The sequence below is a fragment of the Nocardioides pacificus genome (assembly GCF_054775955.1).
This window is the reverse complement of sequence record NZ_BAAHCI010000015.1, coordinates 920,629-976,513: the sequence shown is the minus strand read 5'-3', so window position 1 is coordinate 976,513 and position 55,885 is coordinate 920,629. Positions and strand designations below refer to the sequence as shown.

52 protein-coding genes and 1 pseudogene are annotated in these 55,885 nt (G+C 72.2%); 25 read left to right on the top strand and 28 right to left on the bottom strand.

Annotated elements, in window-relative coordinates; translation table 11 throughout:
- Nucleotides 1-78: 78 nt before the first annotated feature.
- Nucleotides 79-1,860 carry a 2-isopropylmalate synthase gene (gene leuA, locus ACYU7L_RS23165; RefSeq protein WP_460801596.1) on the bottom strand — a complete coding sequence of 594 codons (1,782 nt, stop codon included), beginning with the start codon at nt 1,858-1,860 and terminating at the stop codon, nt 79-81.
- 205 nt (nt 1,861-2,065) lie between these two features.
- Between leuA and malQ the strand changes: the two genes are divergently transcribed.
- The 6 genes from malQ (at nt 2,066) to ACYU7L_RS23135 (ending at nt 8,854) form a co-directional block, all read left to right on the top strand.
- Nucleotides 2,066-3,934 carry a 4-alpha-glucanotransferase gene (gene malQ / locus ACYU7L_RS23160; RefSeq protein ID WP_460801595.1) on the top strand — a complete coding sequence of 623 codons (1,869 nt, stop codon included), beginning with the start codon at nt 2,066-2,068 and terminating at the stop codon, nt 3,932-3,934.
- A gap of 4 nt (nt 3,935-3,938) precedes the next feature.
- On the top strand, nt 3,939-4,430 hold the full coding sequence (locus ACYU7L_RS23155) for a flavodoxin family protein (RefSeq protein ID WP_460801593.1): 492 nt from the start codon (nt 3,939-3,941) through the stop codon (nt 4,428-4,430).
- A 99-nt stretch (nt 4,431-4,529) separates the two neighbouring features.
- Nucleotides 4,530-6,566, top strand: a complete 2,037-nt coding sequence (locus tag ACYU7L_RS23150) for a DUF11 domain-containing protein (RefSeq protein WP_460801591.1) — start codon at nt 4,530-4,532, stop codon at nt 6,564-6,566.
- 97 nt (nt 6,567-6,663) lie between these two features.
- Nucleotides 6,664-7,524, top strand: coding sequence for a septum formation family protein (locus ACYU7L_RS23145; protein WP_460801588.1), 861 nt, complete (start codon nt 6,664-6,666; stop codon nt 7,522-7,524).
- Entirely contained in the window at nt 7,521-8,372 is an 852-nt protein-coding gene (locus ACYU7L_RS23140; RefSeq protein WP_460801585.1) for a septum formation family protein, read from the top strand. Before ACYU7L_RS23145 ends, ACYU7L_RS23140 begins: the two co-directional genes overlap by 4 nt.
- Entirely contained in the window at nt 8,372-8,854 is a 483-nt protein-coding gene (locus ACYU7L_RS23135) for an NUDIX hydrolase (protein ID WP_460801583.1), read from the top strand. Before ACYU7L_RS23140 ends, ACYU7L_RS23135 begins: the two co-directional genes overlap by 1 nt.
- 67 nt (nt 8,855-8,921) lie before the next feature.
- Here the strand turns inward: ACYU7L_RS23135 and era are convergent, their stop codons facing one another.
- From era to ACYU7L_RS23100, 7 genes are all read right to left on the bottom strand, one after another.
- The gene (gene era, locus ACYU7L_RS23130; protein ID WP_460801581.1) at nt 8,922-9,851 is read right to left on the bottom strand and encodes a GTPase Era; all 930 of its coding nucleotides are present in this window, start codon (nt 9,849-9,851) and stop codon (nt 8,922-8,924) included.
- Entirely contained in the window at nt 9,848-10,642 is a 795-nt protein-coding gene (locus ACYU7L_RS23125; RefSeq protein WP_460801578.1) for a siderophore-interacting protein, read from the bottom strand. Before ACYU7L_RS23125 ends, era begins: the two co-directional genes overlap by 4 nt.
- A gap of 49 nt (nt 10,643-10,691) precedes the next feature.
- Complete coding sequence (locus ACYU7L_RS23120) at nt 10,692-11,063, bottom strand: cytidine deaminase (protein WP_460801576.1); 372 nt, start codon at nt 11,061-11,063, stop codon at nt 10,692-10,694.
- On the bottom strand, nt 11,056-12,387 hold the full coding sequence (locus ACYU7L_RS23115; RefSeq protein ID WP_460801573.1) for a hemolysin family protein: 1,332 nt from the start codon (nt 12,385-12,387) through the stop codon (nt 11,056-11,058). The genes ACYU7L_RS23120 and ACYU7L_RS23115 overlap by 8 nt, the downstream gene beginning before the upstream one ends.
- A gap of 10 nt (nt 12,388-12,397) precedes the next feature.
- Nucleotides 12,398-12,862, bottom strand: coding sequence for an rRNA maturation RNase YbeY (gene ybeY, locus ACYU7L_RS23110; RefSeq protein ID WP_460801571.1), 465 nt, complete (start codon nt 12,860-12,862; stop codon nt 12,398-12,400).
- A complete protein-coding gene (locus ACYU7L_RS23105; protein ID WP_460801569.1) occupies nt 12,859-13,899 on the bottom strand; it encodes a PhoH family protein in 1,041 nt (346 codons plus the stop codon). Before ACYU7L_RS23105 ends, ybeY begins: the two co-directional genes overlap by 4 nt.
- Before the next feature lie 123 nt (nt 13,900-14,022).
- On the bottom strand, nt 14,023-14,373 hold the full coding sequence (locus ACYU7L_RS23100) for a histidine triad nucleotide-binding protein (RefSeq protein ID WP_460801565.1): 351 nt from the start codon (nt 14,371-14,373) through the stop codon (nt 14,023-14,025).
- A gap of 94 nt (nt 14,374-14,467) precedes the next feature.
- On the opposite strand from ACYU7L_RS23100, the gene ACYU7L_RS23095 reads away from it, so the two are divergent.
- From ACYU7L_RS23095 to ACYU7L_RS23085, 3 genes are all read left to right on the top strand, one after another.
- Entirely contained in the window at nt 14,468-15,031 is a 564-nt protein-coding gene (locus ACYU7L_RS23095; protein WP_460801563.1) for a SigE family RNA polymerase sigma factor, read from the top strand.
- Nucleotides 15,028-16,137 carry a Gmad2 immunoglobulin-like domain-containing protein gene (locus ACYU7L_RS23090; RefSeq protein WP_460801561.1) on the top strand — a complete coding sequence of 370 codons (1,110 nt, stop codon included), beginning with the start codon at nt 15,028-15,030 and terminating at the stop codon, nt 16,135-16,137. Before ACYU7L_RS23095 ends, ACYU7L_RS23090 begins: the two co-directional genes overlap by 4 nt.
- Before the next feature lie 65 nt (nt 16,138-16,202).
- A complete protein-coding gene (locus tag ACYU7L_RS23085) occupies nt 16,203-17,198 on the top strand; it encodes a Gmad2 immunoglobulin-like domain-containing protein (protein WP_460801558.1) in 996 nt (331 codons plus the stop codon).
- Nucleotides 17,199-17,249: 51 nt separating this feature from the next.
- On the opposite strand, the gene ACYU7L_RS23080 is transcribed toward ACYU7L_RS23085, so the two are convergent.
- The 3 genes from ACYU7L_RS23080 to hrcA all read right to left on the bottom strand — a co-directional run bounded on the left by ACYU7L_RS23080 (nt 17,250) and on the right by hrcA (nt 20,286).
- Nucleotides 17,250-17,999: a 16S rRNA (uracil(1498)-N(3))-methyltransferase gene (locus ACYU7L_RS23080; RefSeq protein ID WP_460801555.1), complete on the bottom strand. Its 750-nt coding sequence runs from the start codon at nt 17,997-17,999 to the stop codon at nt 17,250-17,252.
- 7 nt (nt 18,000-18,006) lie between these two features.
- Entirely contained in the window at nt 18,007-19,194 is a 1,188-nt protein-coding gene (gene dnaJ, locus ACYU7L_RS23075; protein ID WP_460801551.1) for a molecular chaperone DnaJ, read from the bottom strand.
- A 69-nt stretch (nt 19,195-19,263) separates the two neighbouring features.
- Nucleotides 19,264-20,286 carry a heat-inducible transcriptional repressor HrcA gene (gene hrcA, locus ACYU7L_RS23070; protein WP_460801548.1) on the bottom strand — a complete coding sequence of 341 codons (1,023 nt, stop codon included), beginning with the start codon at nt 20,284-20,286 and terminating at the stop codon, nt 19,264-19,266.
- Nucleotides 20,287-20,428: 142 nt separating this feature from the next.
- Here hrcA and ACYU7L_RS23065 point away from each other — a divergent pair, with 142 nt between their 5' ends.
- Nucleotides 20,429-21,124 (top strand): DUF2470 domain-containing protein, encoded by a 696-nt coding sequence (locus ACYU7L_RS23065; RefSeq protein WP_460801546.1) that lies wholly within the window; start codon nt 20,429-20,431, stop codon nt 21,122-21,124.
- 117 nt (nt 21,125-21,241) lie between these two features.
- On the top strand, nt 21,242-22,093 hold the full coding sequence (locus ACYU7L_RS23060; protein WP_460801543.1) for an MBL fold metallo-hydrolase: 852 nt from the start codon (nt 21,242-21,244) through the stop codon (nt 22,091-22,093).
- Nucleotides 22,094-22,122: 29 nt separating this feature from the next.
- On the opposite strand, the gene ACYU7L_RS23055 is transcribed toward ACYU7L_RS23060, so the two are convergent.
- Complete coding sequence (locus ACYU7L_RS23055; RefSeq protein ID WP_460801539.1) at nt 22,123-22,734, bottom strand: GrpB family protein; 612 nt, start codon at nt 22,732-22,734, stop codon at nt 22,123-22,125.
- Between the two features lie 98 nt (nt 22,735-22,832).
- On the opposite strand from ACYU7L_RS23055, the gene ACYU7L_RS23050 reads away from it, so the two are divergent.
- Nucleotides 22,833-23,684, top strand: a complete 852-nt coding sequence (locus ACYU7L_RS23050) for a DUF3097 domain-containing protein (RefSeq protein WP_460801536.1) — start codon at nt 22,833-22,835, stop codon at nt 23,682-23,684.
- Between the two features lie 36 nt (nt 23,685-23,720).
- Here the strand turns inward: ACYU7L_RS23050 and ACYU7L_RS23045 are convergent, their stop codons facing one another.
- The 3 genes from ACYU7L_RS23045 to ACYU7L_RS23035 form a co-directional block, all read right to left on the bottom strand.
- Complete coding sequence (locus ACYU7L_RS23045) at nt 23,721-24,176, bottom strand: TM2 domain-containing protein (RefSeq protein ID WP_460801533.1); 456 nt, start codon at nt 24,174-24,176, stop codon at nt 23,721-23,723.
- A gap of 75 nt (nt 24,177-24,251) precedes the next feature.
- On the bottom strand, nt 24,252-25,478 hold the full coding sequence (gene hemW / locus ACYU7L_RS23040; RefSeq protein WP_460801531.1) for a radical SAM family heme chaperone HemW: 1,227 nt from the start codon (nt 25,476-25,478) through the stop codon (nt 24,252-24,254).
- Nucleotides 25,479-25,540: 62 nt separating this feature from the next.
- On the bottom strand, nt 25,541-27,361 hold the full coding sequence (locus ACYU7L_RS23035; RefSeq protein WP_460801528.1) for an AMP-dependent synthetase/ligase: 1,821 nt from the start codon (nt 27,359-27,361) through the stop codon (nt 25,541-25,543).
- Between the two features lie 187 nt (nt 27,362-27,548).
- Between ACYU7L_RS23035 and ACYU7L_RS23030 the strand changes: the two genes are divergently transcribed.
- Nucleotides 27,549-28,091 carry a CG0192-related protein gene (locus ACYU7L_RS23030; RefSeq protein ID WP_460801524.1) on the top strand — a complete coding sequence of 181 codons (543 nt, stop codon included), beginning with the start codon at nt 27,549-27,551 and terminating at the stop codon, nt 28,089-28,091.
- Between the two features lie 2 nt (nt 28,092-28,093).
- On the opposite strand, the gene ACYU7L_RS23025 is transcribed toward ACYU7L_RS23030, so the two are convergent.
- On the bottom strand, nt 28,094-28,744 hold the full coding sequence (locus tag ACYU7L_RS23025; protein WP_460801520.1) for an MOSC domain-containing protein: 651 nt from the start codon (nt 28,742-28,744) through the stop codon (nt 28,094-28,096).
- Between the two features lie 126 nt (nt 28,745-28,870).
- Between ACYU7L_RS23025 and ACYU7L_RS23020 the strand changes: the two genes are divergently transcribed.
- Together ACYU7L_RS23020 and ACYU7L_RS23015 are read left to right on the top strand one after the other, a co-directional pair.
- Nucleotides 28,871-29,329 (top strand): hypothetical protein, encoded by a 459-nt coding sequence (locus ACYU7L_RS23020; protein ID WP_460801516.1) that lies wholly within the window; start codon nt 28,871-28,873, stop codon nt 29,327-29,329.
- Nucleotides 29,326-29,646 (top strand): transcriptional regulator, encoded by a 321-nt coding sequence (locus ACYU7L_RS23015; protein WP_460801513.1) that lies wholly within the window; start codon nt 29,326-29,328, stop codon nt 29,644-29,646. Before ACYU7L_RS23020 ends, ACYU7L_RS23015 begins: the two co-directional genes overlap by 4 nt.
- Here the strand turns inward: ACYU7L_RS23015 and ACYU7L_RS23010 are convergent.
- Together ACYU7L_RS23010 and lepA are read right to left on the bottom strand one after the other, a co-directional pair.
- Nucleotides 29,618-30,442: an aminoglycoside phosphotransferase family protein gene (locus ACYU7L_RS23010; protein WP_460801511.1), complete on the bottom strand. Its 825-nt coding sequence runs from the start codon at nt 30,440-30,442 to the stop codon at nt 29,618-29,620. The genes ACYU7L_RS23015 and ACYU7L_RS23010 overlap by 29 nt on opposite strands.
- Before the next feature lie 19 nt (nt 30,443-30,461).
- Nucleotides 30,462-32,336, bottom strand: a complete 1,875-nt coding sequence (gene lepA, locus ACYU7L_RS23005; protein WP_460801508.1) for a translation elongation factor 4 — start codon at nt 32,334-32,336, stop codon at nt 30,462-30,464.
- Between the two features lie 102 nt (nt 32,337-32,438).
- On the opposite strand from lepA, the gene ACYU7L_RS23000 reads away from it, so the two are divergent.
- From ACYU7L_RS23000 to ACYU7L_RS22990, 3 genes and pseudogenes are all read left to right on the top strand, one after another.
- Nucleotides 32,439-33,380 (top strand): phosphotransferase family protein, encoded by a 942-nt coding sequence (locus ACYU7L_RS23000; protein WP_460801505.1) that lies wholly within the window; start codon nt 32,439-32,441, stop codon nt 33,378-33,380.
- A gap of 158 nt (nt 33,381-33,538) precedes the next feature.
- Complete coding sequence (gene rpsT, locus ACYU7L_RS22995) at nt 33,539-33,799, top strand: 30S ribosomal protein S20 (RefSeq protein ID WP_460801502.1); 261 nt, start codon at nt 33,539-33,541, stop codon at nt 33,797-33,799.
- 267 nt (nt 33,800-34,066) lie between these two features.
- Nucleotides 34,067-34,942, top strand: a pseudogene (locus tag ACYU7L_RS22990) (ATP-grasp domain-containing protein); the annotation flags it as partial.
- Between the two features lie 132 nt (nt 34,943-35,074).
- Here ACYU7L_RS22990 and holA read toward each other — a convergent pair.
- From holA to leuS, 5 genes are all read right to left on the bottom strand, one after another.
- On the bottom strand, nt 35,075-36,058 hold the full coding sequence (holA, locus tag ACYU7L_RS22985; RefSeq protein WP_460801499.1) for a DNA polymerase III subunit delta: 984 nt from the start codon (nt 36,056-36,058) through the stop codon (nt 35,075-35,077).
- A 45-nt stretch (nt 36,059-36,103) separates the two neighbouring features.
- Nucleotides 36,104-38,461 (bottom strand): ComEC/Rec2 family competence protein, encoded by a 2,358-nt coding sequence (locus ACYU7L_RS22980; protein ID WP_460801496.1) that lies wholly within the window; start codon nt 38,459-38,461, stop codon nt 36,104-36,106.
- A 7-nt stretch (nt 38,462-38,468) separates the two neighbouring features.
- Nucleotides 38,469-39,554, bottom strand: coding sequence for a ComEA family DNA-binding protein (locus ACYU7L_RS22975; RefSeq protein ID WP_460801492.1), 1,086 nt, complete (start codon nt 39,552-39,554; stop codon nt 38,469-38,471).
- A gap of 99 nt (nt 39,555-39,653) precedes the next feature.
- A complete protein-coding gene (locus tag ACYU7L_RS22970) occupies nt 39,654-40,550 on the bottom strand; it encodes a DegV family protein (protein WP_460801490.1) in 897 nt (298 codons plus the stop codon).
- Nucleotides 40,551-40,572: 22 nt separating this feature from the next.
- Entirely contained in the window at nt 40,573-43,083 is a 2,511-nt protein-coding gene (gene leuS, locus ACYU7L_RS22965) for a leucine--tRNA ligase (RefSeq protein WP_460801487.1), read from the bottom strand.
- Nucleotides 43,084-43,255: 172 nt separating this feature from the next.
- Between leuS and ACYU7L_RS22960 the strand changes: the two genes are divergently transcribed.
- Together ACYU7L_RS22960 and ACYU7L_RS22955 are read left to right on the top strand one after the other, a co-directional pair.
- Nucleotides 43,256-43,951: a hypothetical protein gene (locus ACYU7L_RS22960; protein WP_460801485.1), complete on the top strand. Its 696-nt coding sequence runs from the start codon at nt 43,256-43,258 to the stop codon at nt 43,949-43,951.
- A 53-nt stretch (nt 43,952-44,004) separates the two neighbouring features.
- On the top strand, nt 44,005-44,766 hold the full coding sequence (locus ACYU7L_RS22955; RefSeq protein ID WP_460801483.1) for an SDR family NAD(P)-dependent oxidoreductase: 762 nt from the start codon (nt 44,005-44,007) through the stop codon (nt 44,764-44,766).
- Between the two features lie 9 nt (nt 44,767-44,775).
- Here the strand turns inward: ACYU7L_RS22955 and ACYU7L_RS22950 are convergent, their stop codons facing one another.
- From ACYU7L_RS22950 to ACYU7L_RS22940, 3 genes are read right to left on the bottom strand one after another with little or no spacing between them, the layout of a single operon-like run.
- A complete protein-coding gene (locus ACYU7L_RS22950; RefSeq protein ID WP_460801480.1) occupies nt 44,776-45,063 on the bottom strand; it encodes a hypothetical protein in 288 nt (95 codons plus the stop codon).
- Nucleotides 45,064-45,083: 20 nt separating this feature from the next.
- Nucleotides 45,084-46,769 carry a sodium:solute symporter family protein gene (locus tag ACYU7L_RS22945; protein ID WP_460801477.1) on the bottom strand — a complete coding sequence of 562 codons (1,686 nt, stop codon included), beginning with the start codon at nt 46,767-46,769 and terminating at the stop codon, nt 45,084-45,086.
- 49 nt (nt 46,770-46,818) lie between these two features.
- Nucleotides 46,819-48,003 carry an AraC family transcriptional regulator gene (locus ACYU7L_RS22940; protein ID WP_460801474.1) on the bottom strand — a complete coding sequence of 395 codons (1,185 nt, stop codon included), beginning with the start codon at nt 48,001-48,003 and terminating at the stop codon, nt 46,819-46,821.
- A gap of 71 nt (nt 48,004-48,074) precedes the next feature.
- On the opposite strand from ACYU7L_RS22940, the gene ACYU7L_RS22935 reads away from it, so the two are divergent.
- Genes ACYU7L_RS22935 through ACYU7L_RS22925 form a run of 3 tightly spaced genes read left to right on the top strand, consistent with a single transcriptional unit; the run spans nt 48,075 to nt 51,978 of the window.
- Nucleotides 48,075-49,616 carry a flavin-containing monooxygenase gene (locus ACYU7L_RS22935; RefSeq protein WP_460801472.1) on the top strand — a complete coding sequence of 514 codons (1,542 nt, stop codon included), beginning with the start codon at nt 48,075-48,077 and terminating at the stop codon, nt 49,614-49,616.
- Nucleotides 49,613-51,337 carry a GMC oxidoreductase gene (locus ACYU7L_RS22930; protein ID WP_460801469.1) on the top strand — a complete coding sequence of 575 codons (1,725 nt, stop codon included), beginning with the start codon at nt 49,613-49,615 and terminating at the stop codon, nt 51,335-51,337. Before ACYU7L_RS22935 ends, ACYU7L_RS22930 begins: the two co-directional genes overlap by 4 nt.
- Nucleotides 51,334-51,978 (top strand): acetoacetate decarboxylase family protein, encoded by a 645-nt coding sequence (locus ACYU7L_RS22925; protein WP_460801465.1) that lies wholly within the window; start codon nt 51,334-51,336, stop codon nt 51,976-51,978. The genes ACYU7L_RS22930 and ACYU7L_RS22925 overlap by 4 nt, the downstream gene beginning before the upstream one ends.
- 13 nt (nt 51,979-51,991) lie before the next feature.
- Here the strand turns inward: ACYU7L_RS22925 and ACYU7L_RS22920 are convergent, their stop codons facing one another.
- Entirely contained in the window at nt 51,992-52,648 is a 657-nt protein-coding gene (locus ACYU7L_RS22920; protein ID WP_460801463.1) for a response regulator, read from the bottom strand.
- Nucleotides 52,645-53,679, bottom strand: coding sequence for a sensor histidine kinase (locus ACYU7L_RS22915; protein WP_460801460.1), 1,035 nt, complete (start codon nt 53,677-53,679; stop codon nt 52,645-52,647). Before ACYU7L_RS22915 ends, ACYU7L_RS22920 begins: the two co-directional genes overlap by 4 nt.
- A 132-nt stretch (nt 53,680-53,811) precedes the next feature.
- Between ACYU7L_RS22915 and ACYU7L_RS22910 the strand changes: the two genes are divergently transcribed.
- Together ACYU7L_RS22910 and ACYU7L_RS22905 are read left to right on the top strand one after the other, a co-directional pair.
- Entirely contained in the window at nt 53,812-55,317 is a 1,506-nt protein-coding gene (locus ACYU7L_RS22910; RefSeq protein ID WP_460801457.1) for a potassium/proton antiporter, read from the top strand.
- 246 nt (nt 55,318-55,563) lie between these two features.
- A partial coding sequence (locus tag ACYU7L_RS22905; protein WP_460801455.1) for a hypothetical protein occupies nt 55,564-55,885 on the top strand: 322 nt, incomplete at its 3' end.

The window sequence follows — 55,885 nt, the reverse complement described above, 5'->3', positions numbered from 1 at the left end:
CCGCAGTCGGACCGGTCACTCGGTCGGCCCGGTCACTCAGTCGGCCCGGTCACTCAGTCGGCCCGGTCACTCAGTCGTTCAGGCGCGGTTGACCGCCGAGATGACCGCCTTGAGCGACGCCGTGACGATGTTGGGGTCGATGCCGATGCCCCACAGGATCTGGTCGCCGACCGCGCACTCGACGTACGCCGCGGCGAGGGCGTCGCCGCCGGCCGACAGGGCGTGCTCGTGATAGTCGAGGACGCGGACGTCGCCACGGCGGTCATAGGTCGGGTTGCCGGCCGCCTGCTCATCGGCCACGAGCCCGTTGAGCGCCTCGCAGAAGGCTGCGATGGGACCGTTCCCGGTGCCCTCGAGCTCGCGGCGCTCACCGTCGACGTAGACGTTGACGCGCAGCGCGTCCTTCTCCCCCGCAGCGGAGGAGGTGTGCACGGAGTTGAGCCGCAGCGGCGAGGTGCGCTCGAGGTACTCGGCGCGGAAGACTCCCCAGATCGCCTCGGGTGACATCTCGCCGCCCTCGGTGTCGGTGTGCTCCTGGATGACCCGGCTGAACTCGATCTGGGCCCGCCGCGGCAGGTCCAGCTTGTGCTCGGCCTTGAGGATGTAGGCGACACCGCCCTTGCCCGACTGGCTGTTGACCCGGATCACGGCCTCGTAGGACCGGCCGACGTCCTTGGGGTCGATCGGCAGGTAGGGGGCCTCCCAGGGGATCTCCGAGACCGGCTTGCCGGCCGCCGCGGCCTGGCGCTCCAGGTCCTCCAGCCCCTTCTTGATCGCGTCCTGGTGGGAGCCGGAGAACGCCGTGTAGACGAGGTCGCCGGCGTAGGGGTGCCGCGGGTGCACGGGCAGCTGCGTGCAGTACTCGACCGTGCGACGCACCTCGTCGATGTCGCTGAAGTCGATCTGCGGGTCGATGCCCTGGCTGAACAGGTTCATGCCCAGGGTCACCAGGCAGACGTTGCCGGTGCGCTCCCCGTGTCCGAACAGGCAGCCCTCGACGCGGTCGGCGCCGGCCATCAGACCCAGCTCGGTGGCCGCGACCGCCGTACCCCGGTCGTTGTGGGGGTGCAGGCTGATCGCGCTGTGCTCGCGCCGGGTCAGACCGCGGGAGAAGTACTCGATCTGGTCGGCGTAGGTGTTGGGCGTCGACATCTCGACAGTGGCCGGCAGGTTGAGGATGATCTCGCGCCCGGCCTCAGGCTGCCAGACGTCGGAGACCGCCTCGCAGACGTCGAGGGCGAAGTCGGTCTCGGACTGGGTGAAGATCTCGGGCGAGTACTGGTAGCCGAACTCCGAGATCGCGGCACCGAGATTCTGCTCGGCGTACTTCATCACCAGCTCGGTGCCCCGGGTCGCAATGCTGCGGCACTCGTCCTCGGTGACGCCGAAGACCACGCGCCGGAACAGCGGCGCGGTGGCGTTGTAGAGGTGCACGGTCGCCCGGTCCGCGCCGATCAGCGACTGCACGGTGCGCTCGATGAGGTCCTCACGCGCCTGGGTCAGCACCGAGATCCGCACGTCGTCGGGGATCCGGTCCTCCTCGACCAGCTGACGGACGAAGTCGAAGTCCGTCTGGCTGGCGCTGGGGAAGCCGACCTCGATCTCCTTGTAGCCCATCTTCACGAGCAGGTCGAACATCTTCAGCTTGCGCACCGGCGTCATCGGGTCGATCAGCGCCTGGTTGCCGTCGCGCAGGTCCGTGGAGAGCCAGCGAGGGGCCTGGGTGATCTTGGTGGCCGGCCAGGTGCGGTCCGGTACGTCGACCGGGACGAACGCGCGGTAGCGTTCTACGGGCATACCGCTGGGCTTCTGCTGATTGCTGGCGTTGCCCAGGTAGAACTTGTGGCTCAGGTGGTCCATTGGGGTGTCCTCGCTGATGGCTGACCGGGATGACACGGTCAGAGTGATCGGGGCGCCGGCAGGCAGCACACACTCCGCAGCGAGGAGGTCCGGCTGGTCAGACCTCGCTGCGGCAGCGAAGGAGAAGGCGTCGCATCGTCATGACGAAGACCACCTTAACGCATAGGACACAGAGGTCCCGGGCAATGTCGCAACCATGGATCCGATGAGCAGCCGACCCGACCCCGCGCGCGATCCCTGGCCCGATCCTTGGGCCATCCAGCAGGACTGGCACGACGCCAACGGGCGTCCCCAGCGTCTTCCGGACGCCACCGTCGAGCTGCTCAAGCAGGCGATCGGCGTCCCGCCGCAGGGCTGGGAGCAGCGGATCCCCGTGGTCACCGGACCGGGCCGCTCCACCGGCCTCGGCGCCGTCGAGGTCACCTGCGAGGACGGCACCGTCCGCAGCATCGACGACACCGTCCCGGACGACTTCCCGCTCGGCTACCACCGGATCACCGCCGGTGCCGCGTCCGGGCGCCGTCTCATCGTCTCGCCGGGTCGGTGCTGGCTGCCCGAGCACCAGGAGTGGGGCTGGGCGGTCCAGCTGTACGGCGCGCGCTCGCGCGCCAGCTGGGGCATCGGCGACCTTGCCGACCTCGGCCTGCTGCGCGAGTGGACCGACCGGATGGGCGGCGGGTTCCTGCTCATCAACCCGCTCCACGCCGTCGCCTTGACCCCGCCGTCCGAGGCGAGCCCCTACCTGCCCGCCACCCGACGCTTCCGCAACCCGGTCTACCTGCGCGTCGACGACGTGCCGGGCTACGACCCGAGCGACGGCTCGGTGCAGGAGCGCCGACGGCTGCTCAACGACACCGAACTCATCGACCGTGACGCGGTGTGGGAGCTGAAGCGGGAGGCGCTGGCAGCCGCGTTCGCCTCCGCCGACACCGCCGACGCCCGGTTCGTCCAGTGGCGCGCCGAGCAGGGCGAGGGGCTCGAGAGCTTCGCCACCTGGGCGGTGCTCGTCGACGAGCACGGCCCGAACTGGCGCACCTGGCCCGAGGGGCTGCGCCACCCGGGCACCCCCGAGGTGGCGGCGTTCCGCGGCGAGCACACCGACGAGGTCACGTTCCAGGCGTGGCTGCAGTGGCAGCTCGACGTCCAGCTGCGCAGCGCCACCGGCAGGACCACCGTGATCCAGGACCTCCCCATCGGCGTCTCCGGCAGCGGCTCCGACGCGTGGGCCTGGCAGGACGTGCTGGCCGACGCCATGACGGTGGGCGCGCCCCCGGACATGCTGAACTCGACCGGGCAGGACTGGGGCTCACCGCCGCTGGTGCCGTGGCGCCTGCAGCTCGCGGAGTACGAGCCCTTCATCGACGCCGTCCGCGGCACCATCGCCGGGGCCGGCGGCCTGCGCATCGACCACGTGATGGGGCTCTTCCGGCTCTGGTGGATCCCGCAGGGGCACGGCGCGACCGAGGGCGGCTATGTCGGCTATCCCGCCGAGGACCTGCTCGACATCGTGGCGCTGGAGTCCCACCGGGCCCGGGCGATCGTGGTCGGCGAGGACCTCGGCGTGGTGGGCCCCGGTGTGCGCGAGGCGCTCACGGAGCGCAACATCCTGTCCTACAAGGTGCTGTGGTTCGAGGACCAGGAGCCCCGCGACTGGCCCCCCTGCGCCCTCGGCGCCGTCACAACCCACGATCTCCCTACCGTGGCGGGGCTGTGGACCGGCTCCGACGCCGAGGACGCGCTGGCGACCACCACGATGACCCACGACGACGTGCACTCCGGCCGGCGCGAGCTGCTCGGCCGCCTGCGGCGACACGGACTCGCCGAGGATGCCTCGGTCCCCGAGGCTGTGGACGCGGCGTACGGCCAGCTGGGCCAGGCGCCCAGCCTGCTGCTGTCGGTGGCCCTCGAGGACGCCGTGCTCCAGGAGCACCGGCCCAACGTGCCTGGCACGGTGGAGCGCTCCAACTGGCGCGTCCCGCTGCCGCTGCACCTCGAGGAACTCGTCGAGTCCGACGAGGCGCTGCGACTGGCGCGACGCATGGACGAGGCGGTCCGCTCCCGCCGGAGCAGGTGACGCCGTGTCTCGACTGCTGATCGTCCACCACTCCCCCACGCCGACGGTGCAGGCGCTGACCGACGCCGTCGTCGCGGGGGCGCACGACGACGCGCTCGAGGGCGTGGACGTCGTCGTCCGCGAGGCCCTGAGCGCCGGTGCGGACGACGTCCTCTCCGCGGACGCGGTCCTGCTCGGGACCCCGGCCAACTTCGGCTACATGTCGGGGGCGCTCAAGCACTTCTTCGACACGATCTTCCTCCAGGCCGGAGGCGCGCTGAGTGACGACGGCTCCGGTGACTCCTCTGGCGGGACGGGCACGAAGACGCCCTTCGGACTCTGGGTGCACGGCCGCTACGACACCACGGGCGCGGTGCGCTCCGTGCTCTCGATCGTCGGCGCACTGGCCTGGCGCCAGGGCGCGGAGGTGCTCGAGGTGCTCGGCGACGTCGGCCCCGAGGAGCGGGACGCGGCCTACGAGCTGGGCGGCACGCTCGCGGCCCTCACGCTGGAGTGAGGGCCCTGGACCCTCACCTGGGCAAAGAACGTGCGTCATGCAGGCAAATTCGGCACTGAAGCACGTCTGAACCGCCCGCCTCGGGCGGAGAATCGTGGTATGACCCCCACGCTGTTCGGTGCCCGACAGCGGTCGCTTCCGGGCACCAGGATCTCGGTCTCCAGATGGTGCGTGCTGCTCCTGCTCCTCCCCCTCCTGGGTCCCGGGCTCACGGCAGCGCTCCTCCCCACGTCCGCCCGTGGCGCCACGGTCGCTGCGGTCTCCCACTGCCCCGCCGGCCACGACGGCTACACCGGCGTGGTCGTCGAGGGCAACCCCGTGGCGCGCACCGTGCCCGTCCGCGACACCCTGACCGGAACCGACCTCCCGGTCAGGGTCGTGGTCCGCGACATCGACGTCACCTTCACCGACGCGGCCACCGGCCTCCCCCTCGCGGTCACCTTCTGCATCAAGGCCAGCAACATCAACACCGGGCCGCTCGGCCCCAGCTCCTGGGGATCGACAGACGGGCTGATCGAGAACAAGCAAGGTGTCCCGCAGGACATCTCGCACCTGGTGCTCTACTCCGCCACCAGCACGACCCCACCCTCGGACGACGTCGCCGTGTCGGTCGACAAGTCCGTCGACAAGACGACAGCCGCACCCGGCGACGTCGTCACCTTCACCCTGACCGTCCGCAACGCCGGCCCCGGCCGTGCACGCGACGTCGTCGCCACCGACACGCTGCCCCCCGGCACGACGTACCGCTCGGCCGTCTCAGCCGCCGGCCCGTGCGAGAGCAGCGGGCAGAGCATCACCTGCCGGCTCGGCGACCTCGCCGCGGGCGCCGCCGCCACCGTGACGATCAAGGTAACGGTCGACCCGGTCGCCGCGGACGTGGACCCGGCGGCGGGCCATCAGCTCTCCGTGACCAAGATCGAGTCGCACCTCGCCGTCGCCGCCGGCACCACCGGCAGCTCCTCGGTGACCTGCCCGGCGGGCTACCTCGCCAGTGACGGCAGCGTCCGTCTCGACGCCGTCGACCAGGGCAGCGGCACGTTCGCCGACGCCGTCGTGCTGCGCAGCGCCCCCACCGCCGACGGCGACGGGTGGGCCGGCACGCTCCGCAACGACGCGACCGGGCAGGTCCAGGCCAAGGTCAACGCCGTCTGCGTCAGCCGGCGCACCACCAGCGGCGACGGCCACAGCCACGCCCTCGTGGTCTCTCCCCCTGAGACGAGCACCCGCACCTTCCCGCCCGGCACGACGGACATCGCGATCGGCTGCGGGACCGGCCGGGTCGCCGTGGCACCGGGGTTCACCCTCTCCGGCGAGGCCACCGTGGGGACCCGACGCGACGCCACCGGGTGGCGGTTCATCGTCACCACCCCCGCCGGCACGAGCTCCTCCGGGGTGACCGGGACCATCAGCGTCCGCTGTCTCTCGACCGCGCTCGACGTCACCCGGGGCCACAGCCACGAGCTCGCCCTCGGCGCGTCGTCCGGGACGGTCTCCGTGCCCGCCGGACAGGTCGCGGAGACCTCCCTGACCTGTGCCGACGGCTCCAAGGGCATCCTCGCCTGGGCCGACTTCCGCGGCACGGGCCTGGGCACCGACCCGCGCCCGGTCACCCGCGTCTACCGGTTCTACAACAGCACGGACACGACCCTCAGCGGCGACTACGGCCTGCTCTGTCTGGCCGTGCGGACGTCCGGCGAGCGCACCCGTGAGCGCGACCTCACCAACGTCGCCTCCGTCTCCACCACCAGCCACGACACCACCACCTCCGACGACAGTGACTCCGCCACCGTCCGGGTGGCCGCTCCTCCGGGTGCCGCCGGGATCACCGTGGCACGGCAGGCAGGCGTGGTGACCGTCGCCGGCCGGACGTCGGTCGCCCTCCGGGTCGCGGTCCGTCGCGGCGGCCCCGCCCGTCTCGAGCTGGTGTCGACGAAGCCGGTGGCGGGCACACGCCTGGATCGCGGCGACCGGCTCGCGGTCGGGGTCCTCACGCTGCGCGCCGGGCACCACACGCTGCGCCTCCGCCCGGTGCGTGCGGCGACCCGGGCGTTGCGCACCGGGGAGGTGGGCCGGGCCCGCCTCGTCATCGTCGCGGGCGCCGAGCGCAGGGTGCAGCCGGTGCGACTGGTGCGCTGACAGCGGCTGCACCGGGGCACGACCACCGAGGGGAGGTACGATCGCGGCGCTCCCCGATGACGGAGCCGTCCACGCGGCCGACAGCCGCGACGACCGAGTGCCTGTAGACCTGGGGAGGGCCGCGATCCCATCGCTCGCTCGGCGCTCCGGAGCGCGCCCACGCCTCACGCTGGCCACGCTCGGGGTCCTCGCCGCACTTGTCCTCACCGGCTGCTCCGCGGACAGCCCGGGCGAGAACGTCGACCCCGCCCAGGTCGACGCCGTCGAGGTGCCTCAGCTCGGTGCCTGCCGCATGCTCACCCCTGAGGACGTGGCCAAGCCGAGCAACGCGACCCGCACCGTCGACTGCAGCGAGCCCCACACCGCGGAGACCTATGCGGTCGGGACGCTGCCCGGGGAGTACGACGACGTCGGCTACGACGACGCGGAGCTCGGCCGGTTCGCCTACCGGACCTGCAGCGACGCCTTCGAGAAGTTCCTCGGCACCGAGGAGAGCACGGTGATGCGCTCGATCGTCAGCTGGGCCTGGTTCCGCCCCTCCGAGCAGGCCTGGGAGGACGGCGCCCGCTGGTATCGCTGCGACATCGTCGGCGGCGGAGAGCAGAGCAAGGAGTACGTCGAGCTGCCCGAGACCGCCGAGGCGCTGCTGCGGGGCCAGGCCCCCGACGACCGGTGGATGGTGTGCGCCGAGGGGCCGACCGTGTCCGGCTCGGTCAAGGTCCCCTGCTCCGATCCCCACGACTGGCGCGCCGTCAGCACCGTCAAGCCCGGGGGCGATGACGAGCCCTACCCGGGGGACCGCGTCGTCCAGGTCCGCACCCGTGACTTCTGCTCGGCGTCGGTGCGCGCCTACGTCGGCTACGCCGTGGACTACGACTTCGGCTTCACCTGGTTCGGCAAGGGCGAGTGGGAGGCCGGCAACCGCCGCTCGATCTGCTGGGCGAGGACGAGCACGTGAGCCGCCCGTCCCGGCTCCCGCGCTGGTCCCGGGGACAGGTCGGACGGCTGCTGGCGGGGCTGGTCCTCGCCGGCGGTCTCCTCAGTGGGTGCAGCGACGACGACGGCCCCGAGGCCTCGCCGCCCCCGCCGCCACGCACGTCGCCCACCGCGGCCCCGCCGGCCCCGACGCCTGCCACGGGCGCCTGCACCCAGCTGGACTACGACGAGGCGCTCTCCCCGACCGTGCTCGTCGAGCCGTCGCCGTGCCGACAGCCCCACACGGCGCAGACCGTCCACGTCGGGCGCCTGGACGCGCTGCTCGACGGGCACCTGCTCGCCGTCGACGCCGAGCGTGTGCAGGCCCAGGTGGCCGCCGACTGCCCGCGCCGGGTGCAGCGGTTCCTCGGCGCCTCGACCGAGCAGCTGCGCCTGAGCGTGCTGCGCGCGGTCTGGTTCTCCCCCACCGTCGAGCAGTCCGACGCCGGTGAGGACTGGTATCGCTGCGACGTGATCGCCGTGTCCCGCGAGCGGACCCTCGCCCCGCTCACCGGCCGTCTGCGGGGGATCCTCTCGCAACCTCAGGGGCGCAGCCGCTGGGGCACGTGCGGGACCGCCGAGCCCGGCACGCCCCGCTTCCGACGGGTGGTGTGCACCGCCGAGCACTCGTGGCGCGCCGTCGCCACGCTCGACCTCCCCGGGCGCCGCTATCCCGGGGCCGCGGCTCGCTCCGACGGGCAGGCGGCCTGTGAGGACGCCGCCCGCGAGGTCGCCGACGACCAGCTCAACTACCGCTGGGGCTATGAGTGGCCGACCTCGGCCCAGTGGCAGTCCGGCCAGCGGTACGCCGTGTGCTGGGCGCCCGACTGATGGGGCCCCACACCGCCGTCGGGCGGCCGGCCGGGCTCATCACCACTGCCGCCATCTGCTTCGTCGACGCGGGCCGGGTGCTCGGCGTCCGCAAGGCCACCAGCCCCCGCTTCCAGCTGCCGGGAGGCAAGCTCGACCCGGGCGAGACGGCGCTGGACGCCGCCCTGCGCGAGACGCGCGAGGAGATCGGCGTGACCTGCGACCCGGACTCGCTCACGCTGCTGGGCCACTTCACCGAGGTCGCCTCCAACGAGCCCGGGTGTCTGGTGGAGGCGACGGTGTGGGTGGGCCGGCTCGCCGGCCAGCACCCGGTGCCCGCCGCGGAGATCGCCGAGGTGCGCTGGCTCCCCCTGGCCGAGCAGACCGCAGCGGAGGACGCGACAACCGAGGACACCGCAGCCGAGGGCACCGCGGCCGGCGTCCAGATCGCCCCGCTGCTGGTGCGCCAGGTCCTGCCCGCCCTGCGCGCGTCGTACCCCTGACGCGCCGACCCGTCACTGCCTCGACGTCTTCTCCGCGTGTCGCCCGCACGAGTGACGGGTCGCGGGCCTAGAAGCCGAGCTTGCGCAGCTGACGGGGGTCGCGCTGCCAGTCCTTGGCGATCTTCACGCGCAGGTCGAGGTAGACCGGCGTGCCGAGGAGCGCCTCGATCTGCTTGCGGGACGCGGTGCCGACCTCGCGCAGCCGGGCGCCCTTGTGGCCGATCATGATCCCCTTCTGGGAGTCGCGCTCGACGTAGAGGTTGGCGTGGATGTCGAGCAGCGGCTTGTCGTCCGGGCGTCCCTCACGCAGCCCCATCTCCTCGACGACCACGGCGATCGAGTGCGGCAGCTCGTCGCGCACGCCCTCGAGGGAGGCCTCGCGGATCAGCTCGGCGACGATCGCCTCCTCGGGCGCGTCGCTGAGGTCGCCGTCCGGATAGAGCTGCGGGCCCTCGGGCAGCAGACCGACCAGCAGGTCCTCGAGCAGCTTGACCTGGTCGCCGGCCACCGCGGAGACCGGCACGATCTCGGCCCACTCGGTGCCCGTCTCGGCGCCGAGCCGCTGGATGTCGAGCAGGTGGTTCGCGATCTGCTCGGGCGTCGCCAGGTCCGTCTTGGTCGCGATGGCGACCTTGATCGTGCGCTTGATCTTGCCCATCTCGTTGACGATGAAGCGGTCGCCGGGACCGATCTTCTCGTTGGCGGGGAAGCACACCGCGACCACGTCGACCTCGGCCAGCGTGGTCTTGACGAGGTCGTTGAGCCGCTCCCCGAGCAGGGTGCGGGGACGGTGCAGACCGGGGGTGTCGACGAGGATCAGCTGGGCGTCGGGGCGGTGCACGATGCCACGCACGACCGTCCGGGTGGTCTGCGGCTTGGAGCTCGTGATCACCACCTTGCTGCCGACGAGCGCGTTGGTGAGGGTGGACTTCCCGGCGTTGGGCCTGCCTACGAACGAGGCGAACCCGCTCTTGTGCGCGAACTTGCTCTCGGTCATGGTCGTGCCTCTCCGTCGGTGGCGGCGTCGTAGTCCGCCCAGATCTCTGCGTTGCTCTTGCCGGCGGCCCGACCGGCGCGGTGGATGGGGCCGGGATCCACCGCCCGGGGCTGGCGCTGGTGTCCCCCGCCCCGCCAGTAGCCCATCACGTCGTACGACGTGGTCGGGAGCCGGCGGACCCGCATCAGGTGCTTGCGGATCGCCCGCATCTGGGCCGACTCGCCGGCCATCCAGAAGTACCCCGCGCCTTCGGGCCAGTCGATGCCCTCGACCACCGCGGCCAGCGCGCTCTCGGCCTCGGCCGGGGGGCTCAGCCAGGTCACGTCGAGGCCGGCCGGCAGATAGTCCGCCAGCTCGTCCGGCACCTCCGCCCAGGTGCGCAGCTCGAGTCCCGGACGGGCGACGGACTCGGTGATGCGCGCCATCGCGGGCAGCGCGGTGAGGTCGCCGACCAGCAGCACCCAGGCGGCGTCGTCGGGCATCGCGAACGAGCCCTTGGCCTCGGTGACGGTGACGGTCTCCCCCACGCACCCGCCGCGGGCCCACTCGGTGACCAGTCCGGTCTGGTGCACGACCACGTCGAGGACCATCTCAGCGCCGTCCCAGCTGCGCACGGTGTAGTAGCGGCTCTGGAACTGGCCGGGCACGATCAGCCCGATCCACTCGTCGAGGATCCCGGTGCTACGGAAGTCCGCCAGACCGGGGCCGCCCAGCACGAGGCGGACCAGGTGCTCGGAGAGCTGCTCGCGGCGCAGCACCTGCGCGTCGTACGTCAGGGCTCGGGTGCTCACCGGCCAAGGTTAGGGCGTCGCACGCCCGCCCCCTAAACCACCGGCCCCGTCAGGAGCGGTACGTCGCGGCGAGCGCGCCCTTCGCGTCGCCCAGGTGCACCGGGACCCCGGCGCCGGCGAAGTCGGTGATCGCGGCCAGATCCAGAGCGGTCGGCTGGACCGCCTCACCGAGCAGCACGGCCGCCTCGAGCCCCCGCGACCCGGAGGCGAGGGCCATCGCGACGCAGACCTGCAGCGCGGAGAGGCTCAAGGAGGGCAGGTCCACCGTGGCGGCGGCGTAGGTGCGCCCGTCGCTGTCGCGCACGGCGGCGCCCTCGGCGGCCCGGACCCGGGCACGGGTCGAGCGGGCCAGCGTGACGAGCTTCTGGTCCTCGGCGGCGAGCGGCTGCGGCGCCGGCTCGGGAGCGGGGGTGTCAGGCATGGGCGCCAGGGTAGTGCTCGACCCGCTCGGCGCTGTCCTCGGTCGCCTCCGGCTCGGCCTGGACCGGGCTGATCAGCACCGTCGAGATCCGGTTGCGGCGACCGGTCGGCGCCTCGGCCTCGAAGCGCAGACCGTGCGCGACGACGCTCGATCCGGGGATCGGGACGCGGCCGAGGTGCTTGGCCATCAGGCCTCCCACGCTGTCGACGTCCTCGTCCTCCACGTCGATGCCGAAGAGCTCGTCGAGGTCGTCGATCGGGTAGCGCGACGAGACCCGGGTGAGCCCGGAGGGGAGCGCCTCGACCTCGATGCCGGCCTCGTCGTACTCGTCGGTGATCTCGCCGACGATCTCCTCGAGGATGTCCTCGATCGTGATCAGCCCGGCGGTGCCGCCGTACTCGTCCACGACGACGGCGATGTGCTGGCGGCGGGCCTGCATCTCCGAGAGCAGCTCGTCGACCGGCTTGGAGTCGGGGACGAAGTGAGCCGGTCGCATCCGGGTCTCGATGCGCTCGGTGATGTCGATGCCGGGCTCCTCGAACTCCCGCTGCGCGACGTCCTTGAGGTAGGCGAAGCCGACGATCTCGTCGAGGTTCTCCCCGACCACCGGCAGCCGGGAGAAGCCGCTGCGCAGGAAGAGGCTCATCGTCTGGCGCAGGTTCTTGTAGCGCTCGATGTAGACCACGTCGGTGCGCGGGACCATCACCTCGCGGGCGGAGGTGTCGCCCAGCTCGAAGACCGAGTGGATCATCCGGCGCTCGCCGGACTCGATCACCGCCGACGCCTCGGCGAGGTCGACGAGCTCGCGCAGCTCGGTCTCGGTGGAGAACGGCCCCTCGCGGAAGCCCTTGCCGGGGGTGATCGCGTTGCCGACCAGGATCAGCAGCCGCGGCAACGGCCCGAGCACGGTCGTGACGACGCTCAGCGGCAGCGCGGAGAGCAGAGCGATCCGCTCGGAGTGCTGACGGCCGAGCGTCCGCGGCGCGACCCCGATGACCACGAAGGAGACCACGAGCATCGAGCCGGTCGCAACCAGCACGGTGGGCAGCCAGTCGCCGTCGAAGCCGTCGTGCACCTGCAGCGCCACGAGCACGATCGCGGAGGTCTCGCACAGCAGCCGGAGCAGCAGCGCGGTGTTGAGGTAGCGCGGCGGGTCGTCGAGGAGCGTGAGCAGCCGCTTGGCGCCCGGACGGCCCTCGTTGACCAGCTGCTCGGCGCGCGCGTGCGAGAACGCGCCGACCGCCGCGTCCGCGGCGGAGAAGAGGCCCGCGAGGAGCACGAGTGCGGCAGCGGAGAGCACCAGCCACACGTCATGGGGGCTCATCGTCGCCCGCTCAGGCCCCGGGCCCGGACCCGGCTCGCCACGCGGCGAGCAGCTCGTCCTGGAGGCCGAACATCTCCTTGTGCTCCTCGGGCTCGGCGTGGTCGTAGCCCAGGAGGTGCAGGATGCCGTGCGTCGTGAGCAGCTCGATCTCGGCGAGCTTGCCGTGTCCGGCGCTCTCGCCCTGCCGCGCGGCGATGTCGGGGCACAGGACCAGGTCGCCGAGCACGCCCTCCTCGGGCTCCTCGTTGACCAGGCCGGGGCGCAGCTCGTCCATCGGGAAGGCGAGGACGTCGGTGGGTCCCTCCTTCTCCATCCACTGCTCGTTGAGCTGCGCGATCGTGGCCTCGTCGACGGCCTTGATGCACAGCTCCGCCAGCGGGTGGACGCGCATCCGGTCCATCACGAAACGGGCCAGCGAGGACAGGTGGGCGACGTCGAGCTCGTGACCCGACTCGTCGAGGATCTCGATGCTCATCGACGCACGTCCCGGACCTCGCCGCGCGCGTCGGCCTCGTCGTAGGCCGCCACGATCTTGCCGACCAGGCGGTGCCGGACGACGTCGGAGCTGGTGAGGCGGTTGAAGACGATGTCGTCGACCTCGCCGAGGATCCCCTCGATCACCCGCAGTCCCGACTTCACTCCCCCGGGCAGGTCGACCTGCGTGACGTCGCCGGTGACCACGATCTTGGAGCCGAAGCCGAGCCGGGTCAGGAACATCTTCATCTGCTCGGGGGAGGTGTTCTGCGCCTCGTCGAGGATGATGAACGCGTCGTTGAGGGTGCGTCCGCGCATGTAGGCCAGCGGAGCCACCTCGATGGTGCCGGCCGCGAGCAACTTGGGGATCGTCTCGGGGTCGATCATGTCGTGCAGCGCGTCGTAGAGCGGACGCAGGTAGGGGTCGATCTTCTCGCTCAGCGTGCCCGGCAGGAACCCGAGCCGCTCCCCGGCCTCGACGGCGGGCCGGGTCAGGATGATCCGGGTGACCTTCTTGGCCTGCAGCGCCTGGACCGCCTTGGCCATCGCCAGGTAGGTCTTGCCGGTGCCGGCCGGGCCGATGCCGAAGGTGATCGTGTGCTTGTCGATGGAGTCGACGTAGCGCTTCTGGTTGAGCGTCTTGGGCCGGATCGTGCGCCCGCGGTTGGACAGGATGTTGAGGCTCAGCACGTCGGCGGGCCGCTCGGTGGTCTCGGCGCGCAGCATGCTGATCGCCCGCTCGACGGTCTCGGGGGTGATTCCCTGACCGGTGCGGATGATCGTGACCAGCTCGTCGAGCAGTCGCTCGGCCAGGGCGACCTCGCCGGGCTCGCCCTCGAGGGTGATGCGGTTGCCGCGCACGTGGATGTCGGCGGCGAAGGAGCCCTCGACAAGGCCGAGGTGCTCGTCGCCTGGCCCGAGGAGGCTGACCATGTTGATGCTGGCGGGGACCGTCACCGTGTGGACCACGTGGGTCGAGTCGCCCCGGGTCGAGTCGCCCTGGTGGTTGCCCTGCTGTTGGCGCTGCGTGTCAGTCATGGATGCCCGGGCGGGCGGCCTTCCTGTTGGCGGTCGGGAGGCGCCGCGCGGTCGCGGGGCCACCTCCATGCTACGGGGTTCAAGGCACGCGGAGCCCGCGAGATTCCCGACCGCGGAGCGACGTCAGCCGGGCGGCCAGGAGAGCGGCCGACCGCCGAGCACGTGCAGGTGGGTGTGGAACACCGTCTGGCCGGCTGCGGCGCCGGTGTTGAACACCGTGCGGTAGCCGCCCTCCAGGCCCTCCGCGTCGGCGATCTCGGCCGCCGCCGTCATCAGGTCGACGAACACGGTCGGCTCGGCGGCGGCCAGGGACGCCGCGTCCGCGTGGTGGCTGCGCGGCACGACCAGCACATGGGTGGGTGCCTGGGCGTTGACGTCCCGGAAGGCGACGGTGGTCTCGGTCTCGTGCACGACCGTCGCTGGCACCGCGCCCGCGACGATCCCGCAGAAGAGGCAGTCCTCGGAGGCGTTCATGTCGCCCACTCTAGGGGCGTGTCAACCGCATCCGGAGGCTGCGCGTCCCACTAGCGTGATGACCCATGCGCCCCTCACGTCTCGGAGCCCCGCGGTGACCCCGCCAGGTGACTCCGCGACCCCCGGGCCTCCGGCGAGCGGAGGGCCGGCGTCGTGGGACGCCGACACCGCCCTAGAGCAGCTGTACGCCGCCCACTGGCGGCAGCTGGTCCGGCTCTCGGTGCTGCTCGTGCGCGAGCCTGCCACCGCCGAGGAGGTCGTGCAGGACGCGTTCGTCGCGGTCCACGCCCACTGGTCACGGCTGCGCGACCCCGACAAGGCACTGGCCTACCTGCGACAGAGCGTCGTGAACCGCTCACGCTCGGTGCTGCGTCACGGGGTGGTCGTCGACCGGCATGTGCGGCGCGAGGCCGCGGCACCTCCCCTGGCGACCCCCGGCGCCGACGCCGCGGCGCTGGCCACCGCTCGCCGTACGGCCGTGCTGGAGGCGATGCGCGCGCTGCCGCAGCGCCAGCGCGAGGTGCTGGCGCTGCGCTACTACCTCGACCTCTCCGAGGCCGAGATCGCGGCCACTCTCGAGATCAGCCGCGGCGCGGTCAAGAGCCACGCCTCCCGCGGAGCGGCCGCGCTGCGCCCGCTCCTGGAGGACCAGCGATGACCGACCCCACTCCCCACGAGGACGCGTCCCTGCGCGAGCTGCTCTCCGACGCTGTGTCGGACATCGAGCCCGGGCACCGCCTCGACTTCATCCGCAACCGAACGAAGGTGACTCCCATGAGCAAGCGACGTCCCTGGCTGTACGCCGTCGGCGGCGCCGCCGTCGCTACCGCAGCCGTGATCGCCGCGGTCGCGGTGATCGGCTCCGACCTCACCGGCAAGGACGACGCCCCGGTCTCCTCCTCCCCCGACGCCACGCCCCCGGCGACCACCGCCGACGAGCCCACCGAGGCTCCCTCGACCTCCTCGACCGAGGTGCCGGATACGACGTTCACCGTGCCGGTGTACTTCCGGGGCGAGGCGGCCCAGGGGCCGCGGCTGTTCCGCGAGTTCCAGAAGACCAGCGGGGCCGACGCCGCCCTCGCCGCGACGACCCTGGCCGTGACGGGTGCGGCCGACGACCCCGACTACGGCAGCGACTGGCCCGCCGGGGTCTCGGTGCGCGAGGTCACCGTCGACCCCGACTCCGACCCCGACTCCGACACCGACTCTGGGACCACGGACGTGGAGCTGGTCACCGTCGACCTCGACCCCGGCGACGCCGGCGATCTCCGCGAGCGACCGCAGGGCATGTCGAAGCAGGAGGCGTCGCTCGCGATCGAGCAGGTGCTCTACACCGTGCAGGCCTCGCTGCAGGAGCGCGCTCCCGTGCAGCTGCTCGTCGACGGGCAGCGCAGCGACACGATCCTCGGGGTGCCGACGGCGGAGCCACTCGCCCAGGGCGAGCAGCTCGACGTCCTCGCACTGGTGAACATCACCGACCCCACCGAGGGCGCCACCGTCTCCGGCTCGTTCACCGCGACCGGCGTCGCCAGCTCGTTCGAGGCCACCGTCCCGTGGCAGATCCGGCAGGGCGAGAAGGTTGTCGACAGCGGGTTCACCACCGCCGAGGGCTGGATGGACAAGCTCTATCCGTGGACGGCCTCGATCGACGTCTCGGCCCTCGAGCCCGGGGAGTACACCTTCGTGGCGATGACCGACGACCCCACCGGTGGCAGCGAGGGCTTCGGCCCCACCGAGGACACCCGAACGATCGTGGTCGAGTGATGAGTCGCTCCCCAGCCATCCGCCCCAAATCCGGCCGCCCCGCATCCGTCCGGACCGTCTCGCTCGTGGCCGCCGCCACCCTGGGCCTGTCTCTCCTGGCCGGGTGCGGTGACGACTCCGACAGCCGGGCCGAGTCCCCGCCGCCCAGCTCGCCGGCGGAGGCGACCACGAGCCCCGCCCCCGAAGCCAGCGCCGAGGCCAGTCCGGGAGCCGGCCCGAAGCAGCCGGCTCGCACCGGGTCCGCGCGCCCCGGCGCGGGCAAGAAGCAGGCTCCCGGGATCGCGCGTCGACGCGGCCCGGTCACCCCGCCCGACACCGTCTCGGTGCCGGTGTTCTTCGTCGGGGACGCCCCGGGAGGGCCGCGGCTGTTCCGTGAGATGCGGGCCGTGGACGCGGCCGATCCGCTCACGGCCGCGGCCGCTCTGACCACCTCCGGCGAGGCCCTCGACCCCGACTACCGCTCCCTCTTCTCGGCGGGCTCGGTGAGCAGCGTCGGCTTCGACGGCTTCGGCCGCCGGGGCGTCTACACCGTCCGGCTGGCCGATCGGAGGTGGACCGAGCGGCCAGCGGGGATGAGTCGTCGTAGCGCCAACCTCGCCGTGCAGCAGCTCGTCCGCACCCTCCACGGAGCCGGCCGCTCCCGCTCCCGCGTGGTGTTCTCCGTGGGGTCCGAGCAGGTCCCGCTCTTCGGCGTCCGGCGCGCCCGGGGCTTCCGGGCCGCGCCACCGCTCGACGTGCTCGCCCTCGCCAACATCACCTCTCCGTCTCAGGGCATGACGGTGCGGGGCTCGTTCACGGCCCGCGGTCTCGCCAGCTCGTTCGAGGCCACCGTGCCGTGGGAGCTGCGGCGCCGCGACAAGGTCGTCAGGTCCGGCTTCGCCACCGCGTCGGGGTGGATGGACAAGCTCTACCCGTGGCAGGCCGAGGTCGACGTCTCCGGGCTCGCCCCCGGGAGGTACACCTTCGTCGCCTTCACCGACGACCCGACGGGAGAGGGGCCCTCACGCGAGGGCGTGGGTCCCACCCGCGACACCAAGACGGTGGTCGTCCGCCCTCGTTGATCGAGCAGGGCGCGCAGCGCTCGACGTCGAGATCAGGCCCGAACGTCGAGATCAGGCCCAGCGCGGGGACCCGGCCAGCAGCGCGGCGCACGCGGCCACCCCGGCGGTGGAGGTGCGCAGCACCTCGCGCCCCAGGCGCACCGAGCGCGCGCCGGCGGCCGCGAACGCCTCGATCTCGTCGTCGGCCACGCCCCCCTCCGGCCCGACCACGAGTACGACGCGCCCGCCGGCCGGCAGGGCGAGACCGGCCATCGGCTCCGCGGCCTCCTCGTGCAGCACCAGGGCGAGGTCGGCGGAGCCCAGCAGCGCGACGACGTCGGCGGTGGAGGCGAGCTCGTGGACCTCCGGGAACCAGCTGCGCCGCGCCTGCTTGGCCGCCTCGCGGGACGTGGCCCGCCACTTGGCCAGCGACTTGGCGGCGCGCTCTCCGCGCCAGACCGCGACGCTGCGCGAGGCCGCCCAGGGCACCACGACGTCGACGCCGATCTCGGTCAGCATCTCGACCGCCAGCTCCCCGCGGTCGCCCTTCGGGAGCGCCTGCACCACGACCAGCTCAGGGGCGGGCCGGGCGACGAGGTCCGTCCCCAGCACGGTCACGGCGAAGACCCGCTTGCCGGTGCTGACGACCTCGCCGGTGACCGCCGTACCGGCACCGTCGGTGAGCACGACCTGCTCGCCGACCCGCAGCCGGCGCACGGCGACCGCGTGATGGGCCTCGTCGCCGGTCACCTCGACGAGCCGGCCGGCCTCGGGGGTCCCCGAGGCCGCCAGCTCCGGCACGTGGTGGACCGGCAGCGTCATCGTGCGCTCAGCGGCCCTGGAAGGCGCTGCGCAGCCGGTCCTTGAACGTGCGGGGGCCCGGTCCGACGTTGCCGGTCGGCGCCTCCTCGCCGCGCAGGGCGGCCATCTCGAAGAGCAGCTCCTTCTGGCGGTCGTCCAGACGCGTGGGCGTCTCGACGACGACCGTCACGATCAGGTCGCCGCGTCCGACGCCACGCAGACCGGGGACGCCGCGCCCACGCAGCACCTGCTCGGTGCCCGACTGGGTGCCCGGCCGGATCTCGAGCTCGAACTCGGTCTCGAGGTCGGTCTTCTTCTCCTCGTCCGCGGCGACCACGTCGGCCTCCAGGGTCGGCAGGGTCAGCGTCGTGCCGAGCGCGGCCGCCGTCATCGGGAGCGACACCGTGCAGTGCAGGTCGCTGCCCTCACGGACGAACACCTCGTGCGGCGCGACATGGATCTCGACGTACAGATCGCCGGGCGGGCCACCACCGGGGCCCACCTCACCCTGGTCGGGCAGCTGGACGCGCGTGCCGGTGTCGACGCCCGCCGGGATCTTCACCGTCAGGTTGCGGCGCGAGCGGACCCGGCCGTCGCCCGAGCAGTCACGACACGGCTCGGGGATGATCGACCCGAAGCCGCGGCAGGCCGGGCACGGGCGCAGGGTGCGGATCTCGCCGAGGAACGACCGCTGGACCTGGGCGACCTCGCCGGCCCCGTGGCAGGTCTCGCACGACACCGGCTCGCTGCCGGGAGCGGCGCCGTCACCGTGACAGGTCGTGCAGACGACCGCGGTGTCGACCTTGAGCTCGTGGGTGACGCCGAACGCCGCCTCCGCGAGGTCGATCTCGAGCCTGATCAGGGCGTCCTGGCCTCGTCGCACGCGCGGGCGCGGCCCACGACCGCCACCCTGGCCGCCGGGAGCGTTGCCCCCGAAGAACGCGTCCATGATGTCGGTGAACGAGAAGCCCTGGCCCTGGCCGAAGCCTGCGGCGCCCCCGCCGAAGGGGTCGCCCCCGCGGTCGTAGGCGGCCTTCTTCTGCGGGTCGGAGAGCACCTCGTAGGCGCGCGAGACCTCTTTGAAGCGCTCCTGCGTCTCGGGGTCGGGGTTGACGTCCGGGTGGAGCTGCCGGGCAAGGCGCCGGTAGGCCTTCTTGATGGCGTCGGGCCCCGCGTCGCGGTCGACGCCGAGGAGCTCGTAGAGGTCCTGGCTCAAGGTGGTGTTCCTGTTCTTTCCTGCTGCTGGAGGCTGATGGTCTGAGACTCGGGGGACGGCTGGCTGCGGTCAGGCCTCGTCGAGGATCCGGGAGACGTAGCGGGCCACGGCGCGCACCGAGGCCATCGTGCCGGGGTAGTCCATGCGGGTGGGGCCGACGATGCCCAGGGTGGCCAGCGCCTGCTCACCGGGCCCATAGCCGGTGGCCACGACGCTGGTGCTGGCGAGCTCCTGGTAGGGCCCCTCGTGGCCGATCCGGACCGTGACTGTCCCGCCGCTGCTGGCCTCGCCGAGCAGCTTGAGCAGCACGACGTGCTCCTCGAGGACCTCGAGCATGGGCCGGATGGCGGAGTCGAAGCCCTCGCCGAAGCGGGCCAGGTTGGCCGCGCCGCCCACGGCGACGCGCTCGTCCGAGCGGTGGTCGGACATCGCCTCGACCAAGGTGGCGACGACCTGGGCCGTCACCGCCGCGTCGTCAGGGGGGACATCGTCCGCGAGCGCCTGGAGCGCAGCGGTGGCCTGTGAGATCTGCTCGCCGGTGGCGGCCCGGTTGACCCGGGTGCGCAGGTCGGCGATCTGCTCGTCGCCCAAGGATGCGCCCAGCTCGACCAGGCGCTGCTCCACGCGTCCGGTGCTGAGGATCAGGACCACGAGGAGGCGCGAGGGTGTCATGGCGACCAGCTCGACGTGCCGGACGGTGCTGCGCGAGAGCGTGGGGTACTGCACGACGGCGACCTGGCGCGTCAACTGGGCGAGCAGCCGGACGCTGCGCTGGACGACGTCGTCGAGGTCGACGGCGCCGTCGAGGAACGTCGAGATCGCGCGGCGCTCGGCGGCACTCATCGGCTTGACGGTCGTCAGGCGGTCGACGAAGAGGCGGTAGCCCTTGTCGGTCGGCACCCGGCCGGCGCTGGTGTGGGGCTGGGTGATGAACCCCTCCTCCTCCAGTGCAGCCATGTCGTTGCGCACCGTCGCAGGCGAGACACCGAGGCTGTGCCGCTCCACCAGGGCCTTGGACCCCACCGGCTCCTCGGTCGACACGTAGTCCTCGACGATGGCACGCAGGACGGCGAGTCGGCGGTCCTCGACCATTCACGCCTCCCTTCACCCTCGACGCCAGACGCTGCTCACTGGCACTCATCAGCACTGAGTGCCAAGACTACTAGCCGGTGAGACATCCCTGGCCTTCCGGGACGAGTGAGGTTAGGCTCCCCTAAGTCGATGAGGAGATGCGATGACCGCCACCCAGCAGCCCTACGATCCCCACGTGCTCGCCGGACAGGCCCGCGCGGTGCTGTCGTGCCCGAGCACCGCGACCCTCGAGGTCGAGGGCCTGCGCCACCTCGACGACATCGTCGACCTCACGGTGCGCGACACCGCGGGCGTGCCGGCGTTCTCCTGTCCCGTTGACAGCGCCCTGGCATTGGCCGCTGCATGCGGACGGGAGGCGCGCCTCACCCTCGGGGCCGACACCGCCAGCTCCCTGTCGTCGGTCACCCTGACGGGCACCCTGCGACTGCGGGCGACCGGTCGTCCCCGCCACCAGGACACGCCCCCGACGGCGCACGTCGTGGAGCTGGTGCCCGCGTCGGTGGCAGCCGCCGCCGGGCACGCGAGCCGCGCCGTACCGCTCGCGCACTTCCGCAGCTCCGACCACGACCTCAACGACGGCTACCTGCGCCGGGTGGTGGAGCACACCAATGACAGCCACCCGGCCGAGCTGCGCCACAGCGTGGCCACCGCACGCGGCCTGCGCCCGGGCAGCGTCGCGGGCGCGGCGATCGCGGACCTCACCCGCGACGGCGTGGAGGTGCACTGGATCGACCTCGACGGCGCCCACACCCACCGGCTGTGGTTCCCCCGCCCCGCTCGCTCCCGCGCCGAGCTCGGCGCGCTCCTCAGCCGAGAGCTCCACTCCGGCCTCACCTGACCCCGCACCCCCCATGTAACGCGGGGTTATCCGATCTACCGCAGCGTCGTGACGCTTGGGCAGTCCGGATAACCCCGCGTTACAGGTGGTGGTGGGGGGCGGGCCTAGGGTGGCCCGATGAGGTTCACCGAGGTGGCCGACCGGGTCTGGGTCGCGCGCTACGCATGGTTCGACGTCAATGTCACCGCGATCGGCGGAGAGCACGGGCTGCTGGTGGTCGACACGCATGCCTCGACGGCCGCGGCAGGCGAGGTCGTTGCGGATCTGCGGGCCCTCGGGGCCGGGGACGTGGTGGCCATCGTCAACACCCACGAGCACTTCGACCACACCTTCGGCAACGCGGCCCTGCGCGCGGCGTACGGCGCGGTGCCGATCCACGCCCACGAGGACGCGGCGGCCGCCACGGTCTCGGCCGGGGAGCGGATCAAGCAGGCTTACCGCGACGATCCGGCCGATCCACGCCGCGAGGAGGTCCTGGCGACCGAGATCGTCGCCGCCGACCACACCTTCTCCTCCGTCTGGCCCGTCGACCTCGGCGGCGGCCGGGTGGTCGAGCTGGTCCACCCCGGCAAGGGGCACACCTCCGGCGACGTGGTGGTGCGAGTGCCCGACGCCGACGTGATGCTCACCGGCGACCTGGTCGAGGAGTCCGGGGTCCCCGGCTTCGGTCAGGACTGCCACCCGATGGAGTGGCCGCTGGCCCTCGACCTGGTGCTCAACCTGACCGGCCCGTCGACCGTCGTGGTCCCCGGCCACGGCGCTCCCGTCGGCAAGGACTTCATGGAGGAGCAGCGCTCCGCGCTCGGCGTCGTGGCGGAGACGATCCGCGACCTCTCCACCCGTGGTGTGCCGGTCGACGACGCGCTGGCGGCCGCCGAGTGGCCCTACCCGCGCGAGGACCTGGTCCACGCCGTCCGACGCGGCTACGAGCACCTGCCCCGGGCGCAGCGCAACCTGCCGCTCGTCTGAGCCGGCCCGCAGCGCACGAGGCCCACGCGTCAGGGCGCGAGCAGCCCCGACGCGACGAACGCGCGCCGGTAGATCTCGCGGACCACCCGCTCCTTGCGGGCGTTGTACTGCATCATGTGCTCCGCCGCAGCGCTGGCGGCGGCCGACGCCTCCCGCTTGGCCCGGGCATAGACCTCCCGCTCGTCGGCGTTGCCGCGCAGCCAGTCCCGGAAGAGCCGGTGCCGGACCAGCTCGGGGCTGTCCGGCCCGAACACGTGCAGCAGGCAGGCGGGAGACTCGGCGCGCAGGGCGCGATGTCCGAACCACCATGGCTCGCGCACCCGCAGCTCGAAGCCGGCTGCCTCGAGGGCCGGCACGTAGGCCGGCTCGTCGTCGGTGTCGGCCACGGTGAGGTCGATGTCGATGATCGGCTTGGCCGCCAGCCCCGGGACCGACGTCGAGCCGACGTGCGCCAGGTCGAGGACCCGCCAGCCGAGCGCGCCCCGGATGCGCGCCGCCAGCTCGTCGTACCGCTCCGGCCAGGCGGGGTCCGGATCGACGACCGCGACGCCGGTCTCCGGTCGCGCACCGTCCACCCAGGGCGACTCGCCGGGCGGCGGAGGCTGGTCGTCGAACGTGACGATCTCGGTGCGGCTCGGCATGCCCGGAACGCTACGGCTCCCGACCGGACAGCAGTGGGGTGGGTCTCATCGGCGTGGCCTCACCGGCTCCGACGGGTGAGCGACCTAGCGTTGCCCCGGTGAGCTCCCACGACCGCTACGGCACCGACGTCCTCAACACCGACTGGCGCGCCCCCAAGCGCGGGCGCGCCGTCGAGACCGAGGCCCAGCTGGGTCTGGTCGTCGAGGAGGTGACCACCGACTGGTGCGGTGAGGTCGTCGCGGTCGACCGCGACATCCGGACGCTGACGCTCGAGGACCGGCGCGGCAAGCGGCGCACGTTCCCCCTCGGCCCCGGCTTCCTGCTGGAGGGCAAGCCGGTCATCCTGACGCCGCCGACCCGCCTCAAGGCCCCGGCCAAGGCCACCCGGACGGCGTCGGGGTCCGTCGCCGTCCACGACGCGCCGGCCCGCGTCGCCCGCCAGAGCCGGATCTTCGTCGAGGGGCGCCACGACGCCGAGCTGGTCGAGAAGGTCTGGGGCGACGACCTGCGCATCGAGGGCGTGGTGGTCGAGTTCCTCGGCGGCGTCGACGACCTCGCCGACCACCTGCGCGACTTCCGCCCCGGCCCGGACCGCAAGGTCGGCGTGCTGGTGGATCACCTGGTGAAGGGATCCAAGGAGAGCCGGATCGCCCAGGGCATCGCCCGCTCCCCCGTCGGTCAGCACGTGCTGATCGTCGGCCACCCGTTCATCGACGTGTGGCAGGCGGTCAAGCCCGACCGCCTCGGCCTGCAGCAGTGGCCGACGATCCCGCGCAGCATCGAGTGGAAGAAGGGCATCTGCCAGCACCTGGGCTGGCCGCACCGCGACCAGGCCGACATCGCGCGCGCCTGGAAGCACGTGCTGTCGAAGGTCAACTCGTTCGCCGACCTCGAGCCCGCCCTGCTCGGGCGGGTCGAGGAGCTGATCGACTTCGTGACGGCGCCCTGATCGGTCCGCAGCCGGCGCGACTCGAGGCGCGATGCCTCAGCTGCGCAGCGGGCGCCCGCTCTGGTCCACCGGATCGCCGACGAGCATCATGATGCCGTCGATGAAGGGCCAGATCGCGCCGACACCGCAGGTGAAGATCGTGACCAGCAGCTGGAAGACGCCCGTGCGGCTGTCGCCGATGTAGAAGCGGCCGATCCCGAGCGGGATCAGGATCTGCAGCAGGCCCGCGACCAGCTTGGACTTGTCGGAGTAGGGCATGCCCGTGACGGGGTGCACGCCGTACGGCGCGGGGCCGCCGGCCATCGGGGCGCCGTAGGGCTGCTGACCGTACTGCGGGGTGCCGTAGGGCTGCTGACCGTACTGAGGCGCGCCGGGCGCGGCTCCGTAGGGCTGCTGATCGGCACCGTGCGAGGACGGTCCCTGTCCCTGGTCGGACGGCTGCCCGTTGGGATCCTCGGGGTTGGGCTTGCTGAAGTCGGGGCCTGTGCTCATGTCATCGACCCTAGTCCTGATCCGGCTCCGCGGCTGGGCAATGCGGGCGATCTCGGGGTGTTGCCAGGGACCTCCTCAGGGGAGCAGGTCGCGGACCACGGCGTCGGCCAGCAGCCGGCCCTGCAGCGTGAGGACCAGGCGGTCGGCGACGACCTCCACGAGGCCGCGCTCGACGAGGTCGGGGACCGCGGCGCGTCCCCCGTCGTCGAGCACCTCGAGCGGCAGTCCGCTGCGCAGCCTGATCTCGAGCAGCACCCGCTCGACACGGCGGTCCTCGGGCCCGAGGACCTCGCGGGCCTGGGCCGGACTCAGGTCGTCGCCGAGCCGCGCCGCATAGGCCGCGGGGTGGCGGACGTTCCACCAGCGCACACCCCCGACGTGGGAGTGAGCCCCCGGCCCGGCACCCCACCAGTCGGCGCCCTTCCAGTACAGGACGTTGTGGCGGCACTGGCTGCGCTCGCGACGCGCCCAGTTCGACACCTCGTACCACTCCAGACCGTCGGCTCCGAGCACCTCGTCGGCGAGGAGGTACTTGTCGGCGAGGTCGTCGTCGTCAGGCATCGGCACGTCCCCGCGGCGCACCTGACGCGCCAGCGCCGTGCCGTCCTCCACGATCAGCGCGTAGGCCGACACGTGATCGGGCGCGCAGGCCAGCGCCGCGTCCAGCGAGGTACGCCAATCCGCCAGGGACTCCCCCGGCGTGCCGTAGATCAGGTCGAGGCTGACCTCGTCGAAGCCGGCGGCGCGCGCCGCCTCGACCACCCCGGGGACGCGCAGCGGGTCGTGCGTGCGATCGAGCGTCGCCAGGACGTGCGGCACGGCCGACTGCATCCCGAAGGAGAGCCGGGTGAAGCCCGCCTCCCGGAGCGCGGCCAGGCTCTCGGGGGTGACGCTGTCGGGGTTGGCCTCGGTGGTGATCTCGGCGCCGGCGACGATGCCGAACTCGTCGCGGATCGCCTGCAGCACGCGTCCGAGGTCGGCCGGCTCGATCAGCGTGGGGGTGCCGCCGCCGAGGAAGACCGTCTCCACGGGCACGTCGCGCTCGCCCAGCACGCGGCGTGCGCGTCGTACCTCCGCGACCACGCCGTCGGCGTACGACGCGCGCGAGGCGCCGGGGGCCGAGGAGACCGGCCCGAGCTCGGAGACCGTGTAGGTGTTGAAGTCGCAGTAGCCGCACCGCACGCGGCAGAACGGGACGTGCACGTAGAAGCCGAAGGGCCGGGCGCCCACCCCCTCCAGCGCGGACTCCGGCAGGGAGCCGTCCGTGGGGGCGGGCTCGCCGGGAGGAGGAGTGGAGGGCATCCCCCCATCCTCCCACCGGCGACCCGGCCCAGCCTTATCAGCCCAGCCTGATCAGCCAGCGATCAGGAGGCGTACAGGCTGTCGATGACGGCCTTGTTGTTCTGCTCCACGACCTTGCGCTTGACCTTCATCGAGGGGGTCAGCTCGCCGGACTCGATGCTGAGGTCGTTGTCGAGGACCACGTGCTTCTTGATGGTCTCCCACCGGTTGAGCCGGGCGTTGAGCTGCTCGACGTAGCCGTCGACCATCTTCTGCACGGCGTCGGACCGGACGATCTCGGTGTAGGAGGCGCCCTCCATGCCGTTGCGCGCACCCCAGTCGGCCATCGCGTCGGGGTCGAGCGTGACGAGCGCGACGCAGTAGTTGCGGTCGTTGCCGTGCACCAGGAACTGGCTGGCGAAGGGGCAGATCGCCTTGAACTGCGACTCGATCGAGGACGGGGCGATGTACTTGCCGCCCGAGGTCTTGAACAGGTCCTTCTTGCGATCGGTGATCTTGAGGAAGCCGTCGGCGTCGAGCTCGCCGATGTCGCCGGTGTGCAGCCAGCCGTCGACGAGCGTCCCCTCCGTCTGCTCGGGCAGGTTGTGGTAGCCCTCCATGACGTGCGGGCCGCGGATCAGCACCTCGCCGTCGGCCGCGATCTTCACCTCGGAGCCGGGGAACGGCTTGCCGACCGAGCCGAACTTGTAGTCCTCCGGGTGGTTCACGAAGGCGCCGGCTGAGGTCTCGGTGAGGCCGTAGCCCTCGAGCACCAGGATGCCCGCGGCGTGGAACCACTCGGCGACCTCCTGGTTGAGGGCCGCGGCGCCGGAGATGAAGAAGCGGACGCGTCCGCCGAAGCGGTCGCGGACCTTGGAGAAGACCAGCTTGTCGAAGAGGCCGTGCTGCAGCTTGAGGCCCAGCGGGATCGACTTGCCGTCGCGCTTGCGGCGGTCGACCTCGAGGCCGACCTTGAAGGCCTGGTTGAACAGCTTCTCCTTCGCGCCGCCCTCGTTGGCCTGCATCGTGATGATCTTGCCGTGCGCCTTCTCGAAGATGCGGGGCGCGGCACCCATGAACGTCGGCTTCACGACGGCCAGGTTGTCGATGATCCGGTCGATGCGGCCGTCGATGGCGGTGGCGAAGCCGCAGGCCATCTGCGTGGAGAGCAGCACCTTGCCGAAGCTGTGCGCCATCGGCAGCCACAGGAACTGCAGGTCGTCCTCGTGCAGGGTGTCCTGCGCCTTGATGGCCTCGCCCTCGTAGACCCACGAGGAGTGACGCAGCCGCACGCCCTTGGGGCGCCCGGTCGTGCCCGAGGTGTAGATCAGCGTCGCGAGCTGGTCGGGCCGGATCGACTCGGCCATCGTCCGGATCACGCCCGGGTGCTCGGCGAGGTAGGTCTGCCCCAGCTTGGCGAGCTCGTCGAGGGAGATCACCCAGTCGCCGTCGGTGGTGCCGTCGAAGGTGACGATCTTCGAGACGTGCGGCAGCTCGGCGCGGTGCGAGCGCAGCTTGGCGATCTGCTCGTCGTCCTCGGCGAACACGACGCGGCTCTCGGAGTCGCTGAGGATGTACGCCGTGTCGTCGGCGTTGGTGGTCGGGTAGACCGTGGTCGTGGCGGCACCGGCACACATGATCGCCAGGTCGGCGAGGATCCAGTGGAACCGGGTGTTCGAGGCGATGCCCGCGCGCTGCTCGGGCTCGATGCCCAGCGCCATCAGGCCGGCGGCCAGCTCGCTGACCTGCTCGCCCACCTCGCGCCACGTGACCGAGGCCCACTCCTCGCCCCGGGGGAAGCGATAGGCCTCGCGCGCCGAGCTGCTCTCGACCCGGTCGAGGAACTGCACGGCGACGTTGCGCGGCATCGTGTCCATGAAGGACGCGTCATTCGTGATCGGCATGGGGCTCCCTGTCTCCTCCCGTGGGCGCTCACCAGGGTGTGAGCCGGCCCACAGACTGCTATGTGCGTAACCTAGATCACTCGAGCCGCGAACGGGAGGCGATCGGCCGCTTGTCTCAAGCTTTCTACTCGTGAGTAGTGCTGCTTCGCGCCGAGATCCCGCCTGGGGCGTGTCCTAGGGTCGCTCCATGGCGATCCTCCACCGCGCGACCCTGACCCCCTCGAAGCCCGAGCTGCTCACCAGCTGGCTGGACCGGCAACCCTGGGGCGGCACCGGCGAGATCACGGTGGTCGGGACCTACCGGCTCGACGACCCGGCGGGCGAGGTGGGCGTCGAGGCGTTCATCGTGCGTCGCGGCGCGAGTCTGGTCCACGTCGCCCTGACCTATCGCGGCGCTCCGCTCGTGGGTGCGGAGGCCCACCTGGTCGGCACCATGGAGCACTCGGTCCTGGGCAGGCGCTGGGTCTATGACGCCGCCGCCGACCCGGTGGCGCTGGCGTGCTTCGAGGGCGCCCTCACCGCTCAGCAGGAGCAGGCGCGGCTCGAGGTGTACGACGGTGACGAGCTGGTCGAGAGGCGCGAGCTCGACGTGCGCCTGGAGCGCCGCGGCGACACCGCGTCGCCGACCGAGGGCCTGCGCATCGCCACCGTCCTGGGCGAGCTGTCCGACGGTCGCGACCAGCTGGTGGCGATCTGGGCCGACGGCGAGGCGGTCGTGGCCACGCGCTGAGCTCAGCCGGCCGCCTTCTCCACCTTGGCCAGCACCGACGGCGCCAGGTCGTCGACGGCCAGCAGGTCGGGCAGCAGCGCCCGCTCGGTGGTCAGCGCCCGGAACATCATCGCGACGGTGATCGCGTGGTCGGGCCGGTGCTCGACGGTGATCTCATCACCGGCCTCGACGACACCCTCCTCGAGCACCCGCAGGTAGGGGCCTGGCCGCCCCTCCTGGGTGAACCGCTTCACCCACCCGGTCGCGTCGAGCCCGGACACGTCGATCCAGCCCGCGAAGACCTTGCAGGGCGTGCGCACCTTGGCCACCTCGAGCAGCGCGGTGCCGACCCTCCAGCGCTCGCCGACGAGCGCCTCGTTGACGTCGATGCCGGACGTGGTGAGGTTCTCCCCGAACATCCCGTCGGGCAGCTCGCGTCCCAGCTCACGGCCCCACCGGTCGAGGTCCTCGCGAGCGAAGACATAGACGGCGTTCTCCGCGAAGCCGTGGTACTTCGTGTCGCTGACCGTGTCACCGACGAGGCCGCGCCAGCCGATGCGGACCGGGCCGGGAGCCGGTCGCTTGCGGATCGAGGTACGCCCGACGCGCCCGGTCCACGAGCCCCCTTCGGGCTGACCGATGTTGACCGAGATGACCTGTCCGGAGCTCTGCACCCGCACATGGTCCCCCGCAGCGACGCTCGCCGCCACCTGGTTCAGACACCGCGACTGGTGCAGACCGGCCGGCCCGACTCCCGGCATCGCTTGCCACTCTGGAAAGCGATGCGATAGTTTTCCACCATGGAAAGTGAGCAGGACATCGCCGCCCAGCTGCGCGACGTCGAGCGCGCGGCTGCCGCGCCGTACGTCGTCTATCCGCCGACCCCGCGCTGGTATCCGCCCGCGGCCGGCACGTGGGCGGCCGCGCTCGTCGGCGTGATCGCGTGGGGGCGCGACTCCGCGTGGTTCGCCGTCGGCATGGTCACGCTGCTCGTCGCCGAGCTGGCCTTCCTGCGGTGGTACTCCCGCCGGCACGGCGCCCTGCCCTCGCTGCGCCAGCCGCCCCCCGAGTTCCGCTCCGCGTTCCGGCGCTACGCCGTCGGCGTGGCGGTGGTCCTGGCGCTCGTGGCGCTCGCCTGGACTCTCCTCGGCCCCTGGGCGGCCGTCGCCACGACGTGGGTCGCCGTCACCGTCGGCCTCGCCGCCTACGAGCGCCTCTACGCGCAGGCGGCCCGCCGGGTCCGCGAGCGCCTCGGATGATCGGCGACCTCGACCCGGTCATCCACGCGCCCAAGCGGCTCGCGGCGATGGCGATGCTGGCCAGCGCCACCTCGGTGAGCTTCCCGTTCCTGCGCGAGCAGCTCGGGATCAGCGACTCCGACCTGTCCAAGCAGATGGCGGCGCTGGAGAAGGCCGGCTACCTCAAGATCAGCAAGACGGGCCGCGGACGCGGGGCCACCACGACGTACCGGATCACCCGCTCGGGCCACAGCGCCTATCAGCGTCATGCCGCCGCCCTGCGCGAGATCCTCGCCGAGAGTGCGGCCCTCAGCCCTGAACCGCCTTCGCCAGCGTGATCCATCGGGTGAGGTCGGGGTCCGACCCGGCGCCCAGGTCGCGTACGGCGTTGACCACGGCCCGCACGACCACCCAGTCGCGAGCGCGGTCCTCGTCGAGCTCGGCGGCGTCGACGACCGCGTGGAAGCGGCGGCGCACGGCGTCGCGGACGTCACTGCTCGCCCGCACCTCGTCCCACCGGTGCCAGAGCAGCGGGCCGGGCTCGACGTGGGGATCCCCGCTCAGCGGTCGGGGCGCGATCACGACCCAGGGCTCCCGATCGGCCGCGAGCACCTTCGCGTAGTGCAGGTCCCCGTGCACGGTCACCCCGTCGGTGTCCGGGTCGCGGGAGAAGGACGCCGCGAGCGAGGCGGCCTGCTCGACGAGCCGGCGTGGCAGCGGCGTGGAGCGTGGCAGCGCCGCGAGCTCCGTCGACCAACGACCGGCGAGCTCGGCCAGGGACCTCAGCTGCGGGACCGCCGGGACGTGCAGGGTGCGGTAGAGACCGGCCACGATCTCGCAGGCCTCGACGTCCCAGTGCTCGGCGAGGTCCTCGGCGTGCACCCGCTCGAGCAGCAGCGCCCGGCGGCGCGGGTCGGCGCGCAGCAGCCGGACCGCACCGCGACCGTGCCAGTGCTGCAGCGCGAGCGACTCGTGCTCGGTCTCGTCGACCTGCACCGCGATCTTGAGCACGGCCGGCGCCCCACCGCTCGTGCGCACCGGCACCACCTGGGCCCGGTGCCCGAGGACGGGGGCGCCGTCGGGGCGCAGCCCCCACTCCTCGATCAGCTCGAGCGGCGAGGCGGACGAGGGCACGACATGGATCCCGTGCGGGCTACTTCTTGTTCTTGTCCGCGGTGGGCGCGTTGGACAGCGCGGCGATGAAGGCCTCCTGGGGCACCTCGACCCGGCCGACCATCTTCATCCGCTTCTTGCCCTCCTTCTGCTTCTCGAGCAGCTTGCGCTTGCGGCTGATGTCGCCGCCGTAGCACTTGGCGAGCACGTCCTTGCGGATCGCACGGATGTTCTCGCGGGCGATCACACGTGCCCCGATCGCAGCCTGGATCGGCACCTCGAACTGCTGGCGCGGGATCAGGTCCTTGAGCTTGCCGGCCAGCATCACGCCATAGCCGTACGCCGCGTCGCGGTGCACGATCGCGGAGAAGGCGTCGACGGGCTCGCCCTGGAGCAGGATGTCGACCTTCACCAGGTCGGCCGCCTGCTCGCCGGTGCGCTCGTAGTCGAGGGAGGCGTAGCCCTTGGTGCGTGACTTGAGCTGGTCGAAGAAGTCGAAGACGATCTCGCCCATCGGCAGCGTGTAGCGCATCTCCACGCGGTCCTCGGAGAGGTAGTCCATCCCCTGGAGGTTGCCCCGCTTGGTCTGGCACAGCTCCATGATCGTGCCGATGTAGTCGCTCGGGCTCAGGATCGTGGCCCGGACGACGGGCTCGCGGACCTCGGCGATCTTGCCCTCGGGGTATTCGCTCGGGTTGGTGACGGTGTGCTCGGAGCCGTCCTCCATGATCACCTGGTAGACCACGTTGGGGGCGGTCGAGATCAGGTCGAGGTCGAACTCGCGCTCGAGCCGGTCGCGGGTGATCTCCATGTGCAGGAGGCCGAGGAAGCCGCAGCGGAAGCCGAAGCCCAGCGCCCCGGAGGTCTCGGGCTCGAAGGCGAGCGCCGCGTCGTTGAGCTGCAGGCGCTCCAGCGCGTCGCGCAGCGTCGGGTAGTCGTCGCCGTCGATCGGGTAGAGCCCGGAGTAGACCATCGGGTTGGGGTGCTTGTAGCCGCCCAGCGCCTCGGTGGCCCCGTGGTGCTGACTGGTGACCGTGTCGCCGACCCGCGACTGGCGCACGTCCTTCACGCCGGTGATCAGGTAGCCGACCTCGCCGACGCCGATCTCGCCCGCCTTGACCGGCTCGGGGCTGATCACGCCGACCTCGAGCATCTCGTGCACGACGCCGGTCGACATCATCTTGATCCGGTCGCGGTGGCTCAGCTTGCCGTCGACCACCCGGACGTAGGTGACCACGCCGCGGTAGGTGTCGTACACCGAGTCGAAGATCAGCGCCCGCGCCGGAGCGTCGGCGTCCCCGACGGGGGCCGGCGTCTGCTTCACGATCTCGTTGAGCAGCTCGCGGACGCCCAGCCCGGTCTTGGCCGAGGTCTGCAGGACGTCGGAGGGGTCGCAGCCGATGATCCCGGCGAGCTCCGCGGCGTACTTCTCCGGCTGCGCCGACGGGAGGTCGATCTTGTTGAGGACCGGAATGATGTGCAGGTCCGCGTTGAGCGCGAGGTAGAGGTTGGCCAGCGTCTGCGCCTCGATGCCCTGGGCCGCGTCGACCAGCAGCACGGCGGTCTCGCACGCCTCCAGGGAGCGCGACACCTCGTAGGTGAAGTCGACGTGGCCCGGCGTGTCGATCATGTTCAGGACGTAGTCCCCGGGCTCGGCGCCCTGCTCGTTGTCGACCGGCACCGTCCACGGCATCCGCACGGCCTGGCTCTTGATGGTGATCCCGCGCTCGCGCTCGATGTCCATCCGGTCGAGGTACTGCGCCCGCGAGGCCCGCTCGTCCACGACGCCGGTGTACTGCAGCATCCGGTCGGCGAGCGTCGACTTGCCGTGGTCGATGTGCGCGATGATGCAGAAGTTGCGGATGATCGCGGGATCGGTCTTGCCCGGCTTGGGCGCGGTCGAAGAAGTAGCCACGAACTGCTCTCGTCGGATCGGGTGGGGCGGGAGGCACCATCTTCCCATGCAGCGGCGGCTCGCCCGAATGCCCGACCCGGCGACTCTGGGAGGATGCGCCCCATGTCCATCACCGCCATCCCTCACGGCCGCACGGCCCGTCGGCTCGAGTGGCCCTCCCTGCCGCCCTACGTGCGGACGCTGGTCGAGGGGCGGCTCGGCTCCCCGGTGGAGGACGCGGCCAGCCAGGGTGGCGGCTTCACTCCGGGCTTCGCCTCGGTGCTCACCGCCCGCGACGGGTCACGCGTCTTCGTGAAGGCGGCCTCCCGCAAGGCCCAGCGCGCGGTCGCGGAGTCCTACCGCGAGGAGAGTCGCAAGCTCGCGGCGCTGCCGCCCGGAGTCCCCGCTCCGCGGCTGCTGTGGCACCACGAGGACGACGCCTGGGTGGTGCTCGGCATCGAGTACGTCGAGGGGCGCTCGCCCCAGCGGCCGTGGCGCCCGGCGGATCTCGAGCGCTGTCTCGACACGCTCGAAGGACTGGCAGCGACGCTGACCCCCTCCCCCGCAGGGCTCACCCGCGACACCTTCGCGGCGGAGTTCGCCGACTTCCTGGCCGCCTGGGCCCACGTTCGGCGCGCCCTCCCCGATCTCCCCCACCTCGAGGAGGCGGCCGGCCTCGCCGCCCGCTATGCCGAGGTGTGTGCGGGCGAGACCCTGGTCCACACCGACATCCGCGACGACAACCTGCTGCTCGGAGCAGAGGGCGAGGTCTGGGTCTGCGACTGGAACTGGCCCGTGCTCGGCGCCCCGTGGCTGGACACGGTCTTCCTCCTGCTCGGCGCCCGAGGCGACGGGATCGACGTGGAGGCGGTGCTCCGCGAGCGCACGCTGACCCGGGACGTGCCCGCCGAGCACGTGGACGTCGTGCTCGCCCTGCTCGTCGGCTACTTCCTGCGCCAGCGCGACGCCCCCGCTCCCCCGACGTCTCCCTGGCTGCGCACCCACCAGAGCTGGTGCGCCGAGGTCGCCTGGGGCTGGCTGGGCGAGCGCCGCGGCTGGCTGTGAGAGGGGTGGGGCCGGCCGTGAGGGGCTGTGATTTGGGCGCCCCGGATGCCGCTGCTAGAGTTCCATGTCGCGTGTCTGGAGCCTGCCCGCAGGCAGTCGCGCCGAACGCAATCAAGCTTGCACGACCGAATCCCTTCGACCAATAGAGGCGCAGCGTAGTGGCGAACATCAAGTCCCAGATCAAGCGCAACAAGCAGAACGAGGCGGCGCACGAGCGCAACAAGTCGGTGAAGACCGGCCTGAAGTCCGCGATCCGCAAGTTCCGCGAGCTCTCCGAGGCCGGCGACAAGGACGCCGCCCTCGAGGCAGCCCGCGCCGCGACGCGCAAGCTCGACAAGGCCGCCTCCAAGGGCGTCATCCACAAGAACCAGGCCGCCAACCGCAAGTCGGCGATCTCCCGGAAGGCCGCGTCTCTCTGACGTAGGTCCACCACACTGAGGCGCCACCCCCTCCGGGGTCGGCGCCTTTCGTGCTTTGCCCCTCGTTGGTCGAGCAGGTTGCGCATCTCGCCGGTCGAGCAGGTTGCGCAGCCGGTGGGTCGAGCAGGTTGCGCAGCAACCGACGTCGAGACCAACCGACGTCGAGACCACCAACGCCCCCTCACTCCCCCGAAAGCCGCGTCACCCTTGCTCCCGCTCCGCATCTGGATCAACCGCACCTACGCCACCTACGCCCACCTGATCCCGATGCTCGAGGTGAACCCCGACGCTCGCCCCGTGCACGTGGTCGCGACGCACCGCGACCCCGACTCACCCGTGCTCGGTGCCGCAGCGCAGGCGTTCCCAGAGCTCGACGGGCTCGGCGACGACTACGTCGATGCGGCTCTGGCCTTCTGCATCCGTCACACGATCGACGTGTTCTGGCCCACCTGGCAGGCCGAGGCGATCGCCCGCCGCCGGGGCGAGTTCGAGGCCTTGGGCGTGCGCGTGCTGACCTCGCCGCCACCGGCGATCCGCCTCTTCGAGGACAAGGCCGCCGCCTACACCGCGGCCGCCCGGCTCGGCGTGCCCGTGCCCGAGCACCACGTCGTCACCAGCGCCGCCGAGTTCGAGACCGGCTACGGCGCCCTCGTCGCCAGCGGCCACGCGGAGATCTGCCTCAAGCCCGTCACCGGGGTCGGCGCGGCCGGGTTCTGGATCATCTCCACCGAGCCGCCGTCGCTGAGCGACGTGTACGCCGCACCGCGGCGCCGGATGCCGCTGGCGCAGCTGCGCGAGCTCCTCCAGCAGTCGGACACCTTCGCCCCGCTGATGCTGATGCCGGTGCTGCCCGGCGGGGAGTACTCCGTCGACACGCTCTCGCACGACGGCAAGCTGGGCCGCACGGTGCCGCGGTTCAAGAGCCCCACCAGGCGCCGGGTGCTCCTGGACGCGCACCCCGAGCTGGAGTGGTGGACCCGCCTGCTCGTCGAGGAGCATGGGCTGTCCTACCTCTCCAACGTGCAGTTCCGCCTCGACGAGCACGATCGGCCGTTCCTGCTCGAGGTCAACACGCGTGCCTCGGGCGGGCTGTTCCAGTCCTGCCTGGCGGGCGGCAACCTGGTGTGGCCCGCGATCCGCTCCGCCGTCGAGGGCTACCTGGACCCGAGCTGGCTGCCCGAGCCGACCTATCCGGTGGCGCTCACGACCTTCGCCACAGCGTCGGCGCTGGACCCGACCTCGCGGACGGTCCCAGCGACGGCTCCGGTGACCCGCTCAGCGGGCCTCACGCAGGTCGGCGATCGTGAGCACGAGCCGCTCGAGGGTGTAGGCCGGGTCGCCCGCGGCACCCTTGACCTCGGCATCGGCCTTGGCGACCGCCCGGATGGCCTGGGCGACGCCGTCCGCGGACCAGCCGCGTGACTGGTCCCGGAGGGTGCGCAGCTTCCACGGCGGGACACCCACCTCGCGGGCCAGGTCGGCCTCGCGCATGCCCCGCGGCGCCGAGATGAAGCGGGCCAGCCCGCGGGCGCCGGTGGCGAAGGCCGAGGTCACCAGGACCGAGGCCGTGCCGCCGTCCATCGCCCAGCGCAGCTCCTCGAGCGCGGCACCCTTGCGTCCGGCGAACGCCGCGTCGGCGACGGCGAACGACTTGGCCTCGGCCCGCCCGCCGAAGTAGCGCTTGACCTTCTCGACGTTGATCGGCTCGCCCGGGAAGTCGTTGGCGAGCTGGTGGGCGGCGGCGGACAGCGAGCGCAGGTCCTGCCCGACGGCCTGGACCAGGAAGCCCGCGCCCTCCTCGTCGATGCTCGATCCGTGGCCGCGCATCTCGCTGGTCACGAAGCGGGGGAACTCCGAGGCCTTGAGCTCGACGGACTTGGACTCGGTCACGGTCTTGAGCTTGCGCAGCTTGGTGAGCACGCCGGAGCCCTTCTGCCCCCCGCCGTGCACGAGCACCAGGGCGACGTCGTCGACCGGCGCGGCCGCATAGGACAGCAGCCCCTCGACGGACTCCTCGGGCAGGTTCTCGAGGTTGCGCACCACCACGCAGCGCGTGCTGGAGAACAGCGACGCGGCCGACATCTCCCCGAGCGTAGCGAGCGTCAGGTCGGCGGCCGGTGACTCGGCGAGCTCCGCCTCCGGGTCGTGGCCGCGCACGGCGACCCGGACCTGGGCGACGGTGCGCTCGTTGAGGAACTCCTCCTTGCCGGTGACGAGGGTGACCCGACCGAGGACGTCTGCTGCGCGTGGACCTGCCATGGTGGCGCCAGCCTGCCACAGGCCGCCGACACGACGGCCCGCGCCTCACTGGTCCGCCTGCCCCCGCGTGACCGTGCGCACCTCGTCGCCGTCGGCGACCACCAGGATGTCCCCGTCGACGTCCGTGCGCAGCACCCGCGTCCCCGTGCCGGCCAGCGGCGTCAGGGTCTCGGTCGACGGGTGCCCGTAGTCGTTGTCGGCCCCCACCGTCACCAGCGCCAGCCGAGGTCGCAGACCGAGCAGGAGGTCGAGGTCCTGGTAGCGGCTGCCGTGGTGCGGCACCTTGAGCACGTCGACCTCGACCCCGTCGAGCACCGTGGCGAGCCGTGCCTGTCCTGGCGGCTCGATGTCGCCCGTCAGCAGGACCCGGACGCCTTGGACCTCCGCCAGGAGCACGACGCTGGCGTCGTTGGCGCTCGACCCGTCACCGGCACCGACCGGGTCGAGGCCCGGGGGCGGCCAGAGCACCTGCAGGGTCACGTCGCCCACCGTCGTCGTGGTGCCGTACGTCGCGGGGCGCCTCGTCGCTCCCGCGTCCGCGACCTCCTGCGCGACCTGGCGCGCACCCTCGGGTGGGTCCGCACGCGGCGTCACCTCGACGACGCCCACCTCGCGTCCGTCGAGTGCCCCGGCGAGACCGTCGACGTGGTCGGCGTGGAAGTGGGTGAGCACCACCAGCGGCAACCGGTCCACCTCGAGCCTGCGCAGACAGGCGTCGACGGCCGCCGGCTCCGGCCCGGCGTCGACCAGCACGGCCGAGCCGGGGCCGGCGCGCAGCACCAGCGCGTCGCCCTGGTCGACGTCGCAGGCCGCCAGCACCCATCCCCGGGGCGGCCAGCCCGGCGTCGGCACCGGCACCAGGACCGCGGCGCAGAGCACGGCGCAGCAGCCGACGCCGGTGACCGGGTGCCGCAGCACGTGCGGCCCGGCCAGGGCGATCCCCAGGCACAGCACCGTCAGCAGGGTGAGCGAGACCGCTCCGCTCCCCCACTCCACCGCCGCCCCGGGCAGCGCGGCACCCCACCGGGCCACCGTCACGATCCAGGCGACGCACCACGAGGCCAGCAGGCCCGCGACCCGCCCGAGCGAGCCCGACAGCACACCGAGCAGACCGCCGGTCAGCCCGAGGACCGTGGCGGGGCCGACGGCAGGAGCAGCAAGGAGGTTGGCCACCACGGCCACGAGGCTCACCTCGCCCGAGATCGCGGCCACGACGGGGGTGCAGGCGAGCTGGGCGGCCGCAGGCACGGCGATCGCCTCCGCCGCCCAGCGCGGCAGCCAGCGGGCGAGGGCGTCGCGCCAGGGCGGGGCGAGCAGGAGGATCCCGGCCGTCGCGAGCACCGAGAGCGCGAAGCCGGCGGTGGTGGCGAGCCAGGGGTTCACGAGCAGCAGCGCGAGCACCGCCACTCCCAGCGCGCGGCTGCCGCGCTGGAGCCCGTTGCTGCCCAGGCCCACCAGCGCGACCGTGCCCATCGCCGCCGCGCGCACGACGCTCGGCTCCGTGCGCGCGAGCAGCACGAACCCGACGATGCCCAGCGCAGCCACCACCGTGAGCCACCGTCCGCGCACGCCCACCCACCGGCCCAGGACGAGCAGGAACCCCACCAGCAGCGTGAGGTTGGTCCCGGACACCGCGAGGAGGTGGGTGAGACCCGTCGTGCGGAAATCCTCGGCCAGGTCCTCGGGCATCCCGGCGTCGTCCCCGACGACGAGCGCGGGGACCAGCGCCCGCTGGCTGGGCGGCCGGTCGGCGACCGAGGCGCGCAACGCCGTCCGCACCCGGTCGGCCGCGCGCCACCACAGGTCCGGCCCCTGCTCCACCGCGGGCTCCCCGCGGGCACGCAGGACCCCGGCGAGGTCCTGCCCCTGTGCCGGCGCGAGCCGTCCCTCCGCCCGGATCCGCGCGCCGAGCTCCACGTGCTGCCAGGTGGGGTCGGCGAGCACCAGCACCGGAACGCCGACCCGGTGGGTCTGTCCTCGTCCGGTGATCGTGGTAACCCGCCCCCGCAGGATCACGTAGTCCTCGAAGCGGCCCTCGCGGGGACGAGGATCGGCGGTCACCGTCATCCATGCGGTCACCGCGGCCCCGCTCCCGGCCAGCTCCGCCACCGGTCCGCGCGCCACCTGCTCCTCTCGCAGCTGGGCCGTCGTCGCGACCGCGGCCAGCACCAGCAGCAGCCCCATCGCCGTTCGCAGCCGGCCGGGAGCCGTGCCGCGGACCCGCGCAGCCAGCAGGGCGAGCGACCCGAGCACGAAGACGGCCGCGACGGCGGCCGTGGGCAGCAGCAGTCCGCAGAGCCCACCCGTCCAGGCGGCAGTGGCCACCAGCGGCATCCGGAGGTCCGGGAGCGTGCGGAGGTCAGGGGGTGCCGAGCCGTCCTCCTCGTCGTCGAGCGCCGGCACCCGCGGGTCAGACCGTGACGTGGGGCGTCAGCTCGGCGAGGGTGGCGTCGCCGATGCCGCTGACCTCGAGCAGCTCCTCGACCGCGGAGAAGCCGCCGTGCTCGGTCCGCCAGTCGATGATCGCCTGCGCTGTCACCGGTCCGACGCCGGGCAGCGTCTCGAGGGTGGCCTGGTCAGCGGTGTTGATGTTCACCAGCGCCCCACCGGCACTCGGCACCCCCGAGGCCGGCGGCGCCGGAGCCGCACCGGCCGCCCCAGGTGCTCCAGGCGTCCCGACGAGGATCTGCTCGCCGTCGACCAGGAGCCGCGCCAGGTTGAGCCCTGACAGGTCGACGCCCGGCTTGGCCCCGCCGGCGGCCGCCACGGCGTCGACCACGCGTGAGCCGGGTGGGAGGACCGCGATGCCCGGGCGTCTCACCTTGCCCGCCACATCGACCACGATCTCCGCTGCTCCGGTGCCGGAGCCGCTGGCCGCACCGGCCCCAGGTGCGCCGACGCTCTCGCCACCCGCCGAGGGCGTCGTCGAGGGCGTGATCAGTCCGCCCTCGGCTGCCGGCACCGGAGTCGGAGCGGGCACCTGCTCCGGCGCGTTGCTCAGGATCCACCAGCAGGTGACGGCCAGGGCGAGGGCGACGGCCACCGCGAGCACCGCGAGCGGGCCGGGGGTCAGGACGGCCCGGCCGCGCAGCGTCGAGGGGACCAGCTCCGCCAGCACCGCCCCCGGACGGCGCGCGGCGTGCCGCCCCGGCATGGGCACCGGTGGCGCCGACACGGCCGGCTCGGTGACCGGGTCCACCGGGTGCAAGGACGGTTGCGAGGGCGGTTGCGGGGACGGGGCCGAGGCTGGCGTGGGATGAGCAGGGTCGGCGACGACGCGCAGTCGGCTGTCGCGGATCCGGGTGTGGGTGTCCGGGATCCCCGGCGGCACCCCAGCGGCGCGGGCGCCGGCCCGACCGGCGACCCACTCCTGGGCGTCGTCCTCGTCGTGCGCAGGCTGCGACTCGGCGCGCACCACCGCCAGCTCGGCGCTCAGCTGCGCGAGCCGCCGGGAGACGGCCTCGGACTGCTGCGGGGTGGGGCGGTGCGAACGCATGCAGCGACCCTAGGAAGCCCGCTCACCCCACGGAAGGCGCATTCGCGCGCCTGTGGATATCTCGCGCGGGGCGGCAGTGGCGCCGCGACGAGCGTCCGGTCAGAAGCGGGGCGCCACGCAGACGGCTACCATCCCGGGCCCGACGTGGGCTCCCAGCACCGCCCCCAGCTCACCGCAGCCGACGTCGCGGCCGGCGAGGTTGTAGTCCAGCCGCTCGGTGAGCCTGCTGCACAGGTGCCCGGCCCGCTCGGGGCTCGCCAGGTGATAGACGCCGACGTCGACCTGGTCGTCGCCGGCCGCCTCGACGGCGAGATCCTCGAGGCGGCTGAGCGCGCGCCCCGAGGTGCGGACCTTCTCATAGGAGGCGATCCGGCCCTCGTCGATGCGCAGCAGCGGCTTGACCGCCAGTGCTCCGCCGAACAGCGCCGCAGCCGCACCGATCCGCCCACCGCGGCGCAGGTATTCGAGGGTGTCGACATAGAACAGCGAGGTCGTCGCCTCGGCCCGACGCAGCGCGGCCTCGGCCGCCTCGTCGACGCTGCCGCCGGCGCCGAGCACGTCGGCCGCCGCGAGCACCGCGAACCCGGTCCCGGGACCGACCTGCCGGGTGTCCACGGGTACGACGCGGACCGGCGGCCCGTCGCCGGACCTCTCCCGGGTGGTCATCTCCCGGGCCGCCAGCTGGGCGGACTCGAACGTGCCGCTCATCTCGGCGGACAGGTGCACCGACAGGATCTCGGTCGCGCCCTCCGCGGCCAGGCGCTCATAGATCTCGACGAACACCGCCGGCGCGGGTCGCGACGTGCTGACCGGCGTCCACTCCTTGAGCGAGGCGGCCACCAGCTCGGGGGTCGCACCGCCCTCGACCCCCTCGTCGTACACCGTGGCCCCGATGACCACCTGCAGCGGCACCACGACGACACCGCGCTCGGCCGCCAGCTCTGCGGGCAGGCTGGCGGTCGAGTCGGTCACGATCACACGACGGCCCGAGGACATGGTGGGAGGCTACTGGCTGCGGTCAGGAGGCGACGATGTTGACCAGCTTCGGCGCCCGGACGATCACCTTGCGCACGGTCTTGCCCTCGAGTGACTTCTGCACGGCCGGGTCGGCGAGCGCCGCGGCCTCCAGGTCGGCCTCGCTGATGTCGGGCGACACCTCGAGACGACCCTTGACCTTGCCCTGGACCTGGACGATCGCGGTCACCGAGTCCTCGACCAGCAGCGCCTCGTCGACCGTCGGCCATCCGGCCTTGGCGACGGTGGGCTGGTGTCCGAGCCGCTCCCACATCTCCTCCGCGGTGTACGGCGCGACCAGGGACAGCAGGATCGCCACGGTCTCGACGGCCTCGCGCACGGCCGGGTCGGCCGGGCCGCAACCCGAGTCGATCGCCTTCCGGGTCGCGTTGACCAGCTCCATGGTGCGGGCGACCATCACGTTGAACCGCTGGGACTCCAGCAGCTCGGTCGCCTCGTGGACGGTGCGGTGGGTGACCTTGCGCAGCGCGAGATCCCCCGAGGTGGGGTCGACGCCGGGCTCGCTCGTCACGTCGCCCGACAGCCGCCAGGCGCGCTGCAGGAAGCGCAACGAGCCGGCGGGCGACACGTCGGCCCAGTCGATGTTGTCCTCGGGCGGGCCGGCGAAGACCAGCGTCAGCCGGACCGCGTCGACACCGAAGGCATCGATCTGGTCACCCAGGTCGACGCCGTTGCCCAGCGACTTGGACATCTTCTTGCCGCCGTTGATGACCACGCCCTGGTTGAGCAGCGAGGTGAACGGCTCGACGAAGTCGATCATGCCCATGTCGTGCAGGACCTTGGTGAAGAAGCGCGAGTAGAGCAGGTGCAGCACCGCGTGCTCGACGCCCCCGACGTACTGGTCGACCGGGCCCCAGCGGCGCACGGCCTCCTCGTCGAACGGGCCCTCGGTGAAGTTCGGGGAGCAGTAGCGCAGGAAGTACCACGACGAGTCCACGAACGTGTCCATCGTGTCGGAGTCGCGCTTGGCGGGGCCGCCGCACGACGGGCACTCGACGTTGACCCAGTCCGAGGCGGCCGCCAGCGGCGACTCGCCCTTGGGCTTGAGGTCGGCGCCCTTGAGCTCGGGCAGCACCACCGGCAGCTGGTCCTCGGGGACCGGCACCTCGCCGCAGGCCTCGCAGTGGATGATCGGGATCGGGCAGCCCCAGAAGCGCTGGCGGCTCAGCAGCCAGTCGCGCAGCCGGAAGTTGACCGCGCCCGTGCCGTGGCCGGCCGACTCGAGCTCCTCGATGGTGGTGCTGATGCCGGCGGCCTTGTCGCTCAGCCCGTCGAGCGAGCCGGAGTTGACGTAGGTGCCGTTGCCCGTGGTGGCGACATAGGTCTCCTCCGGGTTGTCCTCCCCCGTGTCGACCACCCGGCGCACCGGCAGGTCGAAGGCCTTGGCGAAGTCCAGGTCGCGCTGGTCGTGGGCGGGCACGGCCATGATCGCGCCGGTGCCGTAGTCGGCCAGCACGTAGTCGGCCGCCCAGACCGGGATCTGCTCGCCGTTGACCGGGTTGGTCGCGGTCACGCCCAGCGGGACGCCGGTCTTGGGACGATCCGTGGAGAGCCGCTCGATGTCGGACTCCTTGCGGATCTGGTCGCGATAGGCGTCGTACGCCGCGCGCTGGTCGGGCGCGCAGATCTCGCCGGCCAGCTTCGCGTCGGCGGCCACGACCATGAACGTCGCGCCGTGCAGGGTGTCGGGCCGGGTCGTGTAGACGGCGACCGTGCGGGTGGAGCCGTCGGCCAGGGCCAGGTCGAAGTCGACGTGGGCGCCCTCGGAGCGGCCGATCCAGTTCTTCTGCAGGGTCAGCACCCGCTCGGGCCACCTCCCCCTCAGGTCGTCCATGTCGTCGAGCAGCCGCTGGGCGTAGTCGGTGACCTTGAAGTACCACTGGGTCAGCTCACGCTTGGTGACCTCGGCGCCGCAGCGCTCGCAGGCGCCGTCGACGACCTGCTCGTTGGCCAGCACGGTCTGGTCGTTGGGGCACCAGTTGACCGGCGAGGACTTGCGGTAGGCCAGCCCGCGCTCACGCAGCTTCAGGAACAGCCACTGCGTCCACTTGTAGTACTCGACGTCGGAGGTGTGCAGCCGGCGCGACCAGTCGAAGCTGACGGCGTACTTCTTGAACGACGCGGCCTGGGTCGCGATGTTGGCGTAGGTGTAGGTCGCCGGGTGCTCGTCGCGCTTGATCGCGGCGTTCTCGGCGGGCAGGCCGAAGGAGTCCCAGCCGATCGGGTTCATCACCTCGTAGCCCTGCTGCCACCAGTAGCGCGCGATGACGTCGTGCAGCGCGGTCACCTCGGCGTGGCCCATGTGGAGGTCGCCGGACGGGTAGGGGAACATCGTCAGGGCGTACTTCTTCTCGCGCGGCGAGTCGTCGTCGGCGGTGAAGGGGTCGAGCCGGTCCCAGACCTGCTGCCACTTCTCCTGCACGGCCACCACGTCGTACGTCGTGGGCTCGCCGTGCTCGCCGGTCTCGTGCTGCTGCGTGCCGTCCTGGCTCATCTCGGTGCCCTTTCCCGGGGTGTGCGGAGCGCCGCGCTCCTGCTCCTGACATGAAAAAACCCCTCCACAGAGGGGCAGCCGCGCGGTCGTTTCGATCAGCGCGGCTGGGGAAGAAGCAGGAACTGCGTACCCATGTCGGCCATGCTACCGCTCAGGACTCGGGAGAAGCCCCTTGCACCCCACCACCCGCACCAGGTCCCGTCTCCGCTTCCGCTGGGCCACCGGTGTGCTGGTCGCCGCGCTGACCCTGTCGCTCGCCGCGTGCGGCGACGAGGACGACGAGGCATCAGCGCAGGCAGCCACCTCGAGCACTCCGTCGTCGAGCGACGGATCCGACGCGCCCTCGGGCGACCCCACCGAGTCCGGCGGCGCGTCGCCGTCGCCGAGCGACCAGCCCGTCGTGCTGACCCCGCCCGGCACCGAGCTGTCGATCGACGACCCGGCCAACGTGCCCATCACCTTCGGCGACGCGAAGGCCCTGGCCCGGATGGAGATCGAGCTCGAGCGGGTGCCGGTGACCGACCTCCCACCCGACATGCGCCCCGACGACCCGTCGAAGTGGGACCTCACCTACGTGCACCTGCACACCACCCTGCTGGAGGGCCACGGCAGGAAGATCGCGAACGTCTCCGCCGGGATGAACATCGAGGGCGAGTCCCAGGGCTGGCAGGTGCTCCCGATGATCATGTGGGAGGAGTTCAAGCCCTGCAACGACGCGCCCCCGCCGTTCCGGCACTACGGCGTGCCCCGCGGGGCGAGCTGGAAGCCGTGCGTGCCCATCCTCAGCAGGAAGAAAGAGCCGCTCGACGCGATCCTCTACACGAACCCCAGCAACCGCTATAAGAACCCGATCCGCTGGGTGATCTGACCGGTCCGCGGCGTGGCGTGCCCCCAGGATCGGCGGCCGTCTAGGGTGACAGGATGACTGTCAACGACATGTTCCGACTCGACGGCAAGGTCGCGATCGTGACCGGTGCCTCCAGCGGCCTCGGGGTCGCGTTCGCGCAGGCCCTCGCGGAGGCGGGTGCCGACCTCGCGCTCGGCGCTCGCCGTACCGACAAGCTCGAGGAGACCGCCCAGCTGGTGCGCGACCTCGGCCGGCGCGTGGTCACGGTGGCCACCGACGTCGCCGACCCCGAGGCCTGCCAGCGCCTCGTCGACACCGCGATGGCCGAGCTCGGCCGCGTCGACGTCCTGGTCAACAACGCCGGCATCGGCACGGCCGTGCCCGCCACGCGCGAGACGCCCGAGCAGTTCCGCCAGGTCATCGACGTCAACCTCAACGGCTGCTACTGGATGGCGCAGGCGTGCGGCCGGGTGATGGGTCCCGGCAGCTCGATCGTCAACATCAGCTCCGTGCTCGGGCTGACCACCGCCGGCCTCCCGCAGGCGGCGTACGCCGCGAGCAAGGCGGGGCTGATCGGCCTGACCCGCGACCTCGCCCAGCAGTGGACCGGGCGCAAGGGCATCCGCGTCAACGCGATCGCGCCGGGCTTCTTCACCTCCGAGATGACCGAGCAGTACCCGCCCGGCTACCTGGAGTCGCAGGAGGCGCGGATCCCGACCGGCCGCAAGGGCGACCCGCGCGAGCTCGCCGCGACGCTGGTGTGGATGGTCTCCCCCGCCGGTGGCTACGTCACCGGCCAGACCCTCGCGGTCGACGGCGGGATGACGATCACCTGAGCTGCCGGCTCACCCCTCGCCCGCTGCGTCGTGGGTGGTGTCGGACGGCTCGGCCGGCACCACCACGGGGCGCCACATCGCCCAGGCCTGGAAGAGCACGGCGGCCAGCACCATGCCCAGGCCGGCCCACAGGTTGACGTTGATCCCGCCCGCCATCTCGCGGTCGGCGTCGCTGGTCGCGAAGAGCCCCATCACGACCAGCACCACGCCGTAGATGCCGATCAGGGCGGCGATGAACGTGCGGATGTCGAACGCGCGGGCGGTGCGGGTCTTCGTGGGGCGGTCGTGCTCAGTCATCTGCGGATCCCTTGCTCGAGTCACCAGAAGAGGAAGTTGAGGGCGATCACGATGGCCAGGCCGACGCCGGCCAGCTTCGTGGGCTGCTGGAACCACGCCAGGCGCGGCTCGTCGGGGTCGCGGAAGTCCTTGCGCGGGGTCAGCGACCAGACCAGGCCCTTGAGCTCGGACTCCACCCGCGGCCTGGTCACCAGGCTGACGACCACGCTCACCACGATGTCCAGCACGAAGGCCACGCCCGCGGCGACGAACGCCGCGCCCTGGCCGGACAGGCCGATCACCCCGGCGACGTCCGCACTGAGGACCCACACGGTGATCGCGCCGACTGTGCCGCTGACCAGGCCGACCCAGCCGGCGGTGGCGGTCATCCGCTTCCAGAACATCCCGAGGATGAACGTCGCGAACAGCGGCGCGTTGAAGAACCCGAAGAGGGTCTGCAGGTAGTCCATGATGTTCGTGTACGACGAGGCGAGCACGGCCGTGAAGATCGCCGTGACAGTCGCCCCGACCGTGGCCCACCGCCCCACCGCCGTGTAGTGCTCGTCGGGCTCGTCCTTCTTGACGTAGGTCTGCCACAGGTCATAGCTGAAGACCGTGTTGAAGGCCGAGATGTTGGCGGCCATCCCCGCCATGAATGACGCGAGCAGGCCGGCGATCGCGACGCCGAGCATGCCGCTGGGCAGCAGGTCGCGCATCAGGTAGAGGATCGAGTCGTTGTAGGACGCCCCGTTGTCGGCGCCGTTCTTGAGCTCGGCCAGCTCGCTCACCGCGACCGCGGCGATCATGCCGGGGATCACGACGATGAACGGGATGAACATCTTCGGGAAGGCTCCGATGATCGGGGCCCGCTGAGCGGCCGACATCGAGCTCGACGCCATCGCCCGCTGCACCTCGACGAAGTTGGTGGTCCAGTAGCCGAAGGACAGCACGAAGCCGAGACCGAAGACGATGCCGATCACCGAGAGCACCGGGCTGTCGAAGCCGCTGAGCGCCTGGCCGGGCCACGACGAGAGCTGCTCCGCGCCGCCCGGGCTGGCAGTCACCTTCTCCTTGAGCCCTCCCCAGCCGCCGACCTTGTGCAGACCCACGAGCGTCAACGGCAGCAGAGCGGCCACGATGACGAAGAACTGCAGCACCTCGTTGTAGATCGCCGCCGAGAGCCCGCCCAGCGCGGTGTAGGTGAGCACGACCGCGGCCGCCACCACCAAAGAGACCCACAGCGACCAGCCGAGCAGCACCTCGACGATCGAGGCGAGCAGGAACAGGTTGATGCCGGCGATCAGCAGCTGCGCGACCGCGAAGCTGACCGCGTTGACGAGGTGGGCGCCGGTGCCGAACCGCTTGCGCATGAACTCCGGGACGCTGCGCACCTCGGAGCCGTAGTAGAACGGCATCATCACGATGCCGAGGAACAGCATCGCCGGCACGGCACCGATCCAGAAGTAGTGCATGGTCGCCAGGCCGTAGCTCGCGCCGTTGGCGGACATGCCCACGATCTCGACCGCGCCCAGGTTGGCCGACACGAACGCCAGACCGGTCACCCAGGCCGGGAGGCTGCGCCCGGAGAGGAAGAAGTCGATGCTGCTCGAGATCGAGCGGCGCGCCATGATGCCGACCCCGAGCACGAACGCGAAGTAGATCGCCACGAGCAGGTAGTCGACCCACTGGGCGTCGAGACGGAGCGATTGTTCTGCGGCGGTCAGCACGCGTTCCTCCCGGGAGTCCTGGACCCGCGCGTGCGGGCCATCGGAGCCCTTACCCCCGTGGCCGTTCCCCCATGCCCTGGCCCTCGCATTGGGCGGCCCGCTGGAACCCCGCCGGAGTGGTGCCGGTCCACCGCTTGAAGGCGTGGATGAAGCTGGACGCCTCGGCGTAGCCCAGCCGCTGGGCGACGTCCTCGACGGTCAGCGCGCTCCCCCGCCCCCGCGTGCCGAGCAGCTCCTCGGCCAGCGACTGACGCACCTCGTCGAGCAGCGCCTGATAGCTCGTGCCCGCCTCGGACAGCCGGCGGCGCAGGGTCCGCGGACTGATCCCCAGCGAGGCGGCGACCTGGTCCATCCCTCCGCCGAAGGCCACCTGCTGGGTGAGCAGGACCCGCACCTGCTGGGTGACCCCGCTGCGCACCCGCCGGCGAGCCACCACGTCGTGGCACAGCGCCTCGCACAGCGCCACCGTCTGGGGGTTGGCCTGCGGCAGCGGCCGGGCCAGGTGGGCCGCGTCGAAGGCGAAGGTAGTGCGCTCGGCCCCGAAGCGCGGGGTGACGCCCAGCACCTGCTGGTACGGCGAGAGGTCCCCGGAGTCGGCCAGCGAGGCGTCGGAGGGGGCGGGGAACGCGAGCTCGGCCTCGACCAGCGGCACCCCGCCCGGGACGAGCTCGCCGAGCACCGTGTGGATCGCCGCGAGGTCCCGCTCGACCAGGAACCGCCGTACGTCGCCGGGCAGTCCGTGGTCGTCCACCACCACCCGGACCAGGTCGCCCTCGATGCCCGCCCGCGGGATCCCGAAGGTGAAGCTCAGGTCGATGAAGCGCAGTGCGAGGTTGACGGCGTCGAGCACGGTGCGGCTGCTGAGCAGGGCGAAGCCGAAGATCCCGAACGTGCTCACGTGGTAGCGGCTGCCCACCTCGACGCCCAACCCCGAATCAGCCAACCCCGCCTCGCCCGACCCCGCCTCGCCCGACGCCGTCCGGCCCGACGCCGTCCGGCCCGTCGCGGCGAGCAGGTTGCGCACCACCTGCAACTCCTGGCCGGCGGTGACCTCGTGGTCGGCGACGGCGAGGTCGCCGGGGGCCAGACCGGTCCCGGCGAGCGCGCCCGGGGCGTCGAGGCCGTGCTCCGCGGCGTACTCCACGAGCAGGGCGACGCCGCTGATGCTGCGCGGGAAGTCCCAGTCCCGGGCCGCCGGCTCCGCCAGCGTGGTGGGGAGGGCCGGGGAGGTCATGGCCGCAATTATGGATCCAGGTGACCGCCGATGTCTCCTGGGTCACACGTCGGGGCCCTACGGTCGTCCCCATGTCGACTTCCGCGCGCCCGCAGGACGGGCCCTCCCGCCCGCGCTCCGCCCCTTCCCCGGTTGATCAACCCCGGGTCGTCGTCATCGGTTCCGGCTTCGGCGGACTGGGCGTGGGCATCGCCCTGCTCCGCGCCGGGTTCACCGACCTGACCATCCTGGAGAAGGCCGACGAGGTCGGCGGCGTCTGGCGCGACAACAGCTATCCCAACGCCGCCTGCGACGTGCCGTCCGCGCTCTACTCCTGGTCGTTCGCCCCGAACCCCGACTGGGGCCGGCGCTACCCCGGGCAGCCGGAGATCCTCGACTACATCCGCCGTACGGCGCGCGAGACCGGGGTGCTCGACCGGGTCCGCACCGGCGCTGAGGTCGTCTCGGCCACCTGGCAGGAGGCCAGTGACACCTGGGCCGTCGAGCTGGCCGACGGCCAGGTCCTCGAGGCCGACGTCCTGGTCCCCGCCGTGGGCCAGCTCTCCCGTCCCGTCGTGCCCGAGTTGCCCGGCCGCGAGAGCTTCGCCGGGCCCGCCTTCCACTCCGCCGAGTGGGACCACGGCGTCGACCTGCGCGGCAAGCGGGTCGCCGTGCTGGGGACCGGCGCCAGCGCCATCCAGTTCGTGCCGGGGATCGTGGACGACGTCGCCGCGATGACCGTCTTCCAGCGCTCCGCGCCATACGTCGTGCCGAAGCCGGACCGCGCCTACACCGCGCTGCACCACCGCGCCTTCGCGCGCTGGCCGCGCAGCCAGCGCTTCGGGCGCCAGCTGACCTGGGTCCTCTCCGAGCGGCTCAACGCCGCGCTCACGACCGGCAACCCGATCGCGAAGGCGATGGAGATCGCCTGGCGCACCCAGCTGCGCCTGCAGGTCCGCGACGCCGACCTGCGCGCCAGGCTGGTGCCGGACTATCCGCTGGGCTGCAAGCGGATGCTGTTCTCCAACGACTGGTATCCCGCGCTCGCCCGCCCCCACGTCGACGTCGTCACCGACCACGTCACCGAGGTGCTCCCCCACGGGGTGCGCACGGCCGACGGGCGCGTGCACGAGGCGGACGTGCTGATCTGGGGCACCGGCTTCGCCGCCACCGAGTTCCTCGCGCCGATGACCGTGCGCGGCGTCGGCGGCGACGAGCTCCACGAGCACTGGTCCGACGGCGCCCGCGCCCACCTCGGGATCACCGTCCCCGGCTTCCCCGATCTGTTCCTCGTCTACGGCCCCAACACCAACCTCGGCGGCAGCTCGATCCTCAACATGATGGAGGCCCAGGCGGGCTACATCGTGCAGGCCGTCCGCGCCCTCGCCGCGGGCCGCGCCGAGCGCCTCGACGTACGACGTGAGGTCGCCGACGCCTTCGACGCCGAGATGCAGTCGCGCCTGGCCGACAGCGTGTGGACGTCGTGCTCCAGCTGGTATCGCGAGGACGGCGGGCGGGTCACCACGAACTGGCCGGGCCTGGTCAAGGAGTACCAGCAGCGCACGGCCCGCTTGGAGCTGGCGGACTTCGAGCCGGCGCCGGTCGGGTCCCCCCAGGTGGGGGCGGTCCGATGAGCCCGTCCTTCGACCACGACGTCCTCGTCGTCGGGTCCGGCTTCGGGGGCAGCGTCACCGCGCTGCGGCTCACCGAGAAGGGCTACCGCGTCGGCGTCCTCGAGGCGGGCCGCCGCTTCGCCGACGACGAGTTCGCGACGACGTCGTGGAAGGTCCGCGACTACGTCTTCGCCCCCGCCCTGAGGTGCTTCGGCATCCAGCGGCTGACTCTGCTCAAGAACGTGCTGGTGCTCAGCGGGGCGGGTGTCGGCGGCGGGTCCCTGGTCTATGCGAACACCCTCTACGAGCCGCCGGAGGCGTTCTACCGGGACCCGTCGTGGAGCGGCATCACCGACTGGCGCGACGAGCTGGCGCCCTGCTACGACCAGGCCAAGCGGATGCTGGGCGCCGCGACGTACCCCTGGGTCAGCCCGTCCGACAAGGTGATGCAGGCCGTCGCGGACGACCTCGGCGTCGGCCACACGTTCCGCCCGACGCAGGTCGGCGTGCTCTTCGGCGACACCCTCGGCAAGGAGCGCGGCGAGCGGGTCGAGGACCCCTACTTCGGGGGCGCCGGTCCCGACCGCAACGCCTGCCTCAACTGCGGCGAGTGCATGACGGGCTGTCGCCACAACGCCAAGAACACCCTGGTGAAGAACTACCTGCACCTCGCCGAGAAGGCCGGCGCCGTCGTCCGCCCGCTCACCACCGTCACCGACATCCGGCCGCTGCCCGGCGGCGGCTATGCGGTGACCACCCAGCGCACCGGCCGTCCCGGCCCCCTGGGGCGGCTGGGCCGCCGCACCATCACCGCCGAGCAGGTCGTGGTCTCCGCCGCGGCGCTCGGGACCCAGCGGCTGCTGCACCGCCTGCGCGACCGCGGCAGCCTCCCGGGGATCTCCCCGCGCCTGGGTGAGCTGACCCGCACCAACTCCGAGGCGATCCTCGCGGTCCGGGCGCGCGGCGACGACGTGGACTACTCCGAGGGCGTCGCGATCACCTCGTCGATCCACCTCGACGAGCACACCCACCTCGAGCCGGTGCGCTACGGGCCCGGCAGCAACGCGATGGGGCTGCTCAGCGCCGTGCTCACCGACGTCGTGGAGGGACGGCGCCGCTGGCAGCTGGGCCTGCGCGCGATGTTCCGCGACCGGCGCGACCTGCGCCGCCTGCACGACCCGCGGCGCTGGTCGCAGCAGGCCATCACGCTGCTGGTGATGCAGACCCTGGACAACTCGCTGACGACGTTCACCCGCCGGCGGCTGTGGGGGCGCACGATGACCACCCGCCAGGGCACCGGGCAGCCGAACCCCACCTGGATCCCGGCCGCCCACCAGGTCGCCCGGAAGGTCGCGGACCACATCGACGGCATCCCCAACGGCACCTGGGCGGACCTGTTCGACATCCCGACCACCGGGCACCTGATCGGCGGCTGCCCGATGGGGGCCAGCGCCGCCGAGGGTGTGGTGGACCCCTACCACCGCGTGCACGGCCACCCCGGCCTGCACGTGATCGACGGCTCCACGGTGTCGGCCAACCTCGGGGTCAACCCGTCGCTGACGATCACCGCGATGGCCGAGCGCGCCGTCTCGCTGTGGCCGAACCGGGGCAGGGCCGACCCGCGCCCGCCCCTCGGCGCGGCGTACCGTCGGATCGCCCCGGTCGCCCCGCGCAGCCCCGTCGTACCCCCCACCGCACCGGCGGCCCTCCGACTGCCGCTGCTCGTCAAGGAGCCCTCATGAGCAGCCACCTGCCCTACCCGCCCGAGCCCTGGGACCTCGCGGGGGCCGGCCAGATCACCGTGTGGCGGGTGCCTGCCGATCGGCTTCCGGTGCTGCCCACCGGGGTCCGCCCGCTGTCGGTGCGCGGCCGGGCCCTGGTCACCACTGCGTTCGTGTCCTACTCCGAGGCCGGCCAGATGGCGTACGACGAGCTGCTCGCGGCCGTCGTCGTCCGGCACGGTCGCGGCGTCGCGCTGTCGATCACCGACATCTGGGTCGACTCCCCCGCCTCGCGGGCCGGCGGCCGGGAGCTGTGGGGCATCCCCAAGGAGATGGCCTCGTTCCGCACCACGGGGGACGACGCGCGGATCGGGCGGACCGCGACGCTGGCCGCCGAGGCGCCACCGGTCGCGAGCGCGACGTTCACGCCGCGCCGGGCGCCCGCCGTACCGCTGCCCGCCCTGCCGGGCCGGGTCGTCCAGATCCTCGAGGGGGCGACCGTCGCCAGCCGGATCCGGGCCAGCGGCCGCACCCGCCCTGCCCGCGCCAGCTGGACCTTCTCCGCCGACGGACCGCTCGCGTGGCTGCGCGACGCGCGACCGGTGACCAGCGTCGTGGCGTCGGACTTCGCGATGTCGTTCGGGCCGCGGCTTCCGGGCTAGCCCTAGCCCGGGTCTAGGGCTCGATCAGACCGACCCGAATCGCATAGCGGGTCAGCTCGGTGCGGTCGCGCATGCCGAGCTTGGCCAGCACGTTCTCCCGGTGCCGCTCGACGGTGCGCACGCTGATCACCAGCAGCCGGGCGATCTCGCGCGACGAGTGGCCCTCGGCGATCAGCTTGACCACCTCGTCCTCGCGCGCGGTGAGCACGGCGCGCGGCAGCCGCTCACCGCGCCGGAGCCGCTCCAGGTAGTCGCGCACCAGCACGCTCTCCGTCCCCGGGTAGAGGAACGACTCGCCGCGCAGCGCCGCCCGGCAGGCGTGGACGAGGTCCCGGTCGGCGACCGACTTGAGGACGTAGCCCGAGGCCCCCACCCGCAGCGACTCGAAGAAGTACTGCTCGTTGTCGTGCATGGTCAGCATCAGCATCCGCGGCGGGTCGCTGAGCCTGGAGATCTCCCGCGCCGCCTGGAGACCGGTGAGCCGGGGCATCGCGATGTCGAGGACCACCAGGTCGACCGGCGTGGTGCGCAGCATCTCGACGGCCTCGGCCCCGTCCCCCGCCTCGGCCACCACCTCGAGATCGGGCTGCTGGTCCAGGATCATGCGTACGCCGCGGCGCACGAGGGCGTGGTCGTCGGCGAGCAGGACGCGCGCCGTACCGTCCGTCATCGACCGGCTCCGGGGTCCGCCGCCGGGTCGGCCGCAGAGTCAGCAGGGCGCACCGGGACACGCAGGGTCACCTGGGTGCCGCCCCCGTCGTGGCGACGTACGTCGAGCGAGCCGCCGACGAGGACAGCGCGCTCGTGCATCCCCCGCAGACCGGTGCCGCGCGCGTCCAGCGCGATGCCGACGCCGTCGTCGACGATGCGCAGCTCGACGACGTCGCCGCGCAGGCCCAGCTGCACGTCGACGGTGGCCGCGGAGGCGTGGCGTGCGACGTTGGTCAGCGCCTCCTGCGCCACCCGGAAGACGACCAGCTCGGTCTGCTCGTCGAGCGCCGGCAGGCCGGGCGTCACCCCGCGATGCACCAGCGTGCCGGTGGGGCCGAACAGGTCGGTGGTCAGGGCCGCCAGCGCACTGCGCAGCCCGAGGTCGTCGAGCACGTCCGGACGCAGGCTGCGGGCGACGGCGCGGACCTCGTCCAGCGCGGCCCGGGTCGCCTCCTGGATCCGCTCGAGCTGGGGCGACGCCTCGTCCGGCGCCGAGCTCACCGCGAGACTCAGGTCGAGCAGGATCGCGGTCAGCGACTGACCCACGCCGTCGTGCAGCTCCTGCGCGATCCGGGCCCGCTCGGACTCCTGCGCGGCGAGGGCACCCGCGTCACTCTCCCGCTGGGCCGTGGCGATCCGGGCGAGCAGGTCGTTGACCGCGTCCGCCAGCTCCCGCGCCACCGGGGAGGAGGGCACCGGCACCGGAACCGGCTGGCGAGCCGGACCGGCATCGGTCCCCCGGGTCCGCTCGAGATCGCGGACGAGCCGGTCGAGGGGGCCGAGCGTACGACGCAGCAGGACGGCGTTGGCGACGATCAGCAGCGTCAGTCCCAGAGCCAGCACGGCGATCTCCGAGACCACCGGACGCGACGAGACCGTCGCCGGGGAGAACGCCAGCGCGATCGTGCCCGCCGCGAAGATCGCCACGTTGATCGCGATCACACGGACCGACAGGGAGGGCTGGCGGGCAGGCTGGCGGGCACCGGACATGGCGTCACCCTCTCAGGTCGGCTGTCGCCGGGGGCAGGCGAAGTGGGGAGCGATCCCCATGGGATCAGCGGACGCGAGCGGTCAGGATCGAGCCATGCCGTCCATGCGAGCACGTCCCGTCGTCCGGGTCCGGTGACCCTCTACCTCGCGATCCTCGGCGGGACCCTGGTCCTGCTCGCCGGAGTGGCTGCCGTACGCGTGTCCGTGCGCGCCGGGCTCCCCAGTCTCCTGCTCTACCTCGCTCTCGGTCTCGCGATCGGCGAGGCCGGCCTGGGGCTGAACTTCGACGACGCCGACCTGACGATGCTCCTCGGCACCCTGGCCCTCGCGGTGATCCTCGGGGAGGGCGGGTTCACCACCCGGTGGTCGGTGATCCGTCCCGTCGTCGGCCTCGCCGGGCTGCTGGCCACGGTCGGGGTTGCCATCAGCGTTGCAGTGACCGCCGGGCTGGCCTACCTGCTGCTCGACATCGATGTGCGCACCGCGGTGCTGCTGGGCGCGGTCGTCGGATCCACCGACGCCGCAGCCGTCTTCTCCGTCATGCGCAGGCTGCCGATCCGATCGCGGGTCCGTGCGACCCTCGAGGCCGAGTCAGGGTTCAACGACCCTCCGGTCATCATCCTGGTCACGGTGGTCACCAGCGATGCGTGGGAGACGGCCAACCCGTGGTCGATCGGTGGACAGGTCGTCTACCAGCTGGTGGCGGGAGTCCTCATCGGGCTGGCCGTCGCCAGGCTGGGGCAGTGGCTGCTCTCCCGCAGCGCGTTGCCGTCCGCGGGGCTCTATCCGCTGGCCACCATCGCGATCATGTTCCTCGCCTTCGCCACGGCCGGCACGCTCCAGGCCAGCGCCCTGATGGCGATCTACGTCGCCGGCCTGTGGCTGGGCAACGCACCGCTGCCCCACCGCCAGGCCACGCTCGGCTTCACGGAGGGGCTCGCCTGGCTGGCCCAGATCGGGCTCTTCGTGCTGCTCGGGCTGCTCGCCAGTCCGGACAGACTGCTCGACGCGCTGCCTGCGGCCGCTGTGGTCGGGGTCGTGCTCACCTTCGTCGCCCGTCCGTTGTCAATGGTGGCCTGCGCCTCCTGGTGGCGGATCCCCTGGCGCGAGCAGGCGTTCATGTCCTGGGCCGGCCTTCGCGGCGCCGTGCCCATCGTGCTGGCGACGATCCCCATCACTCAGGGCATCCCGGCCGCCGCCCGGATCTTCGACGTCGTGTTCCTGCTCGTCGTCGGCTTCACGCTGCTCCAGGCTCCCGTGCTGCCCTGGCTGGCTCGTCGTACCAGGGTGGCACTGGAGGGCGGCACCCGAGAGCTCGACGTCGAGTCCGCCCCGCTCGAGGAGATGGGCGCCAGCCTGCTCCAGCTGCGGATCCCGCCCACCTCCCGCCTGGCGGGGGTCCACGTCAGTGAGCTGCGGCTCCCCCCGAACGCAGCCCTCGCCCTGGTGCACCGCGGCGGAGACCTGTTCGTGCCCGACCGGCACACCACACTCCGCGCCGACGACCACCTGCTCTTGGCGGTCTCGGACGACGTCCGCGAGCTCGCCGAGCGCCGCTTGCGTGCCGTAGGCCGCCAGGGGCGCCTCGCCTTCTGGCTCGGCGAGAGCGGACGCCCCGACGAGGTGGAGGTCGTCTGACCCCCTCGTTGGTCGAGCAGCCCCTCGTTGGTCGAGCAGGTTGCGCAGCAACCGACGTCGAGACCCCCAGGGGCCCTCGCTGGTCGAGCAGGTTGCGCAGCAACCGACGTCGAGACCCCACCTGTAACCCACCCCTGTGGACAGTTAGTGGGCCGCCAGAAAAACTTTCGAATACTGTCCACAATTCGAGACCAGGCCAGGTCAAACCGGGGGTCAATGTCGGTGGCACCTGTTTGAGTGATCTGCATGGCGATGACCCCGAACGGCCCCGACGACACCGGACCCGGTGCCGTCGGTGGTGCCGTGGGCGCGCTCGGTCTGGCCGACCATGCCTTGGCCGGGCTGGACTCTGTGCTGTGGGCGACCCGCCCTGTCGATGACCTCCTCGAAGGGGTGGCCGCCCTCGAGGCGCTGCGCGCTCACCTCGCCGCGGTCGAGGCCGAGTTGTTGGCCGAGGTCCACGCGCGTGCCGCGGCGAAGACCGAACTGGCGTGGGCGTCGACCGGGGACTGGTTCACCCACCTCGCCGGACTGCGCCGCGCGCAGGGCAAACGGGCGGTGGACCACT

Bases quoted from the DNA above. Each gene is read 5' to 3' on its own strand.
- ACYU7L_RS23090 (WP_460801561.1), top strand. From the start codon at position 15,028: ATGACCGACCCCACTCCCCACGAGGACGCGTCCCTGCGCGAGCTGCTC.
- ACYU7L_RS22975 (WP_460801492.1), bottom strand. From the start codon at position 39,554: ATGCGTTCGCACCGCCCCACCCCGCAGCAGTCCGAGGCCGTCTCCCGG.
- ACYU7L_RS23015 (WP_460801513.1), top strand. From the start codon at position 29,326: ATGATCGGCGACCTCGACCCGGTCATCCACGCGCCCAAGCGGCTCGCG.
- ACYU7L_RS22915 (WP_460801460.1), bottom strand. From the start codon at position 53,679: ATGTCCGGTGCCCGCCAGCCTGCCCGCCAGCCCTCCCTGTCGGTCCGT.
- holA (WP_460801499.1), bottom strand. From the start codon at position 36,058: ATGGCAGGTCCACGCGCAGCAGACGTCCTCGGTCGGGTCACCCTCGTC.
- ACYU7L_RS23065 (WP_460801546.1), top strand. From the start codon at position 20,429: ATGACCGCCACCCAGCAGCCCTACGATCCCCACGTGCTCGCCGGACAG.
- ACYU7L_RS22925 (WP_460801465.1), top strand. From the start codon at position 51,334: ATGAGCAGCCACCTGCCCTACCCGCCCGAGCCCTGGGACCTCGCGGGG.
- ACYU7L_RS23080 (WP_460801555.1), bottom strand. From the start codon at position 17,999: ATGACGCTGCCGGTCCACCACGTGCCGGAGCTGGCGGCCTCGGGGACC.
- ACYU7L_RS23045 (WP_460801533.1), bottom strand. From the start codon at position 24,176: ATGAGCACAGGCCCCGACTTCAGCAAGCCCAACCCCGAGGATCCCAAC.
- ACYU7L_RS23030 (WP_460801524.1), top strand. From the start codon at position 27,549: ATGGCGATCCTCCACCGCGCGACCCTGACCCCCTCGAAGCCCGAGCTG.
- ACYU7L_RS23120 (WP_460801576.1), bottom strand. From the start codon at position 11,063: ATGCCTGACACCCCCGCTCCCGAGCCGGCGCCGCAGCCGCTCGCCGCC.
- ACYU7L_RS22940 (WP_460801474.1), bottom strand. From the start codon at position 48,003: ATGACCTCCCCGGCCCTCCCCACCACGCTGGCGGAGCCGGCGGCCCGG.
- era (WP_460801581.1), bottom strand. From the start codon at position 9,851: ATGACCGAGAGCAAGTTCGCGCACAAGAGCGGGTTCGCCTCGTTCGTA.
- ACYU7L_RS23100 (WP_460801565.1), bottom strand. From the start codon at position 14,373: ATGAACGCCTCCGAGGACTGCCTCTTCTGCGGGATCGTCGCGGGCGCG.
- ACYU7L_RS23020 (WP_460801516.1), top strand. From the start codon at position 28,871: ATGGAAAGTGAGCAGGACATCGCCGCCCAGCTGCGCGACGTCGAGCGC.
- ybeY (WP_460801571.1), bottom strand. From the start codon at position 12,862: ATGAGCATCGAGATCCTCGACGAGTCGGGTCACGAGCTCGACGTCGCC.
- hrcA (WP_460801548.1), bottom strand. From the start codon at position 20,286: ATGGTCGAGGACCGCCGACTCGCCGTCCTGCGTGCCATCGTCGAGGAC.
- leuA (WP_460801596.1), bottom strand. From the start codon at position 1,860: ATGGACCACCTGAGCCACAAGTTCTACCTGGGCAACGCCAGCAATCAG.
- ACYU7L_RS23000 (WP_460801505.1), top strand. From the start codon at position 32,439: ATGTCCATCACCGCCATCCCTCACGGCCGCACGGCCCGTCGGCTCGAG.
- ACYU7L_RS23135 (WP_460801583.1), top strand. From the start codon at position 8,372: ATGGGGCCCCACACCGCCGTCGGGCGGCCGGCCGGGCTCATCACCACT.
- ACYU7L_RS22955 (WP_460801483.1), top strand. From the start codon at position 44,005: ATGACTGTCAACGACATGTTCCGACTCGACGGCAAGGTCGCGATCGTG.
- malQ (WP_460801595.1), top strand. From the start codon at position 2,066: ATGAGCAGCCGACCCGACCCCGCGCGCGATCCCTGGCCCGATCCTTGG.
- ACYU7L_RS23035 (WP_460801528.1), bottom strand. From the start codon at position 27,361: ATGCCGATCACGAATGACGCGTCCTTCATGGACACGATGCCGCGCAAC.
- leuS (WP_460801487.1), bottom strand. From the start codon at position 43,083: ATGAGCCAGGACGGCACGCAGCAGCACGAGACCGGCGAGCACGGCGAG.
- ACYU7L_RS22935 (WP_460801472.1), top strand. From the start codon at position 48,075: ATGTCGACTTCCGCGCGCCCGCAGGACGGGCCCTCCCGCCCGCGCTCC.
- ACYU7L_RS23105 (WP_460801569.1), bottom strand. From the start codon at position 13,899: ATGACTGACACGCAGCGCCAACAGCAGGGCAACCACCAGGGCGACTCG.
- ACYU7L_RS22950 (WP_460801480.1), bottom strand. From the start codon at position 45,063: ATGACTGAGCACGACCGCCCCACGAAGACCCGCACCGCCCGCGCGTTC.
- ACYU7L_RS23115 (WP_460801573.1), bottom strand. From the start codon at position 12,387: ATGAGCCCCCATGACGTGTGGCTGGTGCTCTCCGCTGCCGCACTCGTG.
- ACYU7L_RS22920 (WP_460801463.1), bottom strand. From the start codon at position 52,648: ATGACGGACGGTACGGCGCGCGTCCTGCTCGCCGACGACCACGCCCTC.
- hemW (WP_460801531.1), bottom strand. From the start codon at position 25,478: ATGCCCTCCACTCCTCCTCCCGGCGAGCCCGCCCCCACGGACGGCTCC.
- ACYU7L_RS22930 (WP_460801469.1), top strand. From the start codon at position 49,613: ATGAGCCCGTCCTTCGACCACGACGTCCTCGTCGTCGGGTCCGGCTTC.
- ACYU7L_RS23055 (WP_460801539.1), bottom strand. From the start codon at position 22,734: ATGCCGAGCCGCACCGAGATCGTCACGTTCGACGACCAGCCTCCGCCG.
- ACYU7L_RS23060 (WP_460801543.1), top strand. From the start codon at position 21,242: ATGAGGTTCACCGAGGTGGCCGACCGGGTCTGGGTCGCGCGCTACGCA.
- ACYU7L_RS22970 (WP_460801490.1), bottom strand. From the start codon at position 40,550: ATGTCCTCGGGCCGTCGTGTGATCGTGACCGACTCGACCGCCAGCCTG.
- ACYU7L_RS23150 (WP_460801591.1), top strand. From the start codon at position 4,530: ATGACCCCCACGCTGTTCGGTGCCCGACAGCGGTCGCTTCCGGGCACC.